Here is a 57,671-nt window from a genome sequence, read left to right as displayed (position 1 = left end):
TAAATTTGTTGTGCCATTTGGATTCTTCATGCTTAGCTTGCAAGGTATCTCAGAAATCATCAAACGAATCGGCGCTCTCAAAGGTGAAGTCACCTTGCCGGCAGAAGACCTTCATTACGAAAAGCCGATGCAATGATTCCATTGGAATGGATGCCTCCTTTCATGTTCGGCGGCCTTGTCATCTTTATGTTGATTGGCTTTCCGGTAGCGTTTTCTCTGATGGCGGCAGGTCTATTCTTCTCCGTCATTGCGATGACCGAGGGCTTTTTTGGAATGCCCTTCTTACAGGCCATTCCTCAACGTATCTTTGGCAGCGTACTAGCTAATGATCTTTTATTAGCCATCCCCTTCTTCACTTTTATGGGGGCTATTCTTGAGCGCTGCGGTCTTGCGGAAGAGATGCTGGACTCCATGGGACAACTCTTTGGAAGAGTGCGCGGTGGTCTAGGCTACTCCGTCATCATCGTCGGCTTTATTCTGGGTGCCATTACCGGCACAGTAGCTGCTCAGGTAATCGCTATGGCGATGATCTCTTTACCTGTGATGATGCGCTACGGCTACAACATGCGCTACGCTACGGGCGTTTTAGCAGCTTCTGGAACCATTACACAACTTGTTCCGCCCTCTTTAGTTCTTATTGTTCTAGCGGATCAACTTAAAACCCAAAGTGGCAGTGCTGATGTGGGCAGCATGTACTTAGGGGCTTGGGGTCCATCGCTCTTGCAAATAGGTCTGTTTGCTCTTTATACGTTTGTTCTGTCACGCGTTCGGCCGGACTATTTACCGCCCGTTCCTGAGGGCGACCTCACTCTTAAGGGCTGGGCGCTCTGGAAAAAATGCCTCATGGGCATTATTCCGTCAGCCGTGCTGATCTTTTTAGTGCTCGGGACAATCATGACCGGTATCGCCACCCCGACAGAGTCTGGTGCAATGGGTGCGATGGGTGCTTTACTGCTTGCGTGGATTCGGAGGGCTAGCATTCCTAACCTGAAGGGGCTTATTAAAGAGGCCTATCAGAACACCATGCGCATCACTGCAATGGTAGTGTTCATTCTGATTGGATCTACCTGTTTCTCAGTAGTCTTTCAGGGTGTTGATGGCGGCCACTGGGTAGAGCAACTATTCTCTAACTTGCCAGGCGGCTGGATTGGATTTTTAATCGTCGTCAATCTCTTTGTCTTCTTCTTGGCATTCTTCTTAGACTTTTTTGAGATAGCCTTTATCGTAGTGCCTATGCTGGCACCCGTTGCCGTCAAGCTACTCTCACCCGTATTGCTCGATTCCATGAATGGCAATCCTCAAGCAGCAGCGAGTGCAGCACTGGTTTGGTTTGGCGTGATGTTGTGTGTGAATATGCAGACCTCATTTATGCATCCACCCTTTGGCTTTGCTCTCTTCTATTTAAGAGGCGTAGCACCCAAAGAAGTCAAAAGCAGCGATATCTACTGGGGCGCCCTGCCTTGGGTCGGCTTACAACTCGTGATGGTGGTAGTGGTCATGGCCTTCCCGGCTTTAGTCACGACCCTACTAGATAAGCCCGCTGCTATTGTTCAGAGTCAGGATTTCAACTTCACAGGCGAAGAAGGCAAGTCAGACTCGGCTGGCAAAGCAGATGAGGATACCCCGGTAACCTTTCAGCTTGATAAGTCCACTAAATAGGTCTTGCCGCAAGCTTTAGTAAGGCTAATTGCCCTAAATTTGTGCCTTGGCCCAATCTTTTTAGCAAAAAACCATTACGCTAGCAAAACTATTCTTACCAATTAAAAAAATGAACTTACTCTCCAGAGCTTGTAGAACGATTGCTGCCTTTACTGTGATGATTGCGCTTGGCGGCTGTAATACCCCGATGGCTCCTGACTTTAGTGAGATGTCTGCAAAATATGCAAATATTTTGGAGCAATACCAGATCAATATGATCTTTCAGAACATCTTACGTTCTTCAGAAAATCGCCCTGTCAGTTTCTTGGATATGCCCAATATCAATGGCTCTGGTTCGATTACAGTCAATCCATACGCCAGCGGATTTTTTTCAGGCGGCATCATTCCATACAATGCGGCCTACCTTCCGATCAATGGTGGCTTAAATAGCATTACGCCAGGAGTTTCATTATCGGTTGGCAATAGCTTTAACTTTACTCAATCCTCTCTTGATAATGCGGTATTTTGGAAGGGTTACCTCAATGAACTTCCAATCGAGGATGTGAAATATTTTGAACATAATCACATTCCAAAAGAGGTTCTCTTAAGCTTAGTGGTAGATGAAATTGAAATCACAAAAGCCAATGGTGAGTCGCTCACGCTGATTAATAACCCCTTGAGGCCTGACCATCCTGAATTCCAAAAACACCTTTATAAGCTGATCTCGTATGGTCTTGGAGCTTATGTAGTAGATACTTCGCAAAAAATTGGGCCGCCTCTTACTGTTGCTCATTTGAAGTCTACCTTCGGTGACAATGCTTTTGAAGCGATGAAAGCATCGGGGATCGTATTACAAAAAGTAGGCGACTCTTCTGAGCTCAAGTTTCAGCCAATCCAGGTATCTAAAAAATATAAACTTTGTATCAATACAAATAAGTATGAAAATTTTGTTCGCCAAGAATATGGTGACAGCATTTTTTGCCAAGAAACCCTTGCGCAAGGGATCAATCAGCCCAGTCCTGAGAAAAAGTCGCAGCCTAAGTTAAATATTCGTATTCGCTCAACGAATAATATTTTTGAATATTTAGGGCAAGTAGTAAAAGCTCAACTAGCTGAAAAGCCTTACATGGTGACCTTGCCACCAACTGCAACTACATTTAATAGCAATACAAGCAAGTCCAACGAATACGCTCTTTTTGTGGTGAATAAAAATCAATCTACCCCAAGACCGTTTTCAAATATCGAAGGTTTGGATGGCAATCTCTATAGCATTCCAAGCGAAAACAACGGCTACTCACCTCTAGCCATCAAATTACTATCGCAGTTCATGTCGCTTCAAAAGATTCCGGGAAGTATCCCCGCCTCTCCTTCAGTCCTCCTGAAGTAGTAATAAATAAGGCCCCTAGGGGCCTTATTTATTAGAGGGTGATGTCTCTTTCCTGTCTCACACAGTCGACGTAATACTCGCTGCGACCATCGACATCGGCCTTCACGAGACCATGAATATCAGTCTCAAAGCCTGGGAACTTGGCATTGAAGTCTCTTGCAAAATAGAGGTAATCAACAATCCGTTTGTTAAAGCGCTCACCCGGAATTAAGAGCGGAATACCTGGCGGATATGGCGTAACTAACATCGCTGTAACGCGGCCATCTAGTTGATCAAGCGGAACACGATCCACTTCTTTATGCGCCATCTTGGCCCAAGCTTCAGATGGCATCATGGCTGGCTCCATATCGGAGGTGTACATCTCCGTAGTCATACGCGCAACATCACGACTCTTATAGAACTCATGAATTTGCTGGCAGATATCTTTGAGGCCGACGCGCTCATACCGTGGATGCTTAGCTACAAACTCAGGCAAGACCTTCCATAGCGGAGCATTTTTATCGAAATGGTCTTTGAACTGTTGCAATTCAGTTACGAGCGTATTCCAGCGGCCTTTAGTGATACCAATGGTGAACATAATGAAGAAGGAGTACAAGCCGCACTTCTCTACGATCACACCATGTTCAGCCAAATATTTGGTAACAATGCTCGCTGGAATACCCATAGATCCAAAGTTACCTTCGATATCCAATCCAGGGGTGACCACAGTTGCCTTAATTGGATCGAGCATATTGAAGTCTTTGGCAAGCTTACCAAAATCATGCCAGCTTGCGTTCGGCTCTAATACCCAATCAGAGCGCTCTCCAATACCCTCTTCCGCCAAATGATCTGGGCCCCAGACCTTAAACCACCAGTCGGCACCAAACTTATCATCCACTTCGCGCATCGCACGGCGGAAGTCCATCGCTTCAGCAATGGATTCCTCCACCAGGGTTGTGCCGCCAGGAGACTCCATCATCGCCGCAGAGACATCGCATGAGGCAATAATCGCGTACTGTGGACTTGTTGAGGTGTGCATGAGATAGGCCTCGTTAAAGCAATCTCGATCTAACTTAGTATCTTCTGCATCCTGAACCAACACTTGTGAAGCTTGTGACAATCCAGCCAATAACTTATGGGTAGATTGGGTAGCAAACATCAAACTTTTCTTGGTGCGCTTGCGATCCGATCCGATCGCATGCATATCTTTATAGAACGGATGGAAAGCAGCATGCGGTAACCAAGCCTCATCAAAATGCAATGAATCTACTTTGCCATCGAGCATCTCTTTAATCATTTCAACGTTGTACACAATACCGTCATAAGTACTCTGGGTCAGAGTCATGACACGTGGCACGACATTCTTGTTCTTGATAAAAGGATTAGCATCAATCTTTTTCTGGATATTTTTCCACTCAAACTCTTCTTTAGGTATTGGGCCAATAATGCCCAAGTGATTTCGAGTTGGCATTAAGAAGATTGGAATCGCGCCCATCATGGTGATGGAATGAATGACTGACTTATGACAATTGCGATCAACCAGAACTACATCGCCAGGAGCTACGGTCGAGTGCCAAACAATCTTGTTCGATGTAGAAGTGCCATTAGTTACGAAAAACAAGTGGTCAGCATTAAAGATGCGAGCTGCATTACGCTCGCTCTGCAATACAGGTCCTGTATGGTCCAGAAGTTGCCCTAACTCTTCCACCGCATTACAAACGTCAGCACGCAACATGTTCTCGCCAAAGAACTGGTGAAACATTCGGCCTACAGGACTCTTTAAGAAAGCAACGCCGCCTGAGTGCCCAGGACAATGCCATGAATAAGAACCTTCAGAGGCGTAATTGGTCAGCGCACGGAAGAATGGCGGCGCAAGTGAATCCAAATAGACCTTTGCTTCGCGAATAATGTGACGCGCCACAAACTCTGGCGTATCTTCATTCATATGAATGAAGCCATGCAACTCACGGAGAATGTCATTAGGCATATGGCGTGAGGTACGAGTCTCGCCATATAAGAAGATTGGAATATCTTCATTACGCTTGCGCACTTCAGTAATAAATGCACGCAAATTATTTAAGGCAGGCAGATCGTGATCTTCAGAATCAGATACGAACTCTTCATCATCAATTGAGACTATGAATGAAGAGGCACGAGATGCTTGTTGTGCGAACGAAGTTAAATCGCCGTAACTAGTGAGGCCAATGACCTCCATGCCCTCGTTCTCGATCGCCTCGGCGAGGTCGCGAATACCAGAACCCGAAATATTTTCGGAACGGAAGTCCTCATCAATGATGATGATTGGGAAACGAAATTTCATAAATACTCCCCTGCTAATTTATCCGACGTATTCGGAACCCACTTCTCAAAGTTGGCTAGGTCGATTATCCGACTGCCATCTGACGAAACCGTGACTATATCGACAAAAGTCGCATTTTGCTGCACATCTCTAGGTAAGTAAACATGGCGGGCATAGACTTGGTTGGCTAAGCTCTCGTGATAACCAGTAAAGGTAATCAGCAAATGCCAGTGACCACTCAAGGCGGTATTGCCTAGATACTCAGATAGAGGGCTGGATTCGTCAATACTATGCATCGCCGTCCAAGTTAAGGAGAAGACTGGGCTCTCGGAGCGATGAAGCGGCAGCTCTACAGAACGACGATAGCGCTCTCCCTCGGTAGTCATGCTCTCTGCAATCAACCAGAGGCGTAACTGTGCCTCAACGATATGAGAGCTCCGGTCATTGGCCACTCTAAACTTCAGCGTTTTTATACCGTCATGATTACCAACCACGGCCACCTTTGAAAACCTCACTCCAGCCGTTGGTCGTGTAAAGCGTGCAAACGCTAAACCCGTAGTTAATGCTGAATACACAATCCCAAAGAAAGCTTCAAAGGTCACAATTGAATTAGGCCAATGTCCTACTGGCGTCATCTGTCCATAACCAATGGTTGCCATAGTTTGAACACTAAAGTAGAAAACATCAATTAGAGAACCAGGCTTTGTGTTGGTGATAGCGTCAGGACCGCAGGCCAGATAAGCCAGAGCAAATAAAAGGTTTGTACCGAGATACACACAGATAACTAAGAGTAGAAACTTAGTCCAACTCGTGCCCAAGAGCCAATGGTAGAAATTATTCTCGGGGCGCGCAACCGCTGAGCGGGTCAGCGTGGCACGATATTCATCTAGGTTAATCCGCTCGGGGCGGTGACCAAGGTGAAATTTTTCCACTACCGTGAATGAATTAGGTCTTAGGCAGGGTCACGCCCCGCTGACCTTGATACTTGCCACCGCGGTCTTTATAGGATGTGCCACATACCTCATCACTCTCAAAGAAGAGTACTTGCGCGCAACCTTCGCCAGCATAAATTTTTGCTGGTAATGGTGTGGTGTTAGAAAACTCTAGAGTGACATAGCCCTCCCACTCTGGCTCGAATGGAGTGACGTTCACAATAATGCCGCAGCGTGCGTAGGTACTCTTACCAACGCAAACAGTCAATACACTACGAGGAATCTTGAAATACTCCACTGTTCTTGCCAAGGCAAATGAATTTGGTGGAATGATGCAGACATCACCCTTGAAATCGACAAACGATTGTTCATCAAAGTTCTTAGGGTCAACAATCGTGCTGTTGATGTTCGTGAAGATCTTGAATTCGTCTGCACAACGAATGTCATAGCCATAGCTTGATGTGCCATAACTCACAATTTTATTGCCGGCGGCGTCTTGGCGAACTTGCCCAGGTTCAAATGGGCTGATCATGCCTTGCTCGCCCATGCGGCGGATCCAGTGGTCAGATTTAATAGTCATGCCGGAATTGTAAAACCTTCACCCAACCCTGCCCATCAATTTATTGCTTGTTTTGGGTAAATACCACCCGCTCAGGTGCGTTATAGATCTCGAAGTGTTTACCGGAGCAGCGGGACAGGATGGTGAGGTTAGTCTTGCGAGCCAGCTCCAAGCCCATTAAGGTGACCCCCGACCGAGTCAACAAGAAAGGAATACCCATTTGAGCACCCTTGATCACCATTTCTGAGGTGAGGCGGCCAGTAGTAAAGAAAATTAAATCCTTACCCGGTTTTTCAGCTAGCCACATCAGACCAGAAATGGAGTCAACCGCGTTATGGCGACCTACATCCTCAATAAAGTGAAGGAGGCGAACTCCGTGCTCCCCATCGCGCTCAAATACGGCGCAGGCATGAACTGAGCCAGACTTTTTGTAGATCGTGTCATGAGTCCGGATAGCATCCACCAAAGCCACAATGGCCTCTTGGGACAGTTTTGGTCCATCGGGCAGTCTAATCTCAGACATCTCCTCCATCAGGCCGCCAAACATGGTTCCTTGACCACAACCAGTTGTTACTACGCGCTTGCTGGTCAAAGCATCAATATCTACAGTACTGCGGCGAGTTTTTACCGCAGCAGAATCGGTTTCCCAATCAACCTGAATACTCTCAATGTCATCAGGCGACTCCACTAGGCGCTGATTCCGTAGATACCCCAAGACCAGGGCCTCAGGGGCGCTTCCCAGGGTCATTAAGGTCACCACCTCGCGCTTGTCCAGATAAATCGTTAACGGCCGCTCTCCAGGGACATGCACCAGCTTGCTCCGTCCGGCCTCATCCATTATCTCCACCTCATGGACCAAAGGCACGGAGGCGTGTGACATTTGAATACTGGGTTTTGCAGCCATGAGGCACTTTCTAAATGAGGTCTAAAACAATTTTATCGCTTGCAATCGGGGCTTTACTTTAACCGCAGACTAAAATCATTGCTCTACCCAGCATAATTGGGGATTGATTCCATTTAACCCTCTTATTTAAGTACGCTTTACATGAGTAGCTCCCAGCGCCGCCTTCTAGTCACCTCCGCCTTACCGTATGCCAACGGTCAGATCCATATCGGCCATTTAGTGGAGTACGTTCAGACCGATATCTGGGTTCGCTTTCAGCGCATGCGTGGTCATGAAGTTCATTACGTTGGAGCCGATGACACTCATGGCACCCCAATCATGTTGCGCGCAGAAAAAGAGGGTCTTACTCCAAAAGAGCTGATTGCCAACGTATGGAAAGAGCATAAGCGCGACTTTGATAACTTCCTTATCTCATTTGACAACTACTACACCACCGATAGTCCCGAGAATGAAAAGTTAGCGCAAAGTATTTATATCAAGCTGCGTGATGCTGGCCTAATTGAGAAACGTGCGATTGAACAAGCTTACGATCCAGTAAAAGAAATGTTCTTGCCGGATCGTTTTATTAAGGGTGAGTGCCCTAAGTGCGGCTCAAAAGATCAATACGGTGATAACTGTGAAAAATGTGGTGCCACGTATTCACCTACCGATTTAAAGAATCCCTTTTCGGTAGTCAGCGGTGCAACTCCGATTAAAAAGATTTCTGATCACTATTTCTTTAAATTATCTGACCCACGTTGTGAGGCGTTCTTGCGTGAGTGGACTCAAGTAAAAACACCACTCCAACCTGAAGCTCGCAACAAGATGAAAGAATGGGTTGGCGAGCCTGGAGAAAGTAAATTAGGCGATTGGGATATCTCCCGTGATGCTCCCTATTTCGGCTTTGAAATCCCTGATGCGCCTGGCAAATACTTCTATGTATGGCTTGATGCCCCCATAGGCTACTACGCCAGCTTCCTCAATTACTGTCAGGCTAAGGGTCTTGATTTTGATGAGTGGGTTAAGCCAGACACTACGACCGAGCAATACCATTTTATTGGTAAAGACATTCTGTATTTTCATACCTTGTTTTGGCCAGCAACCCTGAAATTTGCAGGTTACCGCACGCCAACCAATGTCTTTGCTCATGGCTTCTTAACGGTTGATGGCGAGAAGATGAGTAAGTCTCGTGGCACATTAATTTCTGCAAATAGCGTGATTGAATGCGGCTTTAATCCTGAGTGGTTCCGCTATTACTTTGCTACCAAGCTTAATGACAGCATGGAAGATTTAGATTTAAATCTGAATGACTTCGTTGCTCGCGTGAATAGCGATTTATTAGGCAAGTACATCAACATTGCCAGTCGCAGTGCAGGGTTCTTGGTAAAACGTTTTGGTGGCGTTGTCTCTGATGAGGCAATGAACAATCCTTTACTCAAAGAAATCGCTGAGGCTAGTGAAAAAATTGCCGCACTCTATGAAGGACGCGAGTACGCAAAAGCATTACGTTCGATCATGGAGCTTGCCGATAAGATCAACGGTTTCGTAGATGAGAACAAGCCCTGGGAAATCGCTAAAGATCCCGCTCGCGAGCCAGATTTACAACGCGTCTGTAGCGTGACTTTGGAAGCCTTCCGCATGCTCAGCCTGTATCTCAAGCCAGTCATCCCTCAGGTTGCTGCCGGTGTAGAGCAATTCCTTTCTTTGGCACCACAATCCTGGGCAGATATTGGCACCCCACTTTCTAGCAAGAATCCTATTCAAGCCTACAAGCACCTCATGACTCGGGTGGAAGCCCCTCAAATTGAGGCTTTGCTGGCTGCAAACTTGTAAAAAAGGGCCTAAAAAGCACCTATAATGGTGTTCGTAGTCCTCAATTCACTTTTATCACTAACTTTATAAGTTATTGAATTTATTGAGTATTTTAGGAAATGTCATGGCTAGATATCAATCTGAATTCACCCAGTTCTTAAATGAACTTAAAACCGAGAAACCCAACCTCGAGGCAGAGCAGCAGGCTGGCCGCGCCCTCCTTTGGGATAAAGAGCCACTGAGCGTTGAAGATCAGCGTCGTGCAAAAGCTGCTCAATTAAAACAACGCGCTTACGTTTATTCGAATGACTGAGCCAAGCACTCAGCCGATATCCGATTTACTTGATAGCACTCCATCGGTAACCGATGGAATGTCGGAAGCATTCGCCAAGCTTTATGGCGAACCGCTTTTTAAGCTTCCTACTGACCTCTATATTCCACCCGATGCGCTAGAGGTTTTTCTAGAAGCATTTGAAGGGCCCCTGGATCTTTTGCTCTACCTGATTCGTAAGCAAAACTTCAACGTGCTAGATATTCCGATGGCACAGGTTACTCAACAGTACCTGAGCTATATCGACCAAATTCGTCATCACAACCTTGAACTTGCTGCTGAGTATTTATTGATGGCCGCAATGTTGATTGAAATTAAATCTCGCATGCTCTTGCCAATGAAGAAGGCAGATAGCGAAGAGGAAGTAGAAGACCCTCGCGCAGAATTAGTTCGTCGCCTATTGGAATACGAGCGCATGAAACTTGCCGCGCAAGAGCTCGATCAAATTCCACAACAAGGTCGCGACTTCCAAGTGGCCCATGGTTTTGTGGATACCACCGTTGCAATTACTTGGCCAGAAGTCAACCTAGAAGATCTGCAAATGGCATGGCGTGACGTACTTCACCGCGCAAAACTGACTCAGCACCACACCATTACTCGTGAAGAACTCTCTGTCCGTGACTTCATGACTCGCATCTTGCGTCGCCTACAAAATACAAAATTTGTAGAGTTTAGTGAGCTGTTTGAAGATGCCATTAAGTCCGGCAAAGGTGTTCCGGTCGTGATTGTCAACTTTATCGCAATGCTAGAACTCTCTCGTGAGGCTTTAGTAGAGATTACTCAGGCTGAGCCTTATGCACCAATTTACGTGCGCCTCGCCTACACCCCTGTTGCATGAAAATTATTAGCGACATTCAGGAGTTGCGCGACCATTTGCGCGGACAAAACCGTGCCTCGTTTGTACCAACCATGGGCAACCTGCACGAAGGTCACCTATCACTAATGCGCTTAGCTAGACAGCATGGCGATCCAGTGGTGGCCAGCATCTTTGTAAACCGCTTACAGTTTGGCCCGAACGAGGATTTCGACAGCTACCCTCGCACAATGCAAGCAGATATCGAGAAGCTGGAAAAAGAAGGGGTGTACATCCTCTTTGCGCCAACTGAGCGAGACCTTTATCCACAGCCTCAAGAGTATCGGGTTGACCCACCGCAGCAGTTAGGCGATATTCTCGAGGGCGAGTTCCGCCCCGGCTTCTTTAAAGGCGTTTGTACAGTGGTCTTAAAGCTGTTTTCCTGTGTGCAACCCAAAGTAGCCGTCTTTGGTAAAAAAGATTATCAACAGTTGATGATTATTCGCAGAATGGCTAAGCAGTTTTCTCTACCGGTAGAAATTATTCCTGGTGAAACTATTCGTGCAGATGATGGTCTCGCCCTCTCTTCACGCAACGGCTACCTTTCGACAGAAGAACGTGCAGAAGCACCGGAATTACAAAAGATCTTACAAGAAGTTCGTAACCGTGTTTTACAGTTAAGCGATCGCAATGTACAGGCTTTATCTGAAATTGAAAAAGAAGCAGTTACTAAGCTCACTGGACGCGGCTGGAACCCAGATTACATCGCGATTCGCCAGCAAGGTGATCTAGCACCCGCCACTAATGAAAATCTGCAAGCGGGTGAGCCCCTAGTTATTCTGACGGCAGCCAAGCTTGGTAAAACCCGCTTGATCGACAACCTAGAGATTTAATCTCTAGTCAGAAGATATTCAGAGTTGCTTGAGCCTCTCTCTTGCAAATTTGCGTCACCCTTAAATAGACATATCGGATTATCAAAACATGTCGAGTGAACTATACGAATCATTTCTCAAAAAAAATCCCACCCTAAAAGAGCGCTTCGCCTTAGGGAAATCGATCCGCAAGCAGGCAAGTCGATCTGCAATTGGGCAATTCAATGTCGAAGGCAAACGTCAATCTCCGATTGATACATTGCTTGAGCAGGCTAAAACGCGCATTCCTGAGTACATCCCCATCCGCCATGCTCGTATGGCCGCCAATCCCTTTGCTTTTTTTCGGGGTGGCGCTGCAATCATGGCCAATGACTTAGCTAAAACTCAAAGTGTGCCTATTCAAGTTCAGTTATGTGGCGATATGCACGTGAGTAATTTTGGATTTTTCTCCACTTCAGAGCACCAACTCGTGTTTGGCATCAATGATTTTGATGAAACCCTTCCTGGCAACTTTGATTGGGATTTAAAACGCCTTACGACAAGCGCCCTGATTGCCTCCAAGCAGTTAGGTCAAGACCATGCGTATGGTGAAATGATTGTTCGCAATATTGTTACAGCCTATCGCAACTACCTTCATCACTATGCCTCAGTCCCTTATGTTGATATGAAGCGCACCTATATCGATGAAAAGGTTTTAAAGAGCATTGCCGTCAAATATGGAAGCGCTGCAAGTCAAAAATATTTAAAGGGCTTGCTAGATAAAGCTCGAAAAAATAATAATGCTGGCTTAATCGGTAAGTTAACGCAAAAAACCGCTGCAGGGATTCGGCTGATCAACAACCCTCCTTTTATTGAACATCTTGAACTCTCCGTTCATGGCGGAAAGATTTCAGAACTCAATGATGAGGGTATGAACTCCTATATTCAGTCCTTACCACCAGATCGCAGTCATTTACTACTGCGCTACAAATGGATTGATTGGGCACGAAAAATAGTCGGGGTTGGCAGCGTCGGAACCTCCTGCTGGGTCCTATATTTTGAGGGCCTGGACGCAAATGACGCACTTTTTTTGCAGACCAAACAAGCCCAACAATCCGTTTTAGCTCCATATTTTCCAAGCGCTCAATTTACCTCCGAGGGCGAGCGCGTAGTGCATGGTCAATCCCTCATTCAAGGAGCGCCAGATCTTTTCCTGGGTTTTGGCAGAACACGTGAAGTCGATTTTTATGTTCGACAATTACGCGATATGAAGGGTGGAATTTCGGTTGGGAACGATGGCATCAATGCAAAAGTCTTTCCTGATTTTGCCAAACTCTTTGGCTGGGCTTTAGCTAATGCACATGCTCGCTCCGGGGATGCAGCTACGCTTGCGGGATACTGCGGTAACAGTGAAGCTTTAGATGACTCTCTCGTTCATTTTGCAGCCTTGTATGCAAAGCAAAACGAGCATGACTACGAGACCTTCATTCAGGCTATTCAATCCGGCTCGCTCAGCTGCGCAACAAAGGATTATTAACTTAACCCTTTGGAGCGCCAAGGAACTTACAGGCTAAAGAACTGCCCTACCGCTAGATTCAGCTCCTTAGCTAATTCAGCACCAGTCACCTTCCCTGCGCCCCCCTTAGCCTTGAGAACCTCGATCTGCCCGCCATGGCAGCTGACAAAGAAAGAATCTAGAGTGATTTGAGTAATTTCACCAGGCTTGCCTTTGACTGCGCCAAAGGTAGCAGCCACATGCTTATGGCAATCATAGATCTGAACCTTTTGCTCACCAAACTTGGTCCATGCGCCAGGCGCTGGATTACAAGCGCGAATCAAATTATGAATTTGACTGATGTGTGTTGCCCAATGTATCTGAGCAGCATTCGCATCAAACCAGCCTTCATAGTTTGCTTGTGACTCATCCTGAACGAGTTCTTGATGTTTGCCAGCCACTACTAGGTCGGCAGCCTCTAACAGTGCCTTTATGCCAATCGGGAAAAGGTGGTCAAAATAAATCTTACCGAGAGTGTCGTCAGGACCAATTGCCACTTCTTTTTGCAAAATCACTTCACCTTCATCCAAGCCATCAGATGGACGGAAGATTGTTAAACCAGTTTTTTCTTCACCTAAAGCAATCGCCCAATTGATCGCGCTAGGGCCGCGGTACTTTGGTAACAGTGATGGGTGATATTGAATGGTGCCGTGCTTTGGGATTTTGCAGAGTTCTTGTGGCACAAACTGCAGTACATAGGCCATGACACAGATATCAGCCTGACTATCAATCATTGCCTGTGCAGCCTCAGAGCCCTTCAGAGAAGGAAATTGCAAGGGGGTCAAACCTCTTGATAGCGCTGCTTCTTTAAGCACTTCAGGCTTAGTTGATTTAGGATTATCAGGAGGACAAAATACAGCCACCACTTCATCACCACGATCTAAAAAAGCTTCTAATGCGGCTTTACCAAAGTCTGCACTACCAATCAACGCAACCCGCATCTTAAATAACCTTGTCGTGACGGAGTGCAATCAATTCATCAGTGGAGTAACCTAACTCACTCAGAATCTCATCGGTATGCTCACCCAACAACGGTGAACGCTCAACATCAGTTGGGCTATCCGACAACTTAATGGGATTACCAACAGTGAGGTACTTGCCACGAATAGGATGATCCACTTCCACGACAGTTCCAGTAGCACGCAACGCAGGTTCTTCTGCGATTTCTTTCATCGACAGAATTGGGCCACATGGGATATCGTATTTATTCAACACATCCATGACCTCAAACTTCGTCATGGTCATGGTCCATTTTTCGATCTCGCCAAAAATCTCCATCAAGTGTGGCAAGCGCGCCATTGGGGATGCAAAACGCACATCCGTAATCCAATCTTCACGCCCAATCACCTTACAAACAGCCTCCCATACTGGGGCCTGAATAATCACATACATATAAGCATTGGGATCAGTCTCCCAGCCTTTGCATTTGACAATCCAACCAGGCTGACCGCCACCAGAGGCATTACCAGCACGGGGCACAGCATCACCAAACTCACCATTAGGAAACTGTGGATACTCTTGCATCAAACCATTACGCTCTAAGCGCTGTTGATCACGTAACTTTACACGGCATAAGTTCAATACTGCATCTTGCATTGCTGCCAATACTTTCTGACCGCGGCCAGAGTGAGTACGCTGATAGAGCGCGGTAACAATACCCAATGCCAAATGCAAACCAGTGCCACTGTCACCAATCTGCGCACCAGTGACCATGGGTGGGCCATCATCAAAACCTGTAGTTGATGCAGAACCGCCTGCGCATTGCGCTACATTCTCATACACTTTGCAATCTTCGTATGGGCCAGGGCCAAATCCTTTAACAGAAGCCATGATCATCATTGGATTGAGCTCCTGAATACGCTCCCAAGAAAATCCCATGCGATCGAGTGCGCCTGGTGCAAAGTTCTCAACCAAAACATCACACTCTTTAATCAGACGCTCCAGAATTTCTTTACCCTTTTGGGTTTTGGTATTTACAGTGATGGAACGCTTGTTATGGTTCAACATCGTGAAATACAAACTATCCGCATCGGGAATATCGCGCAATTGACCGCGTGTTGCATCCCCCTCGCCTGATTTTTCTACCTTGATCACGTCTGCACCAAACCAAGCTAATAACTGAGTACAAGTTGGCCCTGATTGAACGTGCGTAAAGTCGAGGATTTTGACCCCTTCTAGTGCTTTTGCCATGATTTAAGTCCCAATAAGAATGAAATTTTAAATTAAGGCAATTTTACCAGTGGGTAATCAGGCTCATTAGCAGATGCACAATTTTTGGGCATAAACTCTATTTAAGCCCTATGGAGCCTAAGTATTGCTAGGGCTGAGAAGTTTCAAGGTCAGAAAGGCGCTTTTTGAGAGCCCTTTCTTCAGCAAAACGAGCAGTTTCATCTCGAATAATGGCTACCACCCCATTGGCCTGGTGATTCTCATCAAAAAGCATGCCAACCGTAAAGGCAATCGACAGCATGCTGCCATCTTGATGTTTGGCCGGAACCTTTAATAAAGAAGTGCCATAGCGAGTGGTGCCGGTCTGCATTGAGTGGCTATAGCCCTCGTTGTGTCTCTGATGCTGGCGTTCCGGGACAATTAAATCCAAGGTGTTACCCAAGGCTTCAGCTTCTGAATAACCAAAGATGCGAGTAGCTGCAGGATTCCACAACACTATCTTTTCATCGGAATCGGCCACAATGATTGCATCACCAACGCACTCCACTAACTGATGTAAATCGATATTGGTATTCATGGAATACAGTCTATGTCTTATTGATAAATCTGTATATTGATTTTCTAAATAAAAAAGGCGCTCACTAGGAGCGCCTTTTACTTAACAGCGATATTAATCGTGATTAAACTGCTTTTGCTGCATGCAATTTAGCGATGTCATCTGAGCTGTAACCTAGGTCAGCCAACACTTCATCAGTGTGCTCACCCAATACAGGAGATGGCTTCACTTCGATTTCCAAATCAGAGAACTTGATTGGGCTACCGATAGTCAAATACTTGCCACGTACTTTGTGGTCAACTTCAACAATCGAGCCGCTCTTACGCAAGTCTGGTGATGCAGCCAATTCTTTCATGGAGAGAACTGGAGCACATGGAATATCGAACTTGCGGAGGATGTCCACAGCTTCATATTTAGTCTTGTCTTTGAGCCAATCTTCAATCGTTGCGAAGATATCAAAAATCTTGTCTTGACGAGCTTCAGCAGTCATGTAAGCCGGATCAGTTGCCCACTCTGGTTTGCCCAAAGCCTTAGTAATTGGCTCCCAAGCGTGACCTTGAATAGTGAAATAGATGTATGCGTTAGGATCAGTTTCCCAACCTTTACACTTCAATACCCAACCTGGCTGACCGCCACCACCAGCATTACCGCCACGTGGAACTACGTCAGTGAATGAACCATGTGGGTACTGTGGATACTCTTCCAAGTAACCAACTTTGTCCAAACGCTGTTGATCGCGCAACTTCACACGGCACAAGTTCAATACTGCATCTTGCATTGAGCAAGAAACTTTTTGACCTTTACCAGTCTTCGCGCGCTGCATCAAAGCAGTCAAAATTCCAATTGCCAAATGCATACCAGTATTAGAGTCACCCAAAGCAGCAGCAGAAACGGTAGGAGGACCATCCCAGAAACCAGTAGTAGAAGCTGCACCACCAGCACACTGAGCTACGTTCTCATACACTTTTAAGTCTTCGTATGAGTGGCCATCACTAAAGCCTTTTACAGAAGCCATGATCATTTTTGGGTTTAATTCTTGGATACGCTTCCAAGAGAATCCCATGCGATCCAAAGCGCCTGGGCCAAAGTTTTCAACCATGACGTCAGAAGTCTTGATCATCTTCTCTAACACTTCTTTACCTTCTTGAGTTTTAGTATCAAGGGTCAAAGAACGCTTATTACCGTTGAGCATTGTGAAGTACAAAGCATCTGCGCCTGGAACGTCGCGCAACTGGCTACGTGTTACGTCACCAGAACCTGGACGCTCTACTTTAATTACGTCAGCGCCATACCAAGCCAACAACTGAGTACATGCAGGACCTGCTTGTACGTGTGTGAAGTCAATAATGCGAATACCGTCTAATGGTTTAGTCATAGTTGTTTCTCCTTAAGTCTTTCTTGTTTACTGCAAATGTAGTCCGAAAATATTAACGTTTTATTACTTCTTAGCAGCTGCTGTGGATGGGTTTAGGTTTGTTAAACGTCCGCTCTCAGTACCTGCAGTTTCATCAATAACAGCATTGATGAGGGCTGGTTTACCGGCAGCAATGGCTTCTGTTAATGCTGCTTCTAATTCTGCTGGGGTAGTTACGTAGTAACCCACGCCACCAAACGCTTCAATCATCTTGTCGTAACGCGCATCTTTTACGAATACTGTTGGGGCAACATCAGCACCGCCTGTAGGATTTACATCGGTACCACGGTATACGCCGTTGTTATTGAAAACAACAGTAGTAATTGGCAGGTTGTAACGGCAAACCGTTTCCAATTCCATACCACTAAAGCCGAATGCACTATCGCCCTCAACTGCAACTGTTGGCAAACCGCTAATGACAGCAGCTCCAATGGAGTAACCCATACCAATACCCATAATGCCCCATGTACCAGAGTCAAAACGCTTACGTGGCTTGTACATATCTACGATGGCACGGCAGTAATCCAAAGTATTAGCACCTTCGTTCACCAAGTTCACATCTGGGTTCTTCTTGATGACATCACGAATGACACGCAATGCACCATGGAAGTTCATTGGGTTCGCTTCTTTAGCCAAGGTCTCTGCCATCTTGGCAAGATTCTTGTCTTTCTTTTCAGTGATCGCAGCAATCCACTCAGCACTTGGCTTAGGAACAGCAGAGATACCCTTCAGGAGTTCACCAACGCATGAGCCAATATCACCAATCAACGGTGCAGCGATTTGTACGTTGCTATCGACTTCGTTTGCCTGAATATCAATTTGGATAAATTTCTTAGGCTCTTTGCCCCATGTCTTGCCCTTACCGTGCGCCAGCAACCAGTTCAAACGCGCACCAACCAACAACACTGCATCAGCTTCAGCCAATACAAATGAACGTGCTGCAGAAGCAGATTGTGGGTGATTGTCTGGCAACAAACCTTTTGCCATAGACATTGGTAAGTAAGGGATGCCAGATTTTTCAACCAGATCACGAATCTCTTGATCAGCTTGAGCATAGGCAGCGCCCTTACCCAACAGAATCAATGGGCGCTTAGCACCTTTAAGAACGTCTAATGCACGAGCAACAGCATCTGCTGCTGGGATTTGACGTGGAACTGGATCGATTACCTTGAAGATGGTTTTCTTGGCTTCATCTGCAGGCATTGTTTGAGCAAGCAACTGGGCTGGCAAATCTAAATACACGCCACCTGGACGACCAGAAACGGCTGCACGGATTGCGCGAGCAAAACCAATGCCGATATCTTCAATATGATTGATACGATAGGCAGCTTTGCAATATGGCTTAGCAGCGTTGAGCTGATCCATCTCTTCGTAATCGCCCTGCTGCAAGTCAACGATTTCACGTTCACTTGAACCGGAAATCAAAATCATTGGGAAACAGTTCACAGTGGCGTTCGCCAATGCTGTCAAACCGTTCAAGAAACCTGGTGCAGAAACAGTCATACAGATACCAGGCTTTTGAGTCATGTAACCAGCGATCGCTGCAGCATTACCAGCATGCTGCTCATGACGGAAACCAATGAAGCGCAAGCCTTCTGCTTGAGCTAAACGACATAGGTCAGTAATTGGAATGCCTACGAGACCGAAAATCGTATTGAGATCATTTGCTTTCAGTGCATCAATAACGAGGTGAAAGCCATCAGTTAATTGGGTGTTTTGGTTGTCTGTTGTCATAGAATTTTTAGGTGAATTACGGATAGCTCTGAGTAAGGGCTAATGCAATCTAGCTTGCGCTACTGTCTCCAATAAAGTTATTAATCGCACGACGGGTTTTACTCCCCGCTTAGGCTGAGATGAATATTAGGCTTGGAGGTCGGGATCATCATTGACTTCGGTCAATTTCCCCCTAAATCCTGTAATTACAGGGCCATGAAGCCTAGATAAAAAGCTCTTTATGCTTTGTTTTGAGGCGACTCAAGGTCTCTGGGGAGAGATTGAGATAAGCGGCCAACTCTTTTTTAGGGAGAAGCTCAAAAAGGTTCTCGTATTTGCGCAAAAAGCGCTCTACCCTGCCTGGGGCATCCAACATGTGCAAGGTAATGGTATGAGCCATGATCTCGCTCATCAGACGCATCACCTCGAATTCAAAACTCTCTTTGAGAGGCTTATGCTCTTCCAGGAATTCAGCCCACTTTTTCATAGGCATGCGGGCTACGCGGGCTTTAGTGACACAGGCGATGCTATATGGGGCCGCTGTCTTCAGGCGCCAGGCGGCATAGCTAGTTTCGATATCTTTTTCAATGGCAAAACGCAGGATCATTTCTTTTGCATCTGGGCTAGAGACAATGCGCTTCAGAATTCCATCAAGCACAAAGTATTGCTCCATCTGGTGATCGCCCTGATGAAGCAAGATTTCTGATTTTCTGAGGTCTGAGATCTCCAGATGACGCTCTAAATCTGCCATAGCTGCAGGATCCAAGCTTTTCAAGACTGAGTTTTGACTCAGCTGTAGCCGAATTAGGTTTTTTTCGAGGTGCTTATCTAATGCTGTCATGAATCCTTCATCCTAGACCCTCTATTGTAGGCTTTTTATAAGCCAAATCAGGCATCAAAGACCTTCTATCGGCTAGAATTCAGGTGTCGTGGTGCTTTATTGCAGTGCAATAAAGTTAAACGGGAAACACTAAACGTGTGCTGCCCCCGCAACGGTAGGTAAATACGCTCCAAATACGCAGTAAGGGGCGTCAGGAATCTGAAACGCCACTGTGCGCATCAATCGCATGGGAAGGCCAAATTCTGACATTTACTAGCCCGGATACCGGCCAAGACAGGTGGAATTTTGCGGACGGGGATCTTCGCGCGCCGATGACAGCGTCAGATCTCTCGATCAAACGCCAAATTGACGCCCGAACTCCTGCACCGGAAATTCTGTTCGACCCAGCTTACGGGGAAGTGAGCTAGGCATTCGATAACAGAAGGTCAAAAATGCAGCAGCAGTTGAGTAAGAAAAAAATCGCCCTATTTTGCGGCGCAGTGCTAACCCTTGGTTTTACCCATCACGTATCTGCCCAAAATGCTCAATCAACGGTAATTGTTTCCGGATCACGCTTTGAGGAGAATCTTAATGAGGTTCCCGCCAACGTTCAGGTAATTACCAGAGAAGAAATTGCAGAATCCACTTCTACTAATATTCCAGACATCCTATCCCAAATAGGTGGCCTGAATGTAAGAAACACAAATGGTGGGCAATTAAATCTTGGCGCAACAATTGATATGGGCGGCTACGGTGTAACAGCCAATAGCACAACGCTTGTATTGATTGATGGTCAGAGAATTAATCCTATTGACTCATCCTCTGTGGCCTGGGAATCAATCCCACTAGACTCTATCAACCGAATTGAAATATTACATGGTGGCGCCAGTGTTCAATACGGTAATGGCGCAGTCGGCGGTGTTATCAACATAATTACCAACGGTGGGAAAAAGGATCTCAATCAGCTATCTACCTCTTACGGTAGTTTTAATACCCTTGTGAATAACGCAATTTTTAGAAGTACAGTTGATGAAACTACTTTGCAGTTAAGTGCAAATACGTCGAATTCAAATGGTTGGAGACAAAATTCCGCCGCTAACGCGTATGCCTTTGATGCAAAAGTTACTCAATCACTGGGCGGTAGAGATAACCTCTATGCAGATGCGTTTTATAGTTACTCAAATCAACAAACCCCAGGGGGTGTAGTTGGACAAGTTGGTCAAGGGGATCCCCAGGCAGCAAAATTTAACAACATAGCATCTGGTACAACTGCAAATAATTCAGGTATTCGTGCAGGACTAGCCAAGGATCTTGGTAGCAACTTCAATTTAGAAGTGGATAGCTTTTACAGCAATAAAACTACCTTTTTTAATCAGCCCTATTACTCCAGCGAAGCCTCGGGTATCGGCGATCCTGCAAATGGGCAATACCAATACATTAGCCCTTCATTTACCAAATTCCAGGGATGGCAAGGCAATTTTTCACCTCGAATTAAGGGAGACTTTGGTTCATTCGGAACTAGCATCTTGGGCTATGAGTTCAATAAAGCCAGCCAATCCTCCGGCAATACTTATAGTGCTGTAATGAATCAGACGGCAGCTAACGTTTACCCCCCAGGGCCATATGGGGTAGCTAGCCTACCATTACAGAGTGCAGCAAATGCAAGCCTCTATAACCAGTCGATCTACTTTATACAAAAACTCCCCATTACCAATGGCATTGATCTAAATGGAGGTTATCGATACCAAACACAAAGCGCCACAGCAAACGGAACTGATATTTGGACCGGAGCAGCAAGTGATAGCCAAACTTATTCAGCCAATGCTGGAGATATAGCGCTCAACTTTAAATATCTTGAAGGTCAACGAATCTACATCAAATGGAATCAATCGTATCGTTTTCCAAATATTGATGAATTTTGGGGTTGGTCCAAGAATGGAGGAGGCTCTACATTCGGCGGAATTCTTAAACCTCAGACCGCACAAACTTATGAGCTCGGTGGAAATTGGCAGGTCCTAAAAAGCAACCTAACTGCATCAGTTTTTACATCAGTCTCTCAGAATGAAATTCTCTACAACCCTGCTACATTCATTAACTCCAATTCTCCTTATGACATCAATCGGAATGGAGCGATCTTTAATATTCTTTCAGCAGTAACACCTCGGTTATCGATTGGCGCTGGTGGAACAGTTCAGCATGCCTTCTATGCAAATGGGCCTTATCAAAGTCAATCTATTCCACAGGTCCCAAATTTACTTCTGAATGCCCGAGCGACTTACATGATTACTAGTCAGTGGTCTATTGGTGGAGTAATTAATTATGTTGGTAGCCAGCACTACGATGCCTCACCTACTGATTACAACTCTTTAGCTGTAATGCCCTCATATACCGTTGCAGATATTTATGCCAACTATAAGCTGGGAAACTGGGAAACCCGCTTAACAGTTAAAAACGTTGGTAATGCTCAATATGCAACCTATGGGGGTTATGGTTTTGTAACTGGCCCAAACAGTAACAATGGCAGTAATTATTTTTACTACCCTAATGATCCTAGATCCATCTTTATTAGCGCTAAGTACAGCTTTAACTAAGTTATAAGCTAGAGCCCGCCCCGGTTTAGCTCCAAACCGGGGCATCCTTCACCAATGCTTTGCCTGAGGCTACAATGCCAGTATGAGTGAGCAAACCTCCCTTTCCCCGAATTTGGAAGCGTCTGACCTTGGTGCCTTAAGTGCATCGATTGAGCGCCTTTCTGAAAAGATTGCTTTAGTCCAAGATGCTGTTCGCAATCTCAATCAGAGTCGCGTTCAGCTTGAGGGCAAGATTGAAGATGCTCAAAAACGGGTACAACGTATCTTGAGTCGCCTACCAGAACAAAATGATGGTCGCCAATTAAACTTACTTGGCGAAGTCATTCCACCAACCAACTCAGAGGACGACAGTGAGCCAACAACGCATTGAAGTAACTCTTGCCGGTCAAAAGATCACTTTAGCGACCAGCGCTGAACATGAACCCCTACTTCGTGCGGCCTGCGTCTTGGTTGACGAACAAATTCAATTGGCCATCGGTGGTGGTAATCGCAGCATTGAACGAGCCAGCATGATGGCGGCACTCAAAATTGCAGGTGACTTAATTACATTACAAAAGAATCAAACCCATCAAAGCGCTTCTTCAAATGTGAGCTCCGATGAAATAGCTCGTCTTCAAGCAGAAATTGCTGGGCTTGAAGAGCAAGTAGACTCTTTGATGCAAACCCTTTCCCTGCCTGGTTCGCCAAGGCCAATAGTTCCTTGAACCGATGCGCAAGCATCCGGAACGATCTTTACCTTGTGGGCGTGAGCGTTTTGCAAGTTCACAGTGCCAACTTAGACTTGGTTACTCCCTGAATTTCTTAATGCACCCGAAACAGAGTAGCCGTTCCACCTTGAACCTTAGGGTTCAGGATGACGGCCTAGCGGCCAAGGCGGGGAATTCATGTTACTGAGTGACATCATGATGTTGATGCTCTGTGGGAGCATCTCTGGATTTCTTGCAGGACTCCTGGGCATTGGTGGCGGCATGATCCTAGTGCCGTTCATGATCTTGGTTTTTAATCATTTAGGCTTCAGCCAAGAAGTGATTGTGCACATGGCGATAGCTACTGGAATGTGCACCATTCTATTCACCACCTCCTCCGCAATTTGGGCACACCATAAACATGGCTCAATCGATTGGAAATTAGTGGCATCACTTAGTCCCGGAATGATTTTTGGTGGTCTGATTGGTGGCAGCGAATTATTCGAAGCATTAAAAACCTCTTGGCTCTCACTCTTCTTTGCCATCTTTATTGTTTACACCTCCATTCAGATGCTGCTCAATAAAAAACCTAAACCAGGTCGAGAGCTACCGGGGTCGCTTGGTCTATTTTCATTTGGGGCATTCGCAGGTGGGCTTGCAAGCTTAGTAGGTGCTGGTGGCGCATTTGTGACCGTTCCATTTATGTTGTGGTGTAACGTCAAACCCCACACTGCTATGGCTACATCATCCGGCTTGGGCCTTCCGGTCGCAGCTGCAGCAACCCTGGGTTATATGTACGGCAGCTGGGGAAATCCTAATTTACCAAATGGATCAATGGGATTTGTTTACTTGCCTGCTGTTGCTTGCATCGTAGGGGTGAGTATTTTTACTGCCCCTTGGGGAGCCAAGCTGGCCAGAAAGCTGGATGTGGCTCAACTAAAAAGAGTCTTTGGCGTGATGCTATTTTTCCTTGCGGCCTTCATGTTTAACGAAAGCCGCAAGGCATTCGGTTTTTAACTAGCTGGTGTATTGCTGACGCAAAATATTCTTTTGCACCTTACCCATCGCATTTCGGGGCAAGTCCCCAACAATCTCTAAACGTTTTGGTATCTTGAAATTGGCAATTTGTGTTTTCAGGGTAGCAATCATGGCTTCGGCATTTAACTTTGCTCCAGCCTTAGGCACAACCACTGCCATTACAGCTTCGCCAAAGTCAGGGTGCGGAATACCGATTACTGCGCTCTCATCAACACCATCCATGTCATCAATAAAACTTTCGATCTCTTTTGGATAGACGTTGTAACCGCCAGAAATAATTAAGTCCTTGCTGCGGCCAACGATGCATAAATAGTTTTTAGGTGCCTTACCGCCATTAGCATCCCCACCCCAGCGACCAACGTCACCAGTCTTAAACCAACCATCTTTGGTGAACTCTTCCGCAGTCTTCTCCGGCATACGCCAATAGCCCTTAAATACATTTGGGCCCTTAACTTGGATGCTGCCAATTTCATCAACGCCGCACGCTTTATTGTCTTCATTGACAACGCGTACCTGCACGCCAGGCAAAGGCAATCCCACTGAACCGCCTACGCGAGCGCCTTTGTAAGGATTAGAAACCAACATGACGGTTTCACTCATGCCATAACGCTCAAGAATAGGCTGGCCAATCACCTCTTTGAAAGAGTTAAATGTTTCAGTCAACAAAGGTGCTGAACCCGAAACAAATAAACGCATATTGCGCGCGACCTTCTTGGTAAAGCCCTTATCGGCCAAAAGGCGTACGTAGAAAGTGGGTACACCCATCATGACTGTTGATTGGGGCATATGATGAATCAGCTGCGACACATCCAAACGCGGCAACCAAATCATCTTGCTACCATTAATCAATGCACCATGCGCCGCAACAAACAGACCATGAACGTGGAAGATTGGCAATGCGTGTAAAAGTACATCGCCCTTTTTCCAGCCCCAGAATTTTTGCAAGACCTGTGCATTGCTATACAAATTCTTATGGGTCAACATAGCACCCTTGCTGCGGCCGGTTGTACCAGAGGTATACAAGATCGCAGCTAAATCATCATCCTTAGTGGCAACAGTCTTGAATGTGTCGCTCAATCCACCAGCACGCTCGAGCAAAGTACCTGTGCGATCTTCATTTAAGGTAAATACCTGTTTGGTACCAGCCTTAGATGCAACCTTGGATACCCAAGAGAAATTCTTACCGCTGCAAACCACTACGGCAGGCTCTGCATTTTCAATAAAGTACTGCATCTCAGCAGATTGGTAAGCGGTATTGAGAGGTAAATAGACATACCCTGCACGAATAGTGGCCAAGTATAAAAATAAGGCCTCAGGAGATTTTTCAACCTGAACCGCAACACGTGAACCTGCGGGTAGCTTAAGACTTTTCAGTAGGTTGGCTATCTTTGCCGTTGCGCTCTCTAGATCACCCCAAGAGTAATAGAGGCCATCATGTGTTTCGATAGCGCAAGCTTTTTTATCTTTTGGAAAACCTTTTTCCAATACTGAATACAAATTCATGAAATAGTCCTAATTAATTCTGTTTTATCAAATGGCTCAATGAACTTTTGCTACACCCATTACCAAGTCAGATAGACCTGTTGCGATCTCCGGCACAAAGCAGAGCAATACAACAGAGAGAATCATGATGACAACGAATGGCAGTACGCCATAAATGATTTCATTTAGGGGAATATCGGGGGCAATATTCTTAATGACGAAAATATTTAAGCCCACCGGAGGGTGAATCAATCCGGTTTCCATCACAATCGTCATCACTACACCAAACCAAACCAAGTCAAAGCCAGCAGCTCGCAGAGGTGGCAAGAAGATTGGTGCAGTCATCAGAATGATCGAGACTGGCGGCAAGAAGAAGCCCAAGATAATTACCAAAATCAAGATCGCAGCTAAGAGACCCCATCTACCCAAACCGAGATCAACAATCGCCTGTGCGGCTGATTGACTCAAATGCAAGTGACTCATCACATTTGAGAACAATAAAGACATACCAATAATGAACATCAGCATGGTTGATTCTTTAATAGTTGCATTGAGTAATGGTGACAAGTCTTTAATGCGCCACATCTTGTAGATACCGGCGATCAAGACAAAGGCCAAGATAGCGCCCAGACCCGCAGTCTCAGAGGGAGTTGCATAACCGCCATAAAGCGCAACCATCACACCAATTAATAGCACCAAGAAAGGCAGTACGCGTGGCAGCGAACTCATCTTCTGCTGCATCGTGTAGGTATGGCGCTCAAGAATAGGTTGGCTTGGTGCACCAACTTTAACTGCCTCAAGGGCTAAGTTATATTCCTTGCGAAAGCGAAACACGGTGTATATCGAGAAGAACACTACCAACATCAATCCGGGGCCAATACCTGCAAGGAATAAACGGCCCAATGATTGCTCAGCAGCAACGGAATACAAAATCATGGTGATTGATGGTGGCAACAAAATACCCAAAGTTCCACCAGCAGCAATGATGCCGGCTGCTAAACCAGGTGAATAACCACGTTTACGCATCTCTGGAATACCAGCACTTCCAATAGCAGAACAAGTTGCAGGACTAGAGCCCGCCATTGCTGCAAACAAAGCGCAAGCCAATACGTTAGCTACGCCAAGTCCGCCAGGGACCTTACCTAACCATACATGCAAAGCTTCATATAAATCTTGACCGGCACGCGATCTACCGATAGCCGCACCCTTCAAGATAAAGAGTGGGATAGAGAGCAAGGTAATGCTAGCCATCTCTTCGTAGACGTTTTGAGTCACGGTATCCAATGAAGAGGCAGGCATGAAGAACACCATGAACACCACTGCGACTGATCCCAGCGCAAATGAAATAGGCATTCCTGAAAACATAATCAGTAGTGTTACTACTGCAAACAACAATCCGAGCATCATGATTGACATACTTATTCCCCTTTGCCTGGATTAGCTACATCTCCAAACGCTTGGAGCAAAATTTGAAATGCCAACAAGGTCATGCCAATTGACATCATGATGTATGGGATCCAAAGTGGTGGAGCCCATGAAGATGAAGTTACTTGACCATCTATCCACGCCTCGTGAAACAAAGCCCATGATTTCCATGCAAAGAATGTGCAGAATGCACATGAAGCAATATCAATGAGTAAGACGCGCAGTTGATTGACTGACTTTGGCAACATTGTTGAGATAGCTGAGATCCCGACATGTCCACGAATCTGCTGAACGTAAGCACCACATAAGAATGTGGCGCCTACCAAGCAAAATACCGCAGCTTCATCTTGCCAGTCAGTCGTTGCCCCAAAGAAAGCACGGGAAGCAACGCTGTAGCTCAAAATCACTGATGCGGCGACTAGGGCCAAAGAGCCTAAAAACACCATGAGCTTATTGATGCCCGACATTAAGCGGTCGGTCGCTTGCAATAATTGAGTCATGTGTTAGGTCACTTTTTCTGCTGCTTTTAACAAGGCGGCACAGCTTTCACTCTTTTCAGCGTAATCTTTCCATGCGCTATCTCGTGCGATTACTTTCCACTTATCCACAATAGCAGTATCAATATCCGTTACTTTGCTGCCAGCTCTCGCATAAGCAAGTGCTGCAGTCCTATCATCATCCTTAGCTGCCTCGAGACCAAACTTTTCCATTTCTGCACCAGCCGCCATCAAGGCATCGCGCTGATCTTTTGGTAAAGCATCGAAGATTTGCTTGGACATCATTAAAGGCTCAAGCATGAACCAATAGGATTTTTGACGTGCGCTAGTAAACGCTTTTGCAAGCTCTTCTAGCTTGAAGGACATGAAACTGGTCGAGGATGTAAAGGCTGCATCCATTGCGCCAGTTTGCATTGCTGCATAAATCTCGTTAGACGGCAAAGAAATAACTGAAGCGCCAGCTGCCTTGAGCATTAAATCAAACTCGCGACTACCGCCACGAATTTTCATACCCTTTACATCTTCAGGAAGAACAATAGACTTACTTCTGCTGGCAACACCACCTGCTTGCCACACCCAACTCAGAAGCACAATACCTTTGTCTTCCAAAGTCTTAGTCAACAGACGACCCACTTCGGCAGTTTTCCATTTGGCTGCTTGCTCATAGCTGCTGACCAATGCAGGCATCAAACCAATATTCACCTCAGGCACTTCTCCGCCAGCATAAGGCATTGGGAAAAGGGAAATATCTAATGCGCCTTTACGCATTGCGCTGAATTGGGCATTCGTCTTCATGAGTGAAGAACCGGGATAGACCTGAAATTTCAAGGCGCCCTTGGTGCGCTTCTCAACAGATTCAGCAAATTTTCTGCAAAGACGATCACGGAAGTCACCCGCCTGGATCGTGCCACCAGGGAATTGGTGAGAAATATTCAGTGTTTTAGTAGCCGCCTGCGCAACAGAGTTAGAGCTGTAGCCCACAACTCCAGCTAAGGGCAATGCTGCAGATCCCGCTAGCAACTGACGACGTAATGCATTTGGCTTAGATGCGCCAGATCCTGAATTAAATTCATTGCTCATGTTGATCTCCCGATTCCTTGTTTATGTCTTCTTATTGTTTCAGTACTTATTAGTTGCTGGATCTTAGCGCCCAGCTTCTTTACCGCTCATTCTAAAGCGAATACTCTTTGAACTCTGCTTTAGAGTTTCTCCTCCTAAATTCCCACTTATGGCTGCATCAGGCGACCTACAGCCCTTGAATAATCAATTTCGCCCTGTGTAAAGCGTTCATGATTCTCCTCAACTGCCGAGAGATCATATAAATAATTGACCATAAGTGCTGCTGACTGACGTAAACCCTTACGTGAGAGATCAGCAGCCCAGTTAATTTGATGCAACTTAGCGCCATTACCTAAATGGAATTTCGCTACTGGATTACCGTTTCTGCCAGCGGATCCCAATGCAAGATAAATACTGGCAAGGCAAAGCAAAGCATTCTTTTCTTTTTCAGTAGCATTATCAGGATGCCAACCAGAGCTCAAACGTTCTGTCCATGAGCGTTTAGCCAAACCAATGGCCTCTAATGCTTGTTCACGAGCTGTGCGAATTGCTGGCTTTAACTGAACGCCAGTTTTATCACCACCAATATCAGCACCTGCTGCAACCCAATCAATAAATCCTGGAATTGGTGAGAGCGTGACAAATGTTTTTAAACCAGGGAACTCTGCATGTAATTGCTCAGCAACGCGCTTGATTAAGAAATTACCCATCGAAACACCACGCAAACCAGGCTCACAGTTGCTAATTGAATAAAACGCGGCAACTTTATATTGCGAGCTTTGATGAACGGTCTCAGCCTTCTTATCTACCAAGGGAGTAATCACCGCTGGAATCTCAGGCAGCAAAGCCACCTCCACGAAAATCAAAGGTTCATTTGGCAGCTGCGGATGAAAGAATGCAAAGCAACGACGATCAGGCTGCAAGCGCCTCCGCAGGTCATCCCAGCCATCAATCGCATGTACTGCTTCATGCTGAATTAACTTCTCCAACACTTCTGCTGGAGATTTCCAGTCGACTCGATGCATCTTCAAAAAGCCTGGATTAAACCAAGAAGACAATAAGTGACGCAGATCAAAATCAACAGCAGTTAACTCGGGCTGCTTTTCAAGCAACTGCAAAAGATCGCGTCGCATTTCTACTAAGGCAGCTGTACCGTTAGTTGCTCGATTGAGTCGTCGAAATAACTCTTGTCTTGGAGGCTCAGTCACGCGTTGCAATTTAATGTAATTACGAGCACTCGCTTCAGCAGAAAAATTTTGTGCTGCAGTCATCACCGCTGCGGCATCTGGATTAAGCTTCTCAAAGAGAAAGGTAAAAAACTTGATGTGCTGATCTTTAGAGAGCTTGCGATAGTTGTTAATGACATCGTCAGCCATGCTGACTGCATTGGACTCGCCTCGCTCAGAAATGAGCCGATTTACCGCGCCAGTGACGCGAGAAAAATATCGAGCTTTTGCTAACTTTTCCAGCATGAGGTTTTTATCCAATGATGTTCAACAAAATAATGTCTCAATGTATTCCCGACCTAGGGGGTAATCAATTAAGTTAAATGTATTTTCATTAACTTAATGTTAATGATTATTGGAGAAGAAGATCGCGCGTTATTTGTTATTGCGATGCAACATGCGGGTTTCAGCAGCTAGAGCCAAGATATTAGGATTAGATTCATTAGCCTGAAGATACATCAAGGCAATACGCTGTGTTACCCGATATTTCGACTGAAGGGGGGTAAATTCAATAGCATCTCCCATTAGCGCCCTCACCCTGCCCGGGAGCAAAGACCTACCCATATCACTGGAGACCATATTCATCAAAGAGAAGATATCGCCCACCTTCATGACCACGTTAGGCTTAAATCCAGCCAATTTGAAAGCATCATAAAAACCAGAAGTAGTCGCAAAGCCGTCTTGGAGCGTTAAGAATTTTTCAAACTCATACTCCGATAAGTCAACGCTACTATCCTTGGGTTTGCTTCCCTTGGAGGAGGCTAAATACAGATCATCCTCAAATAAGGGGACTACCTCCACTCCATCAAGGGAATCATCAGATGGTGCAGCAATGACTACAGCATCAATATTGCCTTCATAGAGCTTTTTCATGAGATCTTCGTTGGAGCCCAGATATAAATCAATATCTAGATCTGGCCTGCGAATTTTCGTGCCCATGATGATTCTGGGAATAATGTTCGCTGTTAAGGAGTACATAGAACCCAGGCGAATTTGCCCGCTCTCTACGCCAGCCTTGGTTCTGGTTTTTTTAAGAATACGCTCAACATCACCGAGGAGATCTACGCTTGCTTCAGCCAAGTACAGTGCTGCGGGAAGCGCCTTTAATTGGCGACCCTCTTTTACAAATAAGGGGCAGCCAATTCCAGCTTCAAGTGAATGCAAGGCCTTGTGAATGCTGACTGAACTCAACTGCAACTCTTCAGCGGTTTTTACCAAGCTGCCTGTTCTGACAAAAGAGCAGAGTATTTCTAGCTTCCTGAGAGTCACTTCATCATTAAGCAAAATCAGTAAACCTTATTCGGGTGAGACTTCTGAGTGACGGCGCATCAGATACATGCCAAAGATGATCATCGGGACACACAACCATTGACCCATAGATAAGCCAAGGCCCAATAGACCTAAGAATGCATCTGGTTCACGCGCATACTCAGCTAAGAAACGGCAAACACCATAGCCCAGCAAGAACAAACCAGAAATTTGTCCGATTCGTCTAGGCTTACTTGCATAGGCCCAGAGAATGATGCCCAGAAAGATGCCTTCACCAAGCAATTGATAAATTTGCGATGGATGACGAGGAATGGAATCAACCAAAGGAAACACCATTGCCCAGGGTAGATCTGTAGGCCTTCCCCATAGCTCGCCATTAATAAAGTTGCCCAAACGCCCGAAGGCAAGGCCAAGTGGCACTAGGGGTGCCACTAAATCACTCACTACAAAAAAAGTGGTTTGGCGTTTTTTGGCAAACCACCAGAGAGCTACTAAAACACCCAATAAGCCCCCATGGAAAGACATGCCGCCTTCCCAAATCTTCAAAATACTGAGTGGATGAGAGAGGTAGAAGTCGGGCATATAAAACAGGGTGTAACCCAAACGACCACCAAGCACTACACCTAAGACGCCTGCAAACAATAAATCCTCAAGGTCTTTGTATGTCCAACCCAATGCCTGATAGCGAGGAGCGCGAATCCGTAATCGTCCTAGCAATAAAAATTGTGCAAAGGCACAGAGATACATCAGACCATACCAATGAATTGCGAAGGAGCCAATACGAATGGCTGCTGGATCAAACTGGGGATGAATCAACATGACAAGTGCAGCTTAACTCTTGGATTGATCAAAGTTATGCAACTCATGGCCCAAATCACGATAAGCCTTAAAACGTTCGCGGCCCGCCAAGCGCTCCGCCTCATTTACCGTGACTACCTCAACGATACGGGGGAATCTGGCAACGAGTGCGACTACATCTTGTGGCATACGCATACCCAGATGAATCATGACATCTGCATGAGGAATCGCACTCAAAGATGGTGACGCAAAGTTGTCGGTGAGCACAATAGGAGTTTCAGCGGCACCCTCGTCTTCAATATAACAATGCGGCAGAAAATCGGTGCTACTAAATGTCCAAAGCAGATCATCTAATTTTTTTAGATCTACTTTTTCACCAACGATAACGATGTTGCGAACAGGCTCGCCTTCAGGGGTTGCGCTCCAGATTTTACGCGTGAGGCGGCAAGCATATTCAAGCTTATCGCTAACATTGCTGTGAAAATCAATTCGTGCCATAGAGACTTACTGGTTTACTTTTGCTCAAGCAAGTAATTTACTAGTAAAGGTACTGGTCGACCAGTTGAACCTTTAGCGGCGCCGCTCTTCCACGCAGTACCAGCAATATCCAAATGCGCCCACTTATATTTCTCGGTAAAGCGAGACAAGAAGCAAGCTGCAGTAACGCTGCCAGCGGGACGTCCGCCAATATTGGCTACATCAGCAAAGTTGGATTTCAGTTGCTCGTGATAGGCAGCATCTAAAGGCAGACGCCATACCGTGTCTAAAGAATCATGGCCGGCTTTAGTCAAATCGTTTACCAGGGCTTCATCGTCAGAAAATACGCCACTGTGTACATGACCCAATGCAATGATGCAAGCGCCAGTTAAGGTTGCTACATCAATTACGGCCTTAGGTTTAAAGCGCTCCACATAGGTCAAGGCATCACACAAAATCAAACGACCTTCGGCATCAGTATTGAGAATTTCAATTGTTTGACCTGACATACTTTTGACAATGTCGCCTGGACGAGTTGCTTTACCAGAGGGCATGTTTTCACAAGTGGGCACTACCCCGATGACATTTTTTTTCAACTTCATCAATGCAGCGGAATACATTGTGCCAATCACCGAAGCAGCGCCACACATGTCATATTTCATTTCGTCCATGGCTTCGCCTGGCTTTAAAGAAATACCGCCGGTATCAAAGGTGATCCCTTTACCAACCAGAACAATGGGAGCTTCTCCAACCTTACCGCCTTGATGACGCATCACAATAAATTGGGGTGGCGTCTCAGAGCCCTTGGCAACCGATAGAAATGAGCCCATACCCAGAGCCTCGATTTGCTTGAGTCCTAAAACCTCAACCTTCAAAGCAGCCTCCTTCGCTAAGCTCTGCGCGGTTTTACCTAAATAAGTAGGCGTGCAAATATTTGGTGGAAGGTTGCCCAAGTCTTTCGCTAAATTCATACCCTCAACCATTGCGGCGCCTTGCTCAACAGCCAGCTTTAATTCTTTAGCAGTTGCATCATTGCCTCCAAAGACCAAGTGCTTAAAAGTATCCGCATTGTCTTTGGCCTTGAATTTCATCGCAGGCTGACGAACACCAAAGCGATAAGCTTGATCTCCAGCATATTGAATGGTCAGACGCACTTCTTGGGCGATAGTTTCGGATACTTTTGATAAAGTAAAGCTAGGAGCAAACCAAAGTGCATTCTCAATAGCGCCGCCACTCAAAGCCTTCAATCCCGCGCGAGCAACTTTGGAGTACGCCAATAAACTTTTATCCGCACTCGACTGCAAATCGCCCATTCCTAGCAAAAGAATTCGCTTTGCTTTGACCGCATTTGCAGACCAAGACTTTTCGGCTCTCAATATGCAAACCGAGGCTTGCTTGCCGTCCAAATCACCGAGCGTGCTGACGTGACCAAGAGAGCCTCCCAACAGCAGATCTAATTCCGCCAAAACACCAGTCTTGACCTTGGTGCCTTTAGCCCCAGAGAAACTGTCAAAGTCTGCTTTTGAGTACCCAAGAACGAGGCAATCAGTGCTGATAGCAAGCAGGCTTTTAAGGCTCGATTTGAGGAGTTTTGGACTTTGCAGGTCCGCCTGGGAGAAAATCTTGGTACTAAATTGAATTGTCATAATGTATGGCAGTATTTTTAGGTCGATTTGAGGACTAAAGAATGTTAATTCAGGATGTTTATCCATTATCCTCCGACATGAGATTAACCTACTTTGCCCGCACTGAAATTAGTCATTTAAACCCCTTCAAAACCCTATACCGACCACTCTATAGCCATTCATGATTTTTAAAGATGCCCTTCGCCGAGAACTCAGCTTTACTACAGGCGGCGTCTTTTTGGTCCTTGTGACCATCATGGTGACTACTTTGGTAATCCGCATCCTAGGTTATGCGGCAAATGGCGCAGTAAATCCAGAGGATGCACTCGTATTGATTGCCTTGGCTACCCTGGGCTATCTTGCCGTCTTATTAACGGTCTCCCTATTTGTGGCCACCTTGATTGTGTTGGTGCGTTGGTACAAAGATTCTGAAATGATCGTCTGGTTTGCCAGCGGCTTAAGCATCAGCAATCTGATTCGCCCCATTTTGCAATTTGCTACTCCGCTCATCATCATCATTGCGCTTCTTGCATTATTTGTTTGGCCTTGGGCTAACAGAGAGACCACCCTCATTAGCCAACGCTTCCAACAACGAGATGATGTCTCGATGGTAACTGCTGGCCAATTTAAAGAATCTGCCAGAGCAGAACGTGTCTTTTTTATCGAACAACTCGATGTTAATAAGAGCGAAGTAAAGAATATTTTTGTTGCGGACAATAAGAACGGGCGTCTTAGCATCGCCGTTGCATCTTCTGGCTTTATTCAAAATTCTGAGGGCGGAGAAAAATCCGTTGTCCTTCACAATGGCCGCCGCTATGAAGGTCAACCAACCCAACCTGACTTTAGAATCCTGGAGTTCACCGATTACACAACCAAGATACGCAGCAAGGAAACCTTAGCGCCAGCTCCGCGTGACAGAGAAAAAACAATTCAGGAATTAATTAATGAACCCAATCCTGCTTTTGTGAATCCAAGTCGAGCTGAACTACTCTGGCGTATTGGACTTCCGCTAATGGCGCTTGGTCTTGTGCTCATTGCAATTCCGCTGGCGTATGTAAACCCACGCCTTGGTAACTACACTGCCATGTTTTATGCGGTACTGATCTATTTAATCTATAGCAACTTATTGAATCTCACTCAGAACTTTGTTGCTCAAGGAAAGTTCAGCGTCTTTGTTGGTATTTGGCCCATTCATCTGCTGGCCTTATTAATAGCTACCGCATTAATTCGTAATCGCATTAACCCATCCATTAAATGGTGGCGCCGCCAATTACCCGTTGCCCTGGCAAATAAATGAAACTGCTCTTTCCCTACATCTACGAGCGTTACCTAGCCAAGCAAATTTATGCGGCATTTGGATTTATTTTGTTTGCCTTGGTTGCATTGTTTTTGTTTTTTGACATCTTAAGCGAGCTGGGCTCGGTTCAAGGTGGCTACACCCTGCCACTTGCTTTGCTTCATGTCCTACTCAAAGCTCCAAGCCGTATCTCTGAGATTATTCCAATTGCGGCCTTGATTGGCAGTATCTACGTATTTGCCATGTTAGCTAGTCAGTCTGAATTCACTATCTTGCGCATTGCTGGCCTGGATGTGAAAAAAGGGTTGATTGCACTTACCAAGATTTCATTGCCGCTGGTTGTGCTTACGCTCATCATGAGTGAGTGGGCAGGCCCCTATACAGAAGCCAAGTCAGAGCAAATCCGCATGAAGGCCTTGGGCGCAACATATTCTTCACAATTTAAGACTGGGGTTTGGGTGAAAGACCGCCTACGAGATGAAGATGGTAGTGGCCCCGTTCGTCCAGGCGTTCGCTACGTAAACGTAGGCAAGGTCGACAAGGACAATGATATTGGCGATATTCGGATGTATGAATTTAGTGACACGTATAACTTACTCTCCATTCGCACAGCCCCATCTGGACACTTTGATGAAACCGGTATTTGGGTTTTAAATGATGTTACAGAAACTCGCTTTAAAGAAACCAAGCAAACTGATCCGCTCAATCCTGTTTTTTCAGCGCAAACATTTACGCACCCCATTCTGACTTTAGAGTCTGAAGTCACTCCGCAAATTTTGAGCGTGCTATTAATTAGTCCAGAAAAAATGTCGATTCTGAGTTTGGGCCGTTTCATTGCTCACCTGAACGAAAACAACCAAGATACACAACGACATTCAATCGCCTTTTGGAAAAAAGTGATCTACCCGTTCACGATTTTTGTGATGTTGGCTTTAGCGCTCCCGTTTGCCTATTTAAAAGTCAGGGCTGGTAGCGTGGGCATCAAAGTATTTGGCGGCATCATGCTGGGAATGAGTTTTCAGCTATTCAACTCTTTGTTCTCCAATGTTGGACTCTTAAGTGCATGGCCGGCATTCTTGACAGCGTTAATACCGCCAATGCTCTACTTCCTCTTGGCATTGTTCGCCTTACGACGGGTTTCAGAAACCTAATACCCAAAATTCATATAGAATTTGATTCCTATATCTTTGTAGATATATAGATAGGAATCCCATATGAACCTGCACCAATTCCGCTTTGTACGTGAGGCTGTTCGACAAAACTTCAATCTCACTACAGCCGCTAAGGCACTTTTTACCTCCCAACCGGGCGTATCTAAAGCCATTATTGAATTGGAAGATGAGCTTGGCGTTGAAATCTTTAGGCGTCACGGTAAGCGTATCCGCTCTCTCACAGAGCCAGGTAAACGAATTCTGAGCTCAGTTGAACGCATCTTAGATGAAGTCGAAACACTGAAGCGAGTGGGCAAAGATTTTGCCAGTCAAGATCAAGGCAACTTTGTGATCGCCACCACCCATACTCAAGCACGCTATGCCTTACCAAAAGTACTTACTGAATTTACAAAACGCTTTCCTAAGGTTCGCGTCAGTATCCAACAAGGTAGTCCAGGTCAAATCGCCGAGTTACTCAGTCATGATCGAGCAGACATCGCCATCGCAACCGAAGGGATCGCCAATACCCCTGGCGTCCTAGCTTTACCTGGATACCAATGGCAGCATGTAGTCATGGTGCCATTGAGTCACCCATTACTCAATCAAGCATCGGTAACGCTTGAAGAGATTGCCAAGTATCCCATCATCACCTATGACAAAGCTTTTGCAGGGCGTAGCAAGATTGATGCTGCATTTGCTCAACGCAATATCACTCCCGATATTATTTTGGAAGCAATTGATGCTGACGTCATTAAGACTTACGTTGAAGCGGGTATGGGTATCGGCATCGTTGCTGGTCACGCATACGACCCAGATAGGGATCGGAACCTTAAAGTCATTCAAGTCGGTCATTTATTTGGCAACAATGTGACGCACATTGGCGTTAAACAAGGAGCTTACTTAAGATCATTTGTTTACACCTTCATCGAGCTCTTCTCACCCACACTCACCAAAAAAATTGTTGAGCAGGCCATGAATGAGAAAACTGATACCTACGAAATCTAATGCTGGGGAAAGATTTACGGATTGAATAACCAGTAAATGGTGCCTCGGGGCGGACTCGAACCGCCACGCCTTGCGGCACCGGATTTTGAGTCCGGCACGTCTACCAATTCCATCACCGAGGCAGGTGTTTGCAGTGGAAATTCTGCTTAATTGACTACTTTGTTACAGCTAAGACATGAGAGTGTAACAAAAATTGGCTAACTGCCCCCTACCTCGGGTCTAGAACCCCTTAAAATAGCCTCTTATAGCCAAATTATTAAAAGGACTTATCCGTATGGCCGGCCACTCGAAATGGGCCAATATTCAGCACCGCAAAGGTCGTCAAGACGAAAAACGCGGCAAGATTTGGACCAAACTCATTAAAGAAATTACTGTCGCTGCCAAACTGGGTGGCGGTGATCTCGCAACCAATCCACGTTTACGCTTGGCTGTTGATAAAGCCAAAGACTCCAATATGCCTAATGACAACGTGCAAAGAGCGATTCAACGCGGCACCGGCACATTAGAAGGCGTGAGTTACGAAGAGATTCGTTATGAAGGCTACGGCATCAATGGGGCTGCCATCATTGTGGATTGTTTAACTGATAATCGCACTCGCACCGTAGCAGAGGTTCGTCATGCCTTTAATAAGAATGGTGGCAACATGGGAACCGAAGGATCAGTTGCGTTCCTCTTCAAACACTGCGGTCAAATGTTATTTGCTCCTGGTAGCAACGAGGATCAATTAATGGAGGTTGCGCTTGATGCTGGGGCTGAAGATGTGATTGCGCATGATGATGGCTCGTTTGAAGTATTAACACCCGTGCCAGATTTTGGTAAGGTGCAAGATGCCCTAGCGCAAGCAGGACTGAAGGCTGAACTAGCAACTGTTGCCATGCGTCCAGAAACAGAGATTGCACTCGAAGGTGAGCAAGCCGAAAGCATGCAGAAACTGCTCGATGCCTTGGAAAACCTTGATGACGTTCAAGAAGTATTTACAAACGCAGCTCTATAACCCACTCAATTATTTAAGACATCACCTGTTATGAAAATTCTTCTCGTTGGATCTGGTGGACGCGAACATGCATTGGCTTGGAAGCTAGCGCAGTCACCTCAAGTGCAAACCGTTTATGTGGCACCGGGCAATGGTGGCACTGCCACAGCTAAACAGGCGGCAGCCGGTATTGAGAATTTACCCATCACCGGCTTACAAGAGCTCGCTGATTTTGCAAAACGCGAGAAGATTCATCTCACAGTTGTTGGTCCTGAAGCGCCCTTAGCGGCCGGCATTGTCGACGTCTTTCGCAATAATGGCTTGCGCATTTTTGGTCCAACTCAATTAGCCGCCCAGCTGGAGTCTTCAAAAGATTTCTCCAAGGCTTTTATGAAACGCCATGGCATTCCGACTGCGGAATACCAAACATTTACTAGTGCTTTAGAAGCACATGCTTACATTGATGCCAAAGGCGCGCCAATCGTGATTAAGGCCGACGGCTTAGCTGCTGGCAAAGGTGTAGTGGTAGCAATAAACCTAGATGAAGCTCATGCAGCGGTAGATATGATGCTTGCCGATAACAAATTAGGTAATGCTGGCGCTCGCGTGGTAATCGAAGAGTTTCTTACTGGCGAAGAAGCTAGTTTTATTGTTCTAGTAGATGGCAAGCATGTTCTTGCTCTAGCAACCAGCCAAGATCACAAGCGTTTATTAGATGCTGACCAAGGCCCCAATACCGGCGGCATGGGCGCATACTCCCCTGCTCCCGTTGTTACCCCGGAAATCCATGCGCGCGCTTTACGTGAAGTGATCATGCCAACTGTGAGGGGCATGGAGGCGGATGGTCTGCCATATACAGGTTTCTTATACGCAGGACTCATGATTGCTCCCGATGGCAAGATCAAAACTTTAGAATTTAATTGCCGTATGGGCGACCCAGAAACTCAACCCATCATGGCACGCTTACGCAGTGATCTCGTCAATGCCCTTGATCATGCAGTAGATGGCAAACTCAACGAAGTAGAGCTTGAATGGGATCGTCGCACTGCCTTAGGAGTGGTTCTAGCCGCACATAATTACCCAGATACTCCACGCAATGGTGATGTCATTACCGGCATTCCTGCTGATACCGAAGATCAACTCACTTTCCATGCTGGCACCAAATTACATGAAGGCAAATTAGTGACCTCGGGTGGGCGTGTATTGTGTGTTGTGGGTTTAGCCGACACCGTTCGAGGCGCTCAACAAAAAGCCTACGATGTCATTAAGCAGATTCATTTCGATGGGATGCAATATCGCAAAGATATTGGCTATCGCGCAATTAAATAAATATTGAAAAGTACAGATTCCTTGTCAGCACCTCAAACTCAAATTGATATTGCAGCCCTGAAAGAATATTTTTTAGGTCTGCAAGATCGCATTACTTCGGCGATGGGCGCTTTAGATGGGAAAGCTTTTATTGCAGACGAGTGGCATAAGCCAGAGGACAGCAAACTCAAAGGCTATGGGCGTACTTGCATTTTGGATAATGGCAACATCCTTGAAAAAGGCGGGGTAGGTTTTTCTCATGTTCGCGGCGATCAAATGCCGCCTTCGGCCTCGCATCACCGCCCTGAAGTAGCAGGTCGCAGTTTTGAAGCGATGGGCGTGTCTTTGGTTTTTCACCCTAACAACCCAAAAGTTCCTACTACCCATATGAATGTGCGCTGCTTTATTGCACAAGCCCCCGATAAGGAGCCGGTATGGTGGTTCGGTGGTGGTTTTGATCTCACCCCCTACTATGGTGTTGATGAAGATTGCACCCATTTTCATCAAACCGCTAAAGATGCCTTAGACCCCTTTGATGATGAGCTCTACCCACGCTTTAAAAAATGGTGTGATGAATATTTTTACTTAAAGCATCGCGAAGAACCTCGCGGTATCGGCGGTGTGTTCTTTGATGACTTTAATGAACTAGGCTTTGAAAAAAGCTTTGCAATGATGCGTGCTGTGGGAGATGCATTTATTCATGCTTACCTGCCTATAGTAGAGCGTCGCTACCAAGACGTATTTACCCCAGAAGAAAAGTCGTTCCAAGAATATCGTCGTGGCCGTTATGTGGAATACAACCTTATTTTTGATCGAGGAACGATTTTTGGTCTGCACTCTGGCGGTCGTACAGAGTCTATTTTGATGTCGATGCCCCCAGTCGTTCAGTGGCGCTATAACTGGCATCCTGAGCCCGGCACCCCCGAAGCCAAGCTCTATGACTATTACCTTAAACCACGCGATTGGTTAGCTTGAGCGCGCGTAAAAAAATCGGTATCCTCGGCGGTACCTTTGATCCGCCACATATTGGCCACCTTAAGCTAGCCAGTCATTTTGCGAAGCTCTTACGCTTAGACGCTCTTTTACTCATTCCAAGTGGTGAGCCATGGCAAAAGGGTTCTGGAATTACGCCCGCTCCAATTCGTTTTCAGTTAACCGAAGCTGCTGGCATTGATTTGGCCCGAGCATTTTTGTATCTCAAGATACCGACTCAGGTAGGCATTGACCGAATTGAAATGGATCGCGCAGGACCTAGTTATGCGATTGATACTGTGAAAGCTTTAAGAGATCGCTTTGGCAATGATGCGAGCCTGATCTGGCTAATGGGAGCAGATTCGCTCATGACGCTACCTACGTGGCATGCTTGGCAAGAGTTAATGGGATCCATTCATATTGCAGTAGCAAGTAGACCAAATCACGAGCTAGAGGTAGTAGGAAGTCCCGAACTGAAGCAGTTATTAGCAAAACATCAAACTTTAGAGCCAAGCGCCCTTGAAAATTGTCCCTCTGGCCTCATCTATATTGATGAAAGCCTCTCGATAGATCTATCGTCTACCGACCTGAGGGGCCGCCTTAAAACCCTTACGCGCAACTCTATCGGGGTCGAGGAAATTCCATCGCATACCCTAGAAATCATCACAAATCTGGGCTTGTATCAGTAATCAAGCTAAGATCACCCTCAACACTTAAATAATATTGATAAAAACCATGGACTTACGTAAATTACAACGCGTCATTATTGATGCCCTCGAAGATGTGAAGGCGCAAGATATTCGCGTTTATGACACTACCAAACTTAGCGAGTTATTTGATCGCGTAGTTATTGCTACCGGCTCAAGCAATCGCCAGACTCGCTCTTTGGCAATGTCTGTGAAAGAAGAAGTCAACGCCAAAGGTGGTGAAGTTATCTCCATTGAAGGTTTAGAGACTGGTGAATGGGTACTTGTCGACTGTGGCGATATCGTCGTTCACATTCTGCAACCAATGTTGCGCTCCTACTATCAGCTCGAAGGTATGTGGGGCGCTAAACCTGTACGCGTCAAATTGGCTGGCGCCAAAGGTCTTGTTAAAGCTAGTGAATCAGAAGACGACGAATAATTATTCTTTTTTTGTTCATTTTGAATATAGCTAATGCGCCTAACGATTGTTTCTGTTGGTCATAAAATGCCAGATTGGGTTGCCACTGCAACCCATGATTACATCAAGCGCATGCCTGCAGACTGCAGCATCGAAATTAAAGAAATCAAGCCTGATCTCACGCCCGCCAAGGAAGCGATCAAGATATTAGCCGCTATCCCCAAGGGTTCGAGAGTGATTGCGCTAGACGAAAGGGGTAAGGATCAAACTACCCAAAACCTAGCCACTCAACTAGCAGGCTGGCGCCAAGAAGGTTTTGATATCACCTTTTTGATTGGTGGAGCAGATGGCTTAGATGCCAACCTCAAAACGAGTGCTCAAGCCATGTGGCGACTCTCTAGCCTGACCTTACCCCATGCAATGGCTAGAGTGATGCTTGTTGAACAGCTCTATCGCGCGTGGACTATCCTGCAAGGCCACCCATATCACCGCGAGTAAGACCTTGAATTCTTTTATCTATCTCGCCTCACAAAGCCCACGACGCCAAGAACTCTTAAAACAAATTGGTGTTGAATTTAAATTGCTTCTTGCGCAAGCTGGTGAAGATACTGAAAGCATTGAGACGCCCCTCCTTTATGAAAAAGCATGCGCTTATGTAGAGCGCGTAACCTTAGCTAAAAGTGCTGTGGCACTCGAGCGCTGGGGGAAAAGTGGATTGCCGTGGGCGCCGATATTATGTGCCGACACAACCGTAAGCTTACCCAATAGTCCTGATGGTGAAATTCTAGGCAAACCATCTGACGCTCGTGATGCTTTGCGCATTTTGAGGATGCTGAGCGGAAAGATCCATGAAGTACTTACAGCTGTAGCACTAACGGTCAGGCCAAATGAGCCTCCTATCTCTATCGTGCAGATCTCAGAGGTTCAATTTGCAGACCTCTCTGAAGAGCTCATTGAAGCTTATATTGCTAGCGGAGAGCCTTTTGGGAAAGCTGGGGCTTACGGCATTCAAGGGGGCGGCAGTGCTTTTATCCCTTCGATTAAGGGCAGCTATAGCGGTATCATGGGTCTACCCCTGTATGAAACTGTTCAACTTCTCAAGCGCGCCCAAGTTCACTGCATATGAATGAAGAAATACTGATCAATATCACCCCACAAGAGACGCGGGTTGCATTAATTCAGCAAGGTGCAGTGCAAGAGCTCCAAATTGAGCGCACTCGCCAGCGTGGGATTGTTGGCAACATCTATTTAGCAAAAGTCGTTCGTGTATTACCGGGCATGCAATCTGCGTTCATTGAGGTTGGTTTAGAGCGCACTGCTTTTATGCATGTCGCCGATATTACGCAAAGCAATCCACAGCCCCAAATTGAGAAGCTATTATTTGAAGGTCAGACACTATTAGTACAGGTTCTTAAAGACCCCCTGGGTACCAAAGGCGCTCGCCTGACAACCCAGCTCAGTATTGCGGGTCGTAATTTGGTATACCTACCACCTGCTGGCACAGACGTTGCCACGGAAAAATATATTGGTGTATCACAACGCATTGACCAACCAGAAGAGCGTGAAGCGATCAAAGCGCGCTTGGCGGGTCTCATGGCTGAGGATGAAAAAGGTGGCATCATCGTACGCACTAGCGCTCAAGATGCCTCGGATACAGAATTGCAGCATGACATGCGCTATCTTAGAACTACCTGGGAAAATATTCGTGAGGCCGTTAAATCTAAAGCGGCTCCTAGCCTCCTTTACCAAGACTTAAGCCTTGCTGAACGGGTCTTGCGGGATGTTGCTGGCGAAGAAACAACGCAGATTCGCGTAGACTCTGCAGAAAATTTTGAGAAGCTCAAAGGCTTTGCCACTCTTTATATGCCTAACCTATTGGGCAAGTTAACCCTGCATCGTGGTGAGCGCGCCCTCTTTGACTTGTTTGATGTCGACGCCGAAATTAATAAAGCTTTAGGAAGACGAGTCGACCTGAAGTCCGGTGGCTATTTAATGATCGACCAAACGGAGTCGATGACTACGATTGACGTAAATACTGGTAGCTATGTAGGTGCTCGTAATTTAGATGACACAGTCTTCAAAACCAATTTGGAAGCAGCCCAAGCGATTGCTCGTCAACTTCGTCTACGTAACCTTGGTGGCATCATCATCATTGATTTCATCGACATGATGGGCAAGGATCATCAAGAATCCGTCCTTTATGAATTAAAGCGCAACCTTGAACGCGATCATGCTCGCACCTCGGTTAGTGAATTTTCAGCATTAGGTTTGGTAGAAATGACGCGCAAACGAACTCGCGAGTCTCTGGCCCATATCACCTGTGAGCCTTGTGCTACCTGCATGGGCAAAGGTGAAATCAAAACTGCTCAGACGATTTGTTATGAAATTTTGCGTGAAATCGTACGTGAGCATCGCCAATTTAATCCCCGTGAATTTCGTATCGTGGCAGCGCCGGATGTGATTGACCTCTTCCTTGAAGAAGAGAATCAATTTTTAGCACAGCTCGGGGACTTTATTGGCAAACCAATTACACTTCAGGCTGAAGGCAGCTTCAAACAAGAACAATACGATATTGTTCTTAGTTAAGCGACTTACCAAAAACTATTTAAGCGTTTGAGAATTGAATGCGGTGCAAATTGGCATATAAGCCATCTTGCTTGATCAACTCTTCATGCGAACCGTTTTCTATCACCTTGCCATGCTCTAAAACGACAATACGGTCTGCATGCTCAATGGTTGATAAACGATGGGCAATCACTAAGGTGGTGCGCCCCGCCATTAATCGCTCTAAGGCATCTTGTACTTGACGCTCAGATTCTGAGTCCAAAGCGGAAGTGGCTTCATCCAAAATAAGGATTGGTGCATTTTTATAGATAGCACGAGCGATAGCTAAACGCTGGCGCTGGCCACCAGATAGACGATTGCCGTTATCCCCTACCAAGGAATCTATTCCCTCCGGAAGCTCACGAATCATAGCGCTTAGATTAGCAGCCTCCAAGGCCTCCATAACGCGCCCACGATCAACACCTTCTTCAGTGGCGGCGCCGTAAGCCACATTAGCAGCAATGGTGTCATTGAACAAAATGACATCCTGACTGACGAAAGCCAGTTGCTTGCGAACATCAGCAAGAACAATGTCCTCCAAAGGCAGATCATCTAAATAAATATGTCCACTCGTTGGCTTGAAGAAGCGCGGAATCAAATTCACCAAGGTTGATTTGCCGCCACCAGATGGTCCAACAAAAGCCACAATTTCACCTGGTTTGATATTGAGATTAATATCAGTCAAGGCATCTTTACGCCCCACTTCTTGCTGATAAGAAAATCCAACATTCTCAAATCGAATAGCGCCTTTGGCTTTATCCAAAGATCGCATATTCAATCTACGATCCTCATCCTCTTCAAAAGGCTGATCCATCAAACCAAAAATCATTTCTGCAGCAGTTAAGCCGCGTTGCAATGGCTGATTGATGTCTGCCAAATGCTTTAGGGGGGAGATGACCAGCATCATTGCCGTAATAAACGCTGCAAAGCCACCCACGGTAGTACCTTCGGTTGCAGATTGCATCAAAGCAATCACCAGCACGATAGACAAGGCCATAGAGGCAATCAATTGGGTAATCGGCTGATTTAGGCCGCCTGCTACTGCAGACTTCAGGGTAAATTGACGCAGTCGCTCTGCCTTCTGCTTAAAGCGATTCATCTCATAATCTTGAGCGCCATGAACCTTAACAATTTTGTAGCCAGCAGTAGATTCCTCAACAATATAGGCAAGCTCACTAGTTAAATTTTGCTGCTGGCGATTCAGGGATCGTAATCGCCGATTAATCTTAGTCATGATCAATGCGATCACTGGAAAAATAAATAAAACGACCAAAGTTAATTGCCAGTTGAGGTAAATCAAGTAACCCATCAAGCCCACTACAGTGAGAGAGTCACGTACTAAGCTAATCAGCATCCCCCCCATGACTGAGAGAACATTATTTACTTCAAATACAACTGCATTAATTAAATTAGAAGCCGAGTTCTTCTGGAAAAAAGTAGTGCTTGCATGTAGCAAGGTTTGGAACATTTGTTCGCGCAACTTCAAGAGAGCCGCATTAATTACTCTAGTAAGCAAGTAATTGGATAAAAATTGCGCCAAACTCCGGACCAACGCTAATCCCACTAAGAAAACTGGCACCTGCCACAACTTACTATTGAGCTGACCAGTGAACCCGCGGTCTAATAAAGGCTTCATCAAGGCGGGTATGGAGGTCTCAGCCCCTGCAACAATAGCCATAGCTATCAGGGAGCCAATAATCAGCCCAATATGGGGCTTGAGGTAGGTAATTAAGCGATTTAGGGCGGTACGGTCTTGAGCATTCATATAATGAATTATGCCCACCTTATCCGTCATACTCATCACCCGCAATGAAGAGGCCAATTTAGAGGATTGCCTGACCTCATTGGAAGGCATTGCCCAGCAGATTGTCGTGGTCGACACCAATAGCACTGATCACACCTTAGAAATCGCCCAAAATCATGGCGCTACCATTGCTCAGCCATCGGATTGGCCGGGCTTTGGCCCCCAAAAGAATCGCGCCCTAGAGCTCGCTACAGGTGAATGGGTTCTATCTTTAGATGCCGATGAGCGGCTTACCCCCGCCCTAAGATCAGAAATTCTGAGGGCTATTCACCATAGCGCCCATATTGACTGTTTTGCCATTCCTAGGCTGTCTTGGTATTGCGGTCGCTTTATCCGCCACTCTGGCTGGAGTCCAGACTATGTTGACCGACTTTTTAAGCGGGGGACCGCCCGCTTTTCCGATGACCTGGTACACGAACGCCTCATTCCTAAAGGGCAAGTGGCAAGGCTAGAGAATCCCATGCTGCACTACAGCTTTATGAACTACTCCCAAGTCTTGCAAAAACTAGATCGTTACTCAACAGCCTCGGCTGAGCAAGCTTTTGCCAAAGGCAAAACCAGCAATCCTTTAACAGCAGTCTTGCATGGAGTCTGGGCCTTTATCCGCACTTACATCATTCGCGCTGGATTCTTGGATGGAGCCCAAGGATTTGCTTTGGCCATTTCGAATGGTCAGGGAACCTACTATCGCTATATCAAACTCTGGCACCTAAACCAGGAAGCCCGTAAATGATTTCCATTTTGTTGGCTACTTATAACTGGCCACAAGCCCTTAAGCTCTGCCTCGAATCACTGGCCACCCAAACAGACCGTGATTTTGAAATTATTATTGCTGACGATGGTTCAAGCGATAGTACTAAGCAAGTCATCGACACTTTTAAAGCATCCCACCCTATTTCTATTGCGCATCTATGGCAAGACGATCAAGGCTTTCGGAAAACCAAAATCTTGAATCAAGCGATTGCTGCTGCCAAAGGGGATTACCTCATTTTTTTAGATGGCGACTGCATTGTTCAGCCAGATTTTGTTGCACGTCATCGCCAGCTTTCAGAAAAAGGATATCTAGTTACCGGTAGCAGAGTCTTGCTTGATGAAAAACTCACTCAAGGCCTGCTTACCTGGCCAGCTTGGGACTTCTCACTATTTCACTCCAAACTCCTAAGTGAGCGTTTGCGTGGTGGCATCAATAAGTACTGGCCCCTGAAAATTAAATTTGGGAATGGCGGATGGCGGGACTATCAAAAGTTTGTTTGGCGTCGCATTAAAGGCTGCAATATGGCTTGCTGGAAAGCAGATGCTGAGGCAATCAATGGTTTTGATGAAACGATGACTGGCTGGGGTCATGAAGATGCTGACTTTATCTTTCGCTTGCAACGCCATCACATCAAACGGAAGTCGGGATCATGGTCAACTGAAGTACTGCACCTCTTTCATAAGATACACGACCAAAGTAATGCTGCTGAGAATGCCCGCCGAGTTCGTGAAAAGATTTTGGCAAAGGCGATGTAAGAGTTACTACTATGACTCACTTTTCCAACCTTAAGCCAAAGAAAGTTTTATTCATTGCCACACGGCAAATCGGGGATGTGCTGGTTACAACACCTCTCATTAGTAAAGCTCGTGAACTTTGGCCAGATGCCGAGTTTCATTTTTTGGGCTACAAGGGTAAATTGGAGATGCTCAAGGGCAATCCTGATATTGCACAGGTCATTGAAACCTCTGATAGACCAGGCTTTGGGGAGTACCTCTCACTCTTTAACCGTTTATTTCAGCGCTATGATCTTGCATTTGTTACCCAACCAAGTGACAGAGCCTATCTCTATGGTTTGGTCTCCGCCTTTCACCGTGTAGGCGTTTTAGGAGGGCATCCTCAAGGTAAGCAAAGTAAGGTTGTAGATAAGTCGAATCGACAAAACGCCTGGAAGAAATTCATCTGTATGCATACCGTTGATGTTGACTACTTTAGCCAGCATGTCATTGCTGAAAAACTACGCTTGCTTGAAGTCTTTTTCCGCAATCCTTTGGAATTATTTTCTAAGCCCATTAAGGTCACTCCACCGATTGGTGAGGCGTTAACACCCGTCATTGCTGGAGAACTCACTCAGCCTTATATAGTGATACATCCTGGCCCATTAACTGCATATAAACGTTGGCCATTAGCGTATTGGCAAAAAATCATTACTTATTTAGCGAAACGGGGATTTCAGGTAGTGCTGAGCGCCTCTCCCGCGAAACAAGATCTGCAGCTCAATCATGACATTTTTTCGCTACTAGAGGACAATATCCGCAAGCAGGTAATTAATACCGCCGGTAAGCTTTCGATTCCGCAGGCTGGTTCTTTGTTGAGGGCAGCCTCTTTATATATCGGCGTCGATACCTCTATTACGCATTTAGCAGCAGCTTGCAATACCCCGACAATTACTTTATTTGGCGCTACACCACCGACGAATTTCGGGCCATGGCCCAATGGCTTTATTGGCGATCAACCATACCAATTGCGCTCCCGCTCTCAAACGGTTGGCAATATTACGATCTTGCAAGGCCCTGGGGAGTGCGTACCCTGCCGGAAAGCAGGTTGTTTAGATCGCGCCGATAGCTATAGTGAATGCTTAGACTTACTTGAGCCAACCCAAGTAATAGATGCTATAGAAAAAGTATTAGGGCAACACTGAGGCTAAGCAGCCTAGTGGTACTGAACCAGAACAGGATCTTTTTGCTTTGATGCCAATAGTTGATTAAGACTATGCAAACAAGCATCGTCAGGGTAAATTCGCATCTCTTCTGGGAACTGCATCAAGCACGCACCACCACTAGTGGTCACAGCTGCCGTCAACATTAAGCCCTTCACACCATCTTTTGCGCTAGCCATGTGCGCACCGAATTTAGGATCGCGTGCCCGATTCGACATCAGGTAGGGTCCGATTTGGCTTCGCAACATTCTGACATCTACCGCTGAATCAATGCATACATGAACATTACGGGCAAAGCGCATGCGCGCCCCAGTGATATCCATTACCGCTTCAGAAACAATTCGCATTCCACCAGAGAATTTATCTGGCGTGACATTGACTTTAGCGACCAGTAATTCGTCTTCTTTTAGCCATGAACGATTTGGTTCGTAGACTTCGCTATATAACGTCACCTCTAGTGCGGCAGTGCCGTCATCAATTGTTGCGATCATCATGCGGCCGCGCTGACCGGTAAGCATCCGGGCCGAGGTGACGATGCCTGCAATCAGTTGATCCTTGCCTTCAGTAATTTTTGACAGAGGCTGACGAATAAAGTGAGCAGTCTCGTCACGATAAGCATCAAACATGTGTCCCGTTAGGCAAAGGCCTAAAGCCGTTTTTTCCTCTTGAAGACGTTTTTTCTCAGACCAGATTGGTTCACGAACCAATTCTGGCAGATGACGGTGATCCTCACCAGCAACCTCAAACAAGCTCACTTGATGAATCGAAGCCTCTGCTTGCTCTGCAGCTTCGATTGCCCTTGCTAAGGAGGCAAGTAAGGTCGAGCGGATGTCATACAGATTTCCACCTGCAGGTACGGAATCTCGATAGAGACTATCAAATGCACCTGCGCGCATTAATGCCTCAATAGCGCGACGATTCACTTGCCTGCGGTCAACCCGTGCACAGAAATCAAACAGGTCTTTAAATGGTCCGCCAGTTTGGCGAGCTTTCACAATTGCTTCGATTGCCGCTTCACCAGTGCCCCTAACAGCCCCCAGGCCATAACGAATATGACTGAGAGGTGCATCTGGTGCCGCATCTGGAGCACGCAGCGGTGTGAACTCATAGACTCCAGTATTGATATCTGGAGAGAACACTCGAATCTGATTTGCCAAGCAGTCGTCATACAGAATCTTCACCTTATCGGTGTCATCCATCGCAAGCGATAAGTTGGCTGCCATAAATTCGGCAGGATAGTAAGCCTTCAGCCATGCAGTCTGATAAGCCAAGAGTGCATAAGCAGCCGCATGGGACTTATTAAATCCATACCCCGCAAAGCGCTCCATCAAGTCATAAATCTCGTTCGCTTTACCTTCGGTAATACCGCCCGCTTTTGCGCCATCACTAAAAATCTTGCGATGCTGCGCCATCTCTTCCGGTTTTTTCTTGCCCATCGCGCGTCGCAACATGTCTGCGCCACCTAATGAATACCCGCCAATCATCTGGGCCATCTGCATGACCTGCTCTTGGTAAACCATGATGCCGTAGGTCTCTCGCAAAACGGGCTCGATACGCGGATCCGGATACTCTACTTTTTGTCGGCCGTGCTTACGCTCAATAAAGTCTGGGATCAAATCCATTGGGCCTGGACGATACAGAGCCACCAAAGCAATAATGTCCTCAAAGCGGTCAGGCTTGGCCTCACGCAGCATGCCTTGCATGCCGCGACTTTCTAGCTGAAATACTGCAACCGTATTGGCTTTCTTGAGAACATCAAACGCTTTTTCATCATCTAGCGCTATATCACCAATCGTCCAATCTTTGCGGTCGGTATGTAGAGTCTTAATCCAACGCTCAGCTGCCGCCAAGATCGTGAGCGTGGTCAAACCTAAGAAGTCGAACTTGACTAAGCCAATCGCCTCTACATCATCTTTATCAAACTGACTAATGACAGAGCTGCTATCTTGTTCTTTTGTTTCTTGAGTGTAGAGAGGGCAAAAATCAGTGAGGCGCCCTGGGGCAATCAGTACGCCGCCGGCATGCATACCCACGTTACGAGTCATGCCCTCTAATTGTTGGGCTAGGGAGAGCAGTTGACGGACTTCATCTTCATTCTTTTCGCGTTCCGCTAGTTGCTTTTCTTCTTTCTTGGCCATTTCAATGGTCATGTATTGACCTGGCTTATTCGGAACCAGCTTTGCGATACCGTCAACGAAGTTATAGCCCTGCTCTAGAACGCGACCGACGTCACGAATAGCCGCTCTAGCAGCCATCGTGCCGAAGGTAGCAATTTGGCTAACTGCGTCTTTACCGTATTTATCTTTAACGTACTGAATCACACGGTCACGACCATGTTGGCAAAAGTCGATATCGAAGTCGGGCATCGATACCCGCTCTGGATTTAAGAAGCGCTCAAAAAGTAAGTTGTAGCGTAGTGGATCTAGATCTGTAATTCCTAATGAATAGGCAACTAAAGAGCCTGCGCCTGATCCTCGACCAGGACCTACTGGCACGCCATTATTTTTCGCCCAGTTAATAAAGTCTGCAACGATTAAGAAGTAACCCGGAAATCCCATTTGAGAAATTGTCTTCACCTCAAACACCAAACGCTCGTGGTAACGCGGCGCTTCTTTGGCACGCTCTTCAGCATCTGGGAAATTACGCTCCATATGGCGCGCTAGGCCAATCTCGGACTGTTGCAATAAATAATCATCAAGAGTGATGCCAGGCGGCGTTGGAAAATCCGGCAAGCGCGGCTGACCAAGCACCAGAGATAAATTACAACGCTTGGCAATCTCTACTGAGTTGGCAATAGCGGCCGGTAAATCGGCAAAGCGCTTTTCCATCTCTGCTTGACTTAAAAAATACTGCTCTTCATTGAATTTCTTTTGGCGACGCGGATTACCCAGCAGCTCTCCCTCAGCAATACATACCCGTGCCTCATGGGCTATGAAGTCACTCTTTTGCATAAACTGCACAGGGTGCGTTGCTACTACGGGAAGGTCTAGCTCACTCGCTAGATGACAGGCTAGCTGGAGCTGCTTTTCATCCTGGGGGTGACCACCACGTTGAACTTCGATATAGAACGATTTAGGAAAGAGCTTTTCAAAACGTCTTGCAGCAATCTTGGCCTGATCCTCTTGACCCGCTAATAATGCACTCCCAACTTCACCCATGCGCGCACCGGAGAGTGCAATTAATCCATAGGCAAGTGTTCTCTTAGCTTTTTTATCTTCAGCTTTTGCCGCAGGCTCACTAAACCATGCTGAATCGACTTCAGCGCGACCACGAGATTGATTTTCTAAAGAAGCCCTACTGAGTAGCTCACAAAGATTGAGATAGCCAGAATGGTTTTGGACTAGCAAGAGCAGTCGATGTGGTTGGTCTGGATCCTGGGGATTGCTCACCCAAACATCCGCTCCGGCAATCGGCTTAATCCCGCCAGAACGAGCGGCCGTATAAAACCGCACTAAACCAAATAAATTGCTTAAATCGGTTAAGGCTAATGCCCCCATTTCATCCTTGGCGGCAGCTGCCACTGCATCATCAATGCGCACGACTCCATCCGTTATCGAAAACTCGGAATGGATGCGAAGATGAACAAAACGGGGTAAAGCCATGAGATGATTTTAGCTGTGTCTACGCATAAAAACCCCTCATCCCCAGCCGACGGCTATCGCGGGCGATTTGCCCCTTCGCCTACCGGGCCACTCCATGCCGGATCCCTGGTTGCCGCCTTGGGAAGCTGGTTGGATGCCCGTAAAAATGGGGGTAAATGGCTCCTCAGAATCGAGGATTTAGACACCCCAAGATGCATCCCGGGCGCTGACCAGCAAATCCAGTCTCAATTGCTTGCCTGTGGGCTTTTCTGGGACGATGAACCCACTTATCAGTCCCAACAGCAAGAACGCTACCAACGGGCTTTAGAGCGCCTCAACGTGCTCAAATATCTTTACCCTTGCTCCTGCTCTAGACAAACGATCGCCAATACCCTGCATGGGCTAGGAATCCACACTCCCCGCAATCAAGAGCAGGTTTATCCCGGCACTTGCCGACCAAAATCATTGGAGATGAATTCAAGCGAGGTAATTCTCGGGGGTAAGCTTGCTTGGCGAATCGCTCTACCCCCTCATTGCCAGATTGCGTTTGAGGATCTATCTCTGGGGCAACAAAGCCAAGATCTCAACAAGCAAGTGGGTGACTTCGTCCTTAAAAGAAGTGATGGTCTATTTACCTATCAACTCGCCGTTGTAGTGGATGATGCGGAGCAAGGCATCACTCATATCGTGCGCGGCGCAGATTTGCTCAGCAATACCGCAAGACAAATTTATCTACAGAATATGTTGGGCTACGCAACACCCCTATATAAGCATCTGCCACTGGTTTTAGATAAGCATGGTGAAAAGCTCAGTAAGCAGACCTTGGCAAACCAAATTAATACACAAGACGCGCAACATGCACTTGCCGAATTACGCAAGGCTGCACAACATTTAGGATTAAATGAATTGCCCGATAGTGAGAGTATCACCATTGCAGAGTGGCTTTTAGCAGCCACCCATGCCTGGAAAAGCTAACAGGCAGAGCCTGCTTGCTTTTGATGGCTTTATTTCTTTTTGAAGCCGCCCAACAAAGCGCCCACGGCTGGCTTAGCCGCCACAATCCCGACTTTTTTCTCTTCAGGCTTTACGGCATGACCCACTGACTGCGCTGCTGCAGTTGGCTCGTATGGTTTGTAGAAGAATGGGTCTGCCCCTTTGGCAGGCGCAGCACTACTAGATGGCTTAGCGTATGAAGGAATTCCCTCAGGCAAAGGTTTGATGTCCAGCTTACGCTTCATCAATTTTTCGATGTCATCCAGCAAACGTTTTTCACTAGCATCTACCAAGGCAATCGCATCACCTGTACTGCCGGCGCGACCTGTTCGACCAATGCGGTGAATAAAGTCTTCAGCGTTGTAAGGCAGTTCGTGATTAATCACGCAAGGCATATCAGGGATATCTAGACCACGGGCTGCTACATCGGTCGCTACTAAGGCTTCAATAGCGCCCGATTTAAATGCATCTAGAGTCAAAGTACGTTCACCCTGACTCTTGTCGCCATGAATCGCGCCAGCCTTAATGCCATCGCGCTCTAAGGCACGCGCCAACTTGGCACAACCTAAACGGCTATTAGTAAAGATGATGCACTGACGTGATAAGCCCTGTCGTGTGCGGTTCTCTAGCACCTTCACAATCGCACGCTGCTTATCACTTGACGACACCATGTGAATCACCTGCTTGACAGTATCGGCAGCAGCGTTTTGACGCGCCACTTCAACCGTCACCGGTGTCCGCAAATAACTTTGCGCCAGTTTTTTAATTTCTGGCGAGAATGTTGCTGAGAACAGTAGTGTTTGTCTTTGCGCTGGAATCAAATTAATGATGCGCTGCAGATCCGGCAAGAATCCCATGTCGAGCATGCGATCTGCTTCGTCAAGAACCAGAATCTCGACTTGAGAAAGGTTTGCAACTTTCGAGCCAATGTGATCCAAGAGACGACCAGGGGTTGCAATCAAGATCTCAACGCCATTACGCAGAATTGCTACTTGCTCCTTCATATCTACGCCACCATAGACAACGGCAGCACGTAAGTCAGTATGTTTAGAGTAATTGGCCGCATTTTCTGCAACCTGCACAGCCAGCTCTCTGGTGGGTGTTAAGACCAGCGCGCGAATTGGGTGGCGTGCTGGTGAAGCGCTATTACTGGCGTGACGCAGAATCTTTTGAATGATTGGCAATACAAAGGCAGCTGTTTTGCCAGTACCTGTTTGCGCGGCACCCATTAAATCGCTGCCCGCTAATACATGCGGGATCGATTGAGCTTGAATCGGAGTAGGAGTGTTGTAACCCTGTTCAGCAACCGCTTTTTGAATCAGCGGATCTAAACCAAAATCAGCAAAAGTGATTGTTGCTGGTGGAGTAACACTAGGGTCAGCGCTAGGAACGACTGAGTCGCCAACCCCGTTAGATGAATTTATTTCAGTAGCAGTATTTGTCAAGGTAACTTACAAGATGGCGGCAATGCCGGCCTTAGCGGTCTCAGCATCTTCCGCAGATTTAACGCCGGAAACGCCGACTGCGCCGATGGTAAACCCATTTACCTCGATATTGACGCCACCCTCAAGCATGCCTGAAACATGAGGGGCTGATAAAAATGCATGGCGCCCGTTATTAATGATCTCTTCATAAACACGTGTCTCGCGCTTACCCATTGCTGCAGTACGAGCTTTCTCTTGTGCAATATAAGAAGAAAGGGGAGCGCAAGCATCGCGACGAATCAAACCCAACATATGACCACCATCATCACAAACGGCGATGGTGACTGCCCAATTATTTTTAGCAGCATGTTTATCTGCTGCATCCAAAATCTTTTGAACATCAGCTTGAGTTAAATACGGTTTAGTTGCCAACATGTTTAATCCTTTTGTCTCGAATATGTTTTATATGATGAAAGTGCTATCTATATAAGTGCTTGAATTATAAAGGGTGTAGCCTGGTTCAGTCCTACAGGCCCTGCTCCACCCTGTATTTACCTCATTTGCACCCTGTCTCCACCCAAATGTGATTATTTGAGGAATTCTTGGGCGGCCACAACACCGCTAGCCTTAGGCTTAAAGCCCATAGAGCCCAAACTCATTTCCACACCACTTAAGGCAGCCATTAGGCTTAATTCATTGCAGTCGCCTAAGTGACCAATACGGAATGCCTTACCCTTAATTTTTCCAAGGCCAGTACCCAATGAAAGATTGAATTTCTCTAAAGCATGCTTACGCAATACATCAGCATCCATTCCTTCGGGTGTAGCAATACAAGTAAGAACTGGTGAGTAACACTCTTTGTCTTGGCACTGGATTTCTAAACCCCATGCATTAACAGCTTCACGACAAGCTGCAGCCAAACGTTGGTGACGAGCAAAGATCGTATCCAATCCTTCTGCCATCATCATGTCCATCGCTTCATGCAGGCCATACATTAAATTGGTACTCGGTGTTGTTGGCCAGTAACCATTTTTATTGGACTCCAGGATTTCATCCCAAGCCCAATATGATTTTGGATAAGTACTGTGCTTGCTTGCTTCAATTGCCTTTGGAGACAGGGCATTAAAGCCAATGCCCGGTGGCAACATCAAGCCTTTTTGTGAGCCAGACACCGTCACATCAGCACCCCACTTGTCATGCTCATAGTCCGCAGAACCCAAGCCAGACACGCTATCCACCAATAACAAGGCTGGATGCTTCAGAGAGTCAATCGCGCTACGAACCGCCGCAATATTCGAAGTAACGCCGGTAGAAGTTTCGTTATGCACTACGCATACTGCTTTGATTTCATGTTGTGTGTCTTTACGCAAACGTTCTTCAATGACAGATGCATCAACACCCCAACGCCAAGAGTCTTGTCCAACTTTACCCACCACTTCCACTTTCAATCCGAGTCGTTGTGCAAGAGCACGCCATAGGTTGGCAAACTGACCGGTCTCATAAAACAAGACGGTATCGCCGGGATTAAGCACGTTGACCATGGCACCCTCCCATGCACCCGTTCCAGATGCGGAATAAATGATGACCGGCTGTTCAGTTTTAAAAATCTTCTTGATGCCATCGAGCACCTTCAGACCAAATTGACCAAACTCAGGACCACGATGGTCGATGGTTTGGTAACTAATGGCACGCAATACACGTGCCGGGGCTGGGCTTGGGCCAGGAATATGTAAAAAATGGCGTCCTGATGCGTGGTTATCTAGTTTCAACATGCTTTGTCTCGCTATGGGTATGTTTATTAGGGGTCAATTCTGAAAGTCTGTTCTGCAGCTAGTGTAAGACAATTTTTGGTAATTTTCTATTTTGTATACAAATTATTTAAAATAAATCATTGAATAAGGCATTAAAACCCATTATTTATGCTTTATGATGAGTTATTCATATTTTTGCATACAAATTTTAGGTTCTCACTATGACGGTCACAGAGCTGCCAAATTCCCAGAATCTGCATGAAGCGATATTCCAAAAGCTCAGATTGCTATTGGTTGAGGGAAAAATCACCCCCGGTAGTAAATTGAATGAGCGAGAGCTAGCCGAAAGTTTGAATGTTTCCCGCACCCCAATCCGAGAAGCAATTCGTCGCCTAGCTGCTGATGGCTTGGTTGAGCTGATTGCCAATCGTGGCGCAATTGCCTTACAACTCAGCCTAGAAGATGTAATTCACACTTTTGATGTCATCGCAGACTTAGAAGGTTTCTCTGGAGAGCTGGCTGCCAACAATATTAGTGATGCCACCCTCTCTGAATTAGAGGCCCTTCAGTATGAAATGATGGCTTCGTATGCGCGACGTGATTTATCAAGCTATTACAAACTTAATCTTCGAATTCATCATCTGATTAATCAAGCTGCCAACAATCCGGTGCTAACTCGCCTCTTCTCACAAGTGAATGCGCGTATCGAGGCTTTACGCTTTCGCTCTAACCAAGACGGTGTCAAATGGGAGAAGGCAGTTGAAGAGCATCAAGAAATGCTCGATGCCCTCAAGGCCCGCGATAGCAAGAGAATGCGCAAAATCATGATGCAGCACGTGATGAACAAACGCGATGTTGTAGTGCAACTACTAAAGGCTGAAGCCGCAAGCCCATTAGCGGCGGAGATAATCAAATGAATAAACCTTTAGACCTCAAAGAGCTGATGGTGGACCGAGCCGCTTTAGCGAAACGCCTACGCCAAGAGACTTCTGGTGAAGTCATGACAGATAGCGCTAGTCGCGGTCGCTATGCAACTGATGCCTCCATTTACCAAGCCATGCCAGTGGCGGTATTTGTGCCTAAGACTGCTGAAGACATTGCAACAGCGATCCAGATTGCATCTGAACTGGGTGTACCGATATTGCCTCGA

50 protein-coding genes, 1 tRNA gene, 1 other RNA gene, 3 pseudogenes and 1 riboswitch (2 of these 56 only partly in view) are annotated in these 57,671 nt (G+C 46.3%); of the genes and pseudogenes, 30 read left to right on the top strand and 25 right to left on the bottom strand.

Features of this window, described 5'->3' with window-relative positions; genetic code table 11:
* The 3 genes from FD961_RS03025 to FD961_RS03015 form a co-directional block, all read left to right on the top strand.
* A protein-coding gene (locus tag FD961_RS03025) for a TRAP transporter small permease subunit (RefSeq protein ID WP_215394049.1) crosses the window boundary here: on the top strand, positions 1-136 show its end. 416 nt of this gene lie to the left of the window's left edge; 136 of the gene's 552 nt are visible here — the last part of the coding sequence; its start codon lies beyond the left edge, outside the window; it ends in the stop codon at positions 134-136.
* On the top strand, positions 133-1,659 hold the full coding sequence (locus FD961_RS03020) for a TRAP transporter large permease subunit (RefSeq protein ID WP_215394048.1): 1,527 nt from the start codon (positions 133-135) through the stop codon (positions 1,657-1,659). Before FD961_RS03025 ends, FD961_RS03020 begins: the two co-directional genes overlap by 4 nt.
* A gap of 109 nt (positions 1,660-1,768) precedes the next feature.
* A complete protein-coding gene (locus tag FD961_RS03015) occupies positions 1,769-3,025 on the top strand; it encodes a hypothetical protein (RefSeq protein WP_215394047.1) in 1,257 nt (418 codons plus the stop codon).
* Positions 3,026-3,056: 31 nt separating this feature from the next.
* On the opposite strand, the gene FD961_RS03010 is transcribed toward FD961_RS03015, so the two are convergent.
* Genes FD961_RS03010 through FD961_RS02995 form a run of 4 tightly spaced genes read right to left on the bottom strand, consistent with a single transcriptional unit; the run spans position 3,057 to position 7,698 of the window.
* Positions 3,057-5,324, bottom strand: a complete 2,268-nt coding sequence (locus FD961_RS03010; RefSeq protein WP_215394046.1) for an arginine/lysine/ornithine decarboxylase — start codon at positions 5,322-5,324, stop codon at positions 3,057-3,059.
* A complete protein-coding gene (locus FD961_RS03005) occupies positions 5,321-6,235 on the bottom strand; it encodes an ion channel (RefSeq protein WP_215394045.1) in 915 nt (304 codons plus the stop codon). Before FD961_RS03005 ends, FD961_RS03010 begins: the two co-directional genes overlap by 4 nt.
* A 13-nt stretch (positions 6,236-6,248) precedes the next feature.
* Positions 6,249-6,815, bottom strand: a complete 567-nt coding sequence (gene dcd, locus FD961_RS03000; RefSeq protein ID WP_071464932.1) for a dCTP deaminase — start codon at positions 6,813-6,815, stop codon at positions 6,249-6,251.
* 40 nt (positions 6,816-6,855) lie between these two features.
* Entirely contained in the window at positions 6,856-7,698 is an 843-nt protein-coding gene (locus tag FD961_RS02995; RefSeq protein ID WP_215394044.1) for a formate dehydrogenase accessory sulfurtransferase FdhD, read from the bottom strand.
* Positions 7,699-7,839: 141 nt separating this feature from the next.
* Here FD961_RS02995 and metG point away from each other — a divergent pair.
* The 5 genes and pseudogenes from metG to FD961_RS02970 all read left to right on the top strand — a co-directional run.
* Positions 7,840-9,504: pseudogene (gene metG / locus FD961_RS02990) on the top strand (methionine--tRNA ligase); the annotation flags it as partial.
* A 109-nt stretch (positions 9,505-9,613) separates the two neighbouring features.
* On the top strand, positions 9,614-9,802 hold the full coding sequence (locus FD961_RS02985; RefSeq protein ID WP_071464930.1) for a DUF3460 family protein: 189 nt from the start codon (positions 9,614-9,616) through the stop codon (positions 9,800-9,802).
* Positions 9,795-10,658 carry a ScpA family protein gene (locus FD961_RS02980; protein ID WP_071464929.1) on the top strand — a complete coding sequence of 288 codons (864 nt, stop codon included), beginning with the start codon at positions 9,795-9,797 and terminating at the stop codon, positions 10,656-10,658. Before FD961_RS02985 ends, FD961_RS02980 begins: the two co-directional genes overlap by 8 nt.
* Entirely contained in the window at positions 10,655-11,506 is an 852-nt protein-coding gene (panC, locus tag FD961_RS02975) for a pantoate--beta-alanine ligase (protein ID WP_215394042.1), read from the top strand. Before FD961_RS02980 ends, panC begins: the two co-directional genes overlap by 4 nt.
* Before the next feature lie 88 nt (positions 11,507-11,594).
* Positions 11,595-13,001, top strand: a complete 1,407-nt coding sequence (locus tag FD961_RS02970; protein WP_215394041.1) for a DUF2252 domain-containing protein — start codon at positions 11,595-11,597, stop codon at positions 12,999-13,001.
* A 26-nt stretch (positions 13,002-13,027) separates the two neighbouring features.
* Here the strand turns inward: FD961_RS02970 and FD961_RS02965 are convergent, their stop codons facing one another.
* From FD961_RS02965 to FD961_RS02940, 6 genes are all read right to left on the bottom strand, one after another.
* Positions 13,028-13,960: a methionyl-tRNA formyltransferase gene (locus FD961_RS02965; protein ID WP_215394040.1), complete on the bottom strand. Its 933-nt coding sequence runs from the start codon at positions 13,958-13,960 to the stop codon at positions 13,028-13,030.
* Between the two features lies 1 nt (position 13,961).
* The gene (frc, locus tag FD961_RS02960; protein ID WP_215394039.1) at positions 13,962-15,209 is read right to left on the bottom strand and encodes a formyl-CoA transferase; all 1,248 of its coding nucleotides are present in this window, start codon (positions 15,207-15,209) and stop codon (positions 13,962-13,964) included.
* A gap of 127 nt (positions 15,210-15,336) precedes the next feature.
* Positions 15,337-15,765 carry a PAS domain S-box protein gene (locus tag FD961_RS02955; protein ID WP_215394038.1) on the bottom strand — a complete coding sequence of 143 codons (429 nt, stop codon included), beginning with the start codon at positions 15,763-15,765 and terminating at the stop codon, positions 15,337-15,339.
* Between the two features lie 103 nt (positions 15,766-15,868).
* Positions 15,869-17,119: a formyl-CoA transferase gene (frc, locus tag FD961_RS02950; RefSeq protein WP_215394037.1), complete on the bottom strand. Its 1,251-nt coding sequence runs from the start codon at positions 17,117-17,119 to the stop codon at positions 15,869-15,871.
* Between the two features lie 63 nt (positions 17,120-17,182).
* A complete protein-coding gene (gene oxc, locus FD961_RS02945) occupies positions 17,183-18,892 on the bottom strand; it encodes an oxalyl-CoA decarboxylase (RefSeq protein ID WP_215394036.1) in 1,710 nt (569 codons plus the stop codon).
* Between the two features lie 202 nt (positions 18,893-19,094).
* Positions 19,095-19,712 (bottom strand): Crp/Fnr family transcriptional regulator, encoded by a 618-nt coding sequence (locus FD961_RS02940; RefSeq protein WP_215394035.1) that lies wholly within the window; start codon positions 19,710-19,712, stop codon positions 19,095-19,097.
* Positions 19,713-19,784: 72 nt separating this feature from the next.
* A riboswitch (cobalamin riboswitch) is annotated at positions 19,785-20,000 on the top strand.
* A gap of 143 nt (positions 20,001-20,143) precedes the next feature.
* On the opposite strand from FD961_RS02940, the gene FD961_RS02935 reads away from it, so the two are divergent.
* The 5 genes and pseudogenes from FD961_RS02935 to FD961_RS02915 all read left to right on the top strand — a co-directional run bounded on the left by FD961_RS02935 (position 20,144) and on the right by FD961_RS02915 (position 23,985).
* Positions 20,144-22,282: a TonB-dependent receptor gene (locus FD961_RS02935; RefSeq protein ID WP_215394034.1), complete on the top strand. Its 2,139-nt coding sequence runs from the start codon at positions 20,144-20,146 to the stop codon at positions 22,280-22,282.
* Positions 22,283-22,364: 82 nt separating this feature from the next.
* Positions 22,365-22,652: a hypothetical protein gene (locus tag FD961_RS02930; protein ID WP_215394033.1), complete on the top strand. Its 288-nt coding sequence runs from the start codon at positions 22,365-22,367 to the stop codon at positions 22,650-22,652.
* Positions 22,633-22,848: pseudogene (locus FD961_RS09545) on the top strand (cell division protein ZapA); the annotation flags it as partial. The gene FD961_RS02930 and the pseudogene FD961_RS09545, both read left to right, overlap by 20 nt.
* A 99-nt stretch (positions 22,849-22,947) precedes the next feature.
* Positions 22,948-23,166, top strand: a non-coding RNA gene (ssrS, locus tag FD961_RS02920) — 6S RNA.
* Positions 23,167-23,985, top strand: coding sequence for a sulfite exporter TauE/SafE family protein (locus FD961_RS02915; RefSeq protein ID WP_215394032.1), 819 nt, complete (start codon positions 23,167-23,169; stop codon positions 23,983-23,985). It begins immediately after the preceding RNA gene.
* Here the strand turns inward: FD961_RS02915 and FD961_RS02910 are convergent, their stop codons facing one another.
* The 9 genes from FD961_RS02910 to FD961_RS02870 all read right to left on the bottom strand — a co-directional run bounded on the left by FD961_RS02910 (position 23,986) and on the right by FD961_RS02870 (position 33,885).
* Positions 23,986-25,509 carry a malonyl-CoA synthase gene (locus FD961_RS02910; RefSeq protein WP_215394031.1) on the bottom strand — a complete coding sequence of 508 codons (1,524 nt, stop codon included), beginning with the start codon at positions 25,507-25,509 and terminating at the stop codon, positions 23,986-23,988.
* A gap of 36 nt (positions 25,510-25,545) precedes the next feature.
* Positions 25,546-26,904, bottom strand: a complete 1,359-nt coding sequence (locus tag FD961_RS02905; RefSeq protein WP_215394030.1) for a TRAP transporter large permease — start codon at positions 26,902-26,904, stop codon at positions 25,546-25,548.
* 2 nt (positions 26,905-26,906) lie between these two features.
* Complete coding sequence (locus tag FD961_RS02900) at positions 26,907-27,413, bottom strand: TRAP transporter small permease (protein WP_215394029.1); 507 nt, start codon at positions 27,411-27,413, stop codon at positions 26,907-26,909.
* Positions 27,414-27,416: 3 nt separating this feature from the next.
* Positions 27,417-28,490, bottom strand: coding sequence for a TRAP transporter substrate-binding protein DctP (gene dctP, locus FD961_RS02895; RefSeq protein ID WP_215394028.1), 1,074 nt, complete (start codon positions 28,488-28,490; stop codon positions 27,417-27,419).
* Positions 28,491-28,636: 146 nt separating this feature from the next.
* Positions 28,637-29,941, bottom strand: a complete 1,305-nt coding sequence (locus tag FD961_RS02890) for a malonyl-CoA decarboxylase domain-containing protein (RefSeq protein ID WP_215394027.1) — start codon at positions 29,939-29,941, stop codon at positions 28,637-28,639.
* A 129-nt stretch (positions 29,942-30,070) separates the two neighbouring features.
* The gene (locus FD961_RS02885; protein ID WP_251371344.1) at positions 30,071-30,964 is read right to left on the bottom strand and encodes a LysR substrate-binding domain-containing protein; all 894 of its coding nucleotides are present in this window, start codon (positions 30,962-30,964) and stop codon (positions 30,071-30,073) included.
* A gap of 27 nt (positions 30,965-30,991) precedes the next feature.
* Positions 30,992-31,783: a prolipoprotein diacylglyceryl transferase gene (lgt, locus tag FD961_RS02880; protein WP_215394025.1), complete on the bottom strand. Its 792-nt coding sequence runs from the start codon at positions 31,781-31,783 to the stop codon at positions 30,992-30,994.
* A gap of 12 nt (positions 31,784-31,795) precedes the next feature.
* Positions 31,796-32,260 (bottom strand): DNA polymerase III subunit chi, encoded by a 465-nt coding sequence (locus tag FD961_RS02875; RefSeq protein ID WP_215394024.1) that lies wholly within the window; start codon positions 32,258-32,260, stop codon positions 31,796-31,798.
* A gap of 14 nt (positions 32,261-32,274) precedes the next feature.
* Positions 32,275-33,885 carry a leucyl aminopeptidase gene (locus tag FD961_RS02870; protein WP_215394023.1) on the bottom strand — a complete coding sequence of 537 codons (1,611 nt, stop codon included), beginning with the start codon at positions 33,883-33,885 and terminating at the stop codon, positions 32,275-32,277.
* Positions 33,886-34,045: 160 nt separating this feature from the next.
* Here FD961_RS02870 and lptF point away from each other — a divergent pair, with 160 nt between their 5' ends.
* From lptF to FD961_RS02855, 3 genes are all read left to right on the top strand, one after another.
* Complete coding sequence (gene lptF, locus FD961_RS02865) at positions 34,046-35,161, top strand: LPS export ABC transporter permease LptF (RefSeq protein WP_215394022.1); 1,116 nt, start codon at positions 34,046-34,048, stop codon at positions 35,159-35,161.
* On the top strand, positions 35,158-36,312 hold the full coding sequence (lptG, locus tag FD961_RS02860; protein WP_215394021.1) for an LPS export ABC transporter permease LptG: 1,155 nt from the start codon (positions 35,158-35,160) through the stop codon (positions 36,310-36,312). Before lptF ends, lptG begins: the two co-directional genes overlap by 4 nt.
* A 63-nt stretch (positions 36,313-36,375) precedes the next feature.
* Complete coding sequence (locus tag FD961_RS02855) at positions 36,376-37,317, top strand: CysB family HTH-type transcriptional regulator (protein ID WP_215394020.1); 942 nt, start codon at positions 36,376-36,378, stop codon at positions 37,315-37,317.
* A 37-nt stretch (positions 37,318-37,354) separates the two neighbouring features.
* Here FD961_RS02855 and FD961_RS02850 read toward each other — a convergent pair.
* Positions 37,355-37,439: transfer RNA gene (locus tag FD961_RS02850), tRNA-Leu, on the bottom strand.
* Positions 37,440-37,591: 152 nt separating this feature from the next.
* On the opposite strand from FD961_RS02850, the gene FD961_RS02845 reads away from it, so the two are divergent.
* The 8 genes and pseudogenes from FD961_RS02845 (at position 37,592) to rng (ending at position 44,260) form a co-directional block, all read left to right on the top strand.
* Positions 37,592-38,311, top strand: coding sequence for a YebC/PmpR family DNA-binding transcriptional regulator (locus FD961_RS02845; RefSeq protein ID WP_215394019.1), 720 nt, complete (start codon positions 37,592-37,594; stop codon positions 38,309-38,311).
* A 30-nt stretch (positions 38,312-38,341) separates the two neighbouring features.
* Positions 38,342-39,619, top strand: coding sequence for a phosphoribosylamine--glycine ligase (purD, locus tag FD961_RS02840; RefSeq protein WP_215394018.1), 1,278 nt, complete (start codon positions 38,342-38,344; stop codon positions 39,617-39,619).
* 42 nt (positions 39,620-39,661) lie between these two features.
* Positions 39,662-40,573: an oxygen-dependent coproporphyrinogen oxidase gene (hemF, locus tag FD961_RS02835; protein ID WP_215394330.1), complete on the top strand. Its 912-nt coding sequence runs from the start codon at positions 39,662-39,664 to the stop codon at positions 40,571-40,573.
* On the top strand, positions 40,570-41,259 hold the full coding sequence (locus FD961_RS02830; RefSeq protein WP_215394017.1) for an adenylyltransferase/cytidyltransferase family protein: 690 nt from the start codon (positions 40,570-40,572) through the stop codon (positions 41,257-41,259). Before hemF ends, FD961_RS02830 begins: the two co-directional genes overlap by 4 nt.
* Positions 41,260-41,305: 46 nt before the next feature.
* A pseudogene (rsfS, locus tag FD961_RS02825) lies at positions 41,306-41,692 on the top strand (ribosome silencing factor); the annotation flags it as partial.
* A gap of 36 nt (positions 41,693-41,728) precedes the next feature.
* Positions 41,729-42,172 (top strand): 23S rRNA (pseudouridine(1915)-N(3))-methyltransferase RlmH, encoded by a 444-nt coding sequence (rlmH, locus tag FD961_RS02820; protein WP_215394016.1) that lies wholly within the window; start codon positions 41,729-41,731, stop codon positions 42,170-42,172.
* A gap of 4 nt (positions 42,173-42,176) precedes the next feature.
* Positions 42,177-42,800: a nucleoside triphosphate pyrophosphatase gene (locus FD961_RS02815; RefSeq protein ID WP_215394015.1), complete on the top strand. Its 624-nt coding sequence runs from the start codon at positions 42,177-42,179 to the stop codon at positions 42,798-42,800.
* Positions 42,797-44,260, top strand: a complete 1,464-nt coding sequence (gene rng / locus FD961_RS02810; protein ID WP_071464900.1) for a ribonuclease G — start codon at positions 42,797-42,799, stop codon at positions 44,258-44,260. The genes FD961_RS02815 and rng overlap by 4 nt, the downstream gene beginning before the upstream one ends.
* A 19-nt stretch (positions 44,261-44,279) precedes the next feature.
* Here rng and msbA read toward each other — a convergent pair whose 3' ends face one another.
* Entirely contained in the window at positions 44,280-46,043 is a 1,764-nt protein-coding gene (msbA, locus tag FD961_RS02805) for a lipid A export permease/ATP-binding protein MsbA (RefSeq protein ID WP_215394014.1), read from the bottom strand.
* Positions 46,044-46,053: 10 nt separating this feature from the next.
* Here msbA and FD961_RS02800 point away from each other — a divergent pair, with 10 nt between their 5' ends.
* From FD961_RS02800 to FD961_RS02790, 3 genes are read left to right on the top strand one after another with little or no spacing between them, the layout of a single operon-like run.
* Positions 46,054-46,815 (top strand): glycosyltransferase family 2 protein, encoded by a 762-nt coding sequence (locus FD961_RS02800; RefSeq protein ID WP_215394013.1) that lies wholly within the window; start codon positions 46,054-46,056, stop codon positions 46,813-46,815.
* Entirely contained in the window at positions 46,812-47,591 is a 780-nt protein-coding gene (locus FD961_RS02795) for a glycosyltransferase family 2 protein (RefSeq protein ID WP_215394012.1), read from the top strand. Before FD961_RS02800 ends, FD961_RS02795 begins: the two co-directional genes overlap by 4 nt.
* 11 nt (positions 47,592-47,602) lie before the next feature.
* A complete protein-coding gene (locus FD961_RS02790; protein ID WP_215394011.1) occupies positions 47,603-48,754 on the top strand; it encodes a glycosyltransferase family 9 protein in 1,152 nt (383 codons plus the stop codon).
* An 11-nt stretch (positions 48,755-48,765) separates the two neighbouring features.
* Here FD961_RS02790 and dnaE read toward each other — a convergent pair whose 3' ends face one another.
* Entirely contained in the window at positions 48,766-52,374 is a 3,609-nt protein-coding gene (gene dnaE, locus FD961_RS02785; RefSeq protein ID WP_215394010.1) for a DNA polymerase III subunit alpha, read from the bottom strand.
* 3 nt (positions 52,375-52,377) lie between these two features.
* On the opposite strand from dnaE, the gene gluQRS reads away from it, so the two are divergent.
* On the top strand, positions 52,378-53,328 hold the full coding sequence (gluQRS, locus tag FD961_RS02780; RefSeq protein ID WP_215394009.1) for a tRNA glutamyl-Q(34) synthetase GluQRS: 951 nt from the start codon (positions 52,378-52,380) through the stop codon (positions 53,326-53,328).
* 29 nt (positions 53,329-53,357) lie between these two features.
* Here the strand turns inward: gluQRS and FD961_RS02775 are convergent, their stop codons facing one another.
* The 3 genes from FD961_RS02775 to FD961_RS02765 all read right to left on the bottom strand — a co-directional run bounded on the left by FD961_RS02775 (position 53,358) and on the right by FD961_RS02765 (position 56,542).
* Positions 53,358-54,791, bottom strand: coding sequence for a DEAD/DEAH box helicase (locus FD961_RS02775; RefSeq protein ID WP_215394008.1), 1,434 nt, complete (start codon positions 54,789-54,791; stop codon positions 53,358-53,360).
* Positions 54,792-54,797: 6 nt separating this feature from the next.
* On the bottom strand, positions 54,798-55,202 hold the full coding sequence (locus tag FD961_RS02770; RefSeq protein WP_201721750.1) for a heme-binding protein: 405 nt from the start codon (positions 55,200-55,202) through the stop codon (positions 54,798-54,800).
* 155 nt (positions 55,203-55,357) lie between these two features.
* Positions 55,358-56,542 (bottom strand): alanine--glyoxylate aminotransferase family protein, encoded by a 1,185-nt coding sequence (locus tag FD961_RS02765; RefSeq protein ID WP_215394007.1) that lies wholly within the window; start codon positions 56,540-56,542, stop codon positions 55,358-55,360.
* A gap of 200 nt (positions 56,543-56,742) precedes the next feature.
* On the opposite strand from FD961_RS02765, the gene FD961_RS02760 reads away from it, so the two are divergent.
* A complete protein-coding gene (locus FD961_RS02760) occupies positions 56,743-57,438 on the top strand; it encodes a GntR family transcriptional regulator (RefSeq protein WP_215394006.1) in 696 nt (231 codons plus the stop codon).
* On the top strand, positions 57,435-57,671 hold the start of the coding sequence (locus FD961_RS02755; protein ID WP_215394005.1) for an FAD-binding and (Fe-S)-binding domain-containing protein. 2,826 nt of this gene lie beyond the right edge of the window; only the first 237 of its 3,063 coding nucleotides appear in the window; it begins with the start codon at positions 57,435-57,437; the stop codon falls past the right edge of the window. The genes FD961_RS02760 and FD961_RS02755 overlap by 4 nt, the downstream gene beginning before the upstream one ends.

The organism is Polynucleobacter sp. TSB-Sco08W16 (assembly GCF_018687455.1).
Taxonomy (GTDB): domain Bacteria; phylum Pseudomonadota; class Gammaproteobacteria; order Burkholderiales; family Burkholderiaceae; genus Polynucleobacter.
The sequence above is the reverse complement of the archived record's forward strand: the minus strand, read 5'-3'. Positions and strand labels throughout refer to the sequence as shown.

Coding starts and splice junctions, on each gene's coding strand:
- FD961_RS02980 (WP_071464929.1), top strand. CDS start 9,795: ATGACTGAGCCAAGCACTCAGCCGATATCCGATTTACTTGATAGCACT.
- FD961_RS02905 (WP_215394030.1), bottom strand. CDS start 26,904: ATGTCAATCATGATGCTCGGATTGTTGTTTGCAGTAGTAACACTACTG.
- oxc (WP_215394036.1), bottom strand. CDS start 18,892: ATGACAACAGACAACCAAAACACCCAATTAACTGATGGCTTTCACCTC.
- FD961_RS02765 (WP_215394007.1), bottom strand. CDS start 56,542: ATGTTGAAACTAGATAACCACGCATCAGGACGCCATTTTTTACATATT.
- FD961_RS03015 (WP_215394047.1), top strand. CDS start 1,769: ATGAACTTACTCTCCAGAGCTTGTAGAACGATTGCTGCCTTTACTGTG.
- gluQRS (WP_215394009.1), top strand. CDS start 52,378: ATGATTTTAGCTGTGTCTACGCATAAAAACCCCTCATCCCCAGCCGAC.
- frc (WP_215394039.1), bottom strand. CDS start 15,209: ATGGCAAAAGCACTAGAAGGGGTCAAAATCCTCGACTTTACGCACGTT.
- FD961_RS02985 (WP_071464930.1), top strand. CDS start 9,614: ATGGCTAGATATCAATCTGAATTCACCCAGTTCTTAAATGAACTTAAA.
- lptG (WP_215394021.1), top strand. CDS start 35,158: ATGAAACTGCTCTTTCCCTACATCTACGAGCGTTACCTAGCCAAGCAA.
- lgt (WP_215394025.1), bottom strand. CDS start 31,783: ATGTTGATTCATCCCCAGTTTGATCCAGCAGCCATTCGTATTGGCTCC.
- purD (WP_215394018.1), top strand. CDS start 38,342: ATGAAAATTCTTCTCGTTGGATCTGGTGGACGCGAACATGCATTGGCT.
- lptF (WP_215394022.1), top strand. CDS start 34,046: ATGATTTTTAAAGATGCCCTTCGCCGAGAACTCAGCTTTACTACAGGC.
- FD961_RS02910 (WP_215394031.1), bottom strand. CDS start 25,509: ATGAATTTGTATTCAGTATTGGAAAAAGGTTTTCCAAAAGATAAAAAA.
- FD961_RS02760 (WP_215394006.1), top strand. CDS start 56,743: ATGACGGTCACAGAGCTGCCAAATTCCCAGAATCTGCATGAAGCGATA.
- FD961_RS02915 (WP_215394032.1), top strand. CDS start 23,167: ATGTTACTGAGTGACATCATGATGTTGATGCTCTGTGGGAGCATCTCT.
- FD961_RS02900 (WP_215394029.1), bottom strand. CDS start 27,413: ATGACTCAATTATTGCAAGCGACCGACCGCTTAATGTCGGGCATCAAT.
- FD961_RS02890 (WP_215394027.1), bottom strand. CDS start 29,941: ATGCTGGAAAAGTTAGCAAAAGCTCGATATTTTTCTCGCGTCACTGGC.
- dcd (WP_071464932.1), bottom strand. CDS start 6,815: ATGACTATTAAATCTGACCACTGGATCCGCCGCATGGGCGAGCAAGGC.
- FD961_RS02870 (WP_215394023.1), bottom strand. CDS start 33,885: ATGACAATTCAATTTAGTACCAAGATTTTCTCCCAGGCGGACCTGCAA.
- FD961_RS03020 (WP_215394048.1), top strand. CDS start 133: ATGATTCCATTGGAATGGATGCCTCCTTTCATGTTCGGCGGCCTTGTC.
- FD961_RS02875 (WP_215394024.1), bottom strand. CDS start 32,260: ATGGCACGAATTGATTTTCACAGCAATGTTAGCGATAAGCTTGAATAT.
- panC (WP_215394042.1), top strand. CDS start 10,655: ATGAAAATTATTAGCGACATTCAGGAGTTGCGCGACCATTTGCGCGGA.
- dnaE (WP_215394010.1), bottom strand. CDS start 52,374: ATGGCTTTACCCCGTTTTGTTCATCTTCGCATCCATTCCGAGTTTTCG.
- rng (WP_071464900.1), top strand. CDS start 42,797: ATGAATGAAGAAATACTGATCAATATCACCCCACAAGAGACGCGGGTT.
- FD961_RS02955 (WP_215394038.1), bottom strand. CDS start 15,765: ATGAATACCAATATCGATTTACATCAGTTAGTGGAGTGCGTTGGTGAT.
- FD961_RS02795 (WP_215394012.1), top strand. CDS start 46,812: ATGATTTCCATTTTGTTGGCTACTTATAACTGGCCACAAGCCCTTAAG.
- frc (WP_215394037.1), bottom strand. CDS start 17,119: ATGACTAAACCATTAGACGGTATTCGCATTATTGACTTCACACACGTA.
- rlmH (WP_215394016.1), top strand. CDS start 41,729: ATGCGCCTAACGATTGTTTCTGTTGGTCATAAAATGCCAGATTGGGTT.
- msbA (WP_215394014.1), bottom strand. CDS start 46,043: ATGAATGCTCAAGACCGTACCGCCCTAAATCGCTTAATTACCTACCTC.
- FD961_RS02845 (WP_215394019.1), top strand. CDS start 37,592: ATGGCCGGCCACTCGAAATGGGCCAATATTCAGCACCGCAAAGGTCGT.
- FD961_RS02855 (WP_215394020.1), top strand. CDS start 36,376: ATGAACCTGCACCAATTCCGCTTTGTACGTGAGGCTGTTCGACAAAAC.
- FD961_RS02970 (WP_215394041.1), top strand. CDS start 11,595: ATGTCGAGTGAACTATACGAATCATTTCTCAAAAAAAATCCCACCCTA.
- FD961_RS02935 (WP_215394034.1), top strand. CDS start 20,144: ATGCAGCAGCAGTTGAGTAAGAAAAAAATCGCCCTATTTTGCGGCGCA.
- FD961_RS02800 (WP_215394013.1), top strand. CDS start 46,054: ATGCCCACCTTATCCGTCATACTCATCACCCGCAATGAAGAGGCCAAT.
- FD961_RS02930 (WP_215394033.1), top strand. CDS start 22,365: ATGAGTGAGCAAACCTCCCTTTCCCCGAATTTGGAAGCGTCTGACCTT.
- FD961_RS02940 (WP_215394035.1), bottom strand. CDS start 19,712: ATGACAGCATTAGATAAGCACCTCGAAAAAAACCTAATTCGGCTACAG.
- dctP (WP_215394028.1), bottom strand. CDS start 28,490: ATGAGCAATGAATTTAATTCAGGATCTGGCGCATCTAAGCCAAATGCA.
- FD961_RS03010 (WP_215394046.1), bottom strand. CDS start 5,324: ATGAAATTTCGTTTCCCAATCATCATCATTGATGAGGACTTCCGTTCC.
- FD961_RS02965 (WP_215394040.1), bottom strand. CDS start 13,960: ATGCGGGTTGCGTTGATTGGTAGTGCAGACTTTGGTAAAGCCGCATTA.
- FD961_RS02790 (WP_215394011.1), top strand. CDS start 47,603: ATGACTCACTTTTCCAACCTTAAGCCAAAGAAAGTTTTATTCATTGCC.
- FD961_RS02995 (WP_215394044.1), bottom strand. CDS start 7,698: ATGGCTGCAAAACCCAGTATTCAAATGTCACACGCCTCCGTGCCTTTG.